We start from the raw sequence: 47938 nt of genomic DNA, 5'->3' as shown, positions 1-47938 counted from the left end.
GGTTGGGGCCCGCCGATGTACGTCTGGACATCACCTGAACATTTGGCTGGCGCGTTAGCGTGCGCGGTGCTGGTGAGTTGGCGGGACGGGCCGCCGATGCCATTCCTGCGCGATGTCCGGGAAGACGTCGCACTCGCCGCGAACGATGTTTTCGATCGTCGCGCAGACGCATTCGGTGCCGCGCGGCCCCACGCATACCAGGCTGTGGGGGTGCTCCGAATGGGGCGGAATGGCGTACACGTGCATGCCCTCGCGATAGAGGGGGTGCTTCGCAAGCCGCTCGTTCAGGATCTCGACGAAGCGGCCGGGGCTGACTGTCGGCTTGTCCATCGTTTGCAGGTCCCTGGATAAATCCCGGGGCCGTGTGGCCCCGGGGTGTGCGTTGGCACGCAGGCGATCAGTGGAGCGACTGCGTGCCGGTGATATCGGATGCTGCGCGCGGGGTGTCCAGCATGCTGTTGCCTGCGGCCCAGCAGGCCGCTTCCGCTTCCGCGTGCGAAGGGTAGTCAGAGGCTGCTTCGATCATGCTGTCGCAGTCGGCGCCGCCGCATTTTTCTTCGACCACGATGCGCCATGTAAAGCGCCCGGGCGGGTCTTCCAGCACATGCATCACGAGTGTGCGGCGGTGGTCGGTCAGGGACATCGGATGGGTGGTGGGCATGGTGGTTCCCCCTTTCAGCCGGGCGATGACAGAAATGGCAACCCGGCGAACTTTCAACATAGTCAGCGCCGCAGGGCATTGCCACCCCGAAATGATGCGGTGCGGCGTCAGCGGCCTTTCCACCTGTCATCGGGCCTGCTATCTTGTCTGGCTTCGGTCTTGCGGGTCGACTTTTCGGCCCTCCCGAACCCAAACCGACATGCCAGTTTCTCCGACTCTTATCGAACGGATTTCCACACTGCTCGCGCATTTCGACGCGACCATCCTGCCCGCCTGGACCGGCGCCGGGTGGAATCCTGCGATGCAACTGGCCCACGAGGCACTGGCCGGCGCCACCGGGCAGCCGCTGCCGGACAAGCGCTACCGGGCCATGGCCTGCGCGCGCCAGCTCTACGTCTTTGCCACCGCTGGCAACCTGGCCCATGCCGATACGCTGTTTGCATCGCTGCAACGCCACTTTGGCGACGGGGCGGGCGGCTGGATCTATAGCATCGACGCCAGCGGCGCGCCGCTTGACCGCACGCGGGATCTATATACCCATGCGTTTGTCGTTTTCGCCTGCGCGCATTACTACCGCGCGGGCGGCAGCGCTGCGGCGCTGGATGCACTGCAGCGGACGGTCAAGGTCATCGAGGAACGCTTTGCCGATGGCAGCGGGCTTTACCATGCCGCGCTGGCCGAGGATTTCGCACCAAATGGCAGCGGGGTGCTGCAGAACCCGGTCATGCATCTGACCGAGGCGTACCTGGCGGCGCTGGATGCCACTGGCGATACCTGGTTTGCAGACCGGCTGCGCGGGCTGGCGGATGCGGTTCACGCACGCTTTGTCGACCCGGCCGACGGTTGCGTGGCGGAACTGCCGCAGGGCACCTCCGGCAACCGGATCGAGCCGGGGCACCAGTTCGAGTGGTACTCGCTGGTGATGACGGCCCCGGCATTGTTCGCCGACACGCCACTGTCCGCCGCGCTGCGCCGCGCGTTTGATTTTGCGTGCCGCCACGGCGTGGCCGATGACACGCTCGGGGTTTGCGCAGCGCTGGACGGGAACGGGACGATGCAGGACGCCACCGAGCGAATCTGGGCGCAGACCGAATTTGCGCGCGCGCTGGTGGTCAAGGCGGCGGTGGACAACGACGCCATCGCGCTGGACCAGCTCGAAACCTGGATCGACCGCTTCAGTGCGCGTTTCCTGCATGCCGGCGGCTGGCATGAGTGCCTGGCTCCGGATGGCGCGGTCGTGCGCGCCGAAATGCCATCGACCACGCCCTATCACTTGCTGACGGCCTACCAGGCGCTGCGGACTCTTTTGCCCTGAGATCGGGAGATCCGGAGATCAATCGACCCGTGCCGCGCGCAGGTCGCTCTTGCGGATTAGTTGCAGGAGGGTTTCGGCAGGTTCGGTCAGCCGGCGCGCTGCCAGCGTGATGAATTCCACATCCGGCAGCGATGGCAGCGCATCGACATTGACGGGCGGCACCAGGCCGCCACCGGCCAGGTTTTGCGCCCGCACCGTGATGCCGAGCCCCCCGCGTGCCGCGGCAATGCATCCGGAATGGCTGCTGCTGGTGCAGACGATGCGCCAGCGCCAACCGGCCTCGGCCAGCGCGTCCAGCACCACCGAGCGCGTCACGCTTGGTTCGTTCACCAGGATCAACGGTAGCGGCTGCCGCACATCGACGACTGTGCCGGGGCGCGCCAGCCATTCAAGCCGCCCCCGGAACAGCGGCACGCCGCGCCGCTCCCCCTCGCGCCGCTTGCCGACGATCAGGTCCAGCGTGCCCGCCTCGAGCCATTCATAGAGCTTGCTCGTCATGCCGATCGTGATTTCGAGTTCCACGTCCGGATGGGTGGCGCGGAAGGCCGCCAGCACGTTTGGCAGCGGTCCCTGCGCAAGATCCTCCGATGTACCGAGCCGCACGCGGCCCTGCAGGCGTGGCCCGCTGAACTGCGATTCGGCACGCGCCAGCGATTCAAGAATCAGCCGCGCGTGAACGAGCAACGCCTCGCCGTCGGGCGTTAGTGAAAGCGAATGGGTGTCTCGTACAAAGAGCCGCCGGTTCACGCTCTTCTCAAGCCGGCGAATGTGGTCGCTGACCGACGACTGCGACAGGCCAAGCTGGCGCCCGGCGTCAGTAAAGCTGTGCGCCGTGGCCACCGTGGCGAAGGTCTGGATCCATACGGGATTTAGCATCGGCACATTGTCATCGGTAAATCCGATGACAGTCAACAAAGCCAGAGGGGTTCCCGATGAGGTGTGCGCTGGTTACCATGCCTCATCATCCCCGGGTTGCCCGGGGTGCATCGCCCCCCAAGAATTCCTTCATGCGTACCGCTTCCGCTCCCGCCTCAGGGCAGGCCTTTTCCGAGAAGGCCATGTTGTGGATTGTCTTCGCCGGCTTCTTCATGCAGACGCTGGACACCACGATCGTCAACACCGCGCTGCCGTCGATGGCACGCAGTCTGGGCGAGAAGCCGCTCGATCTGAAACCGGTGGTGGTGGCCTATACGCTGACGATGGCGATGCTGACGCCGGCTTCGGGATGGCTGGCGGACAAGTTCGGCACGCGGCGCGTGTATTTCAGCGCCATCCTGATTTTCGTGCTTGGCTCGGTATTCTGTGCCACCGCGCACACGCTGACCCAACTGGTGATCGCCCGCGTGCTGCAGGGCATCGGCGGGTCCATGCTGCTGCCAATCGGGCGGCTGGCCGTGCTACGCAATATTCCCGGCGAACAGTACATCGCCGCGCTGGCCTTCGTTTCCGTGGCGGGGCAGGTTGGGCCGATCTTCGGCCCTGTGCTTGGCGGCTGGCTGGTGCAGAGCGCGTCCTGGCACTGGATCTTCCTGATCAATGTACCGGTGGGGCTCGTCGGCCTGTTCGCGGTGCGCCGCTACCTGCCGGCAGGGGAGGCCGGCGTGGCGCCGCCGTTCGACTGGATTGGCTGCGGCCTGCTGTCGCTGTGCATGGTCACGTTCTCGCTGGCGCTGGAGCACGGTGCGGCCAGCGGCCTGAGTGCGGTGCTGGCGGCCGTGAGCGTGGCCAGCGCGCTGTGCTACATCCCGCATGCGCGCCGCCATCGCACGCCGCTGTTTCGCCTGACGCTGTTCCGGGAACCGAATTTCACCATCGGACTGATCGGCAATCTGGTCTGCCGCATCGGCTCGGGGGCCGTGCCGTTCCTGCTGCCGCTGCTGTTCCAGTTGCAACTCGGGTACTCGCCATTTCATTCGGGGCTGATGCTGCTGCCGGTGGCCATCTCGGGCACGATCTCCAAGCGCTGGATCGTGCCGCTGGTGAACCGCTTCGGCTATGACACGTTCCTGCTCGTCAATACGGTGATCGTCGGGGTATCGATTGCATCGTTCTCGGCGATGTCGCCGGGGTGGCCGCTCGGGTTGTCGATGCTGCAACTGGCAATCTTCGGGGCCGCCAATTCGATGCAGTTTGCCGCGATGAACAGCGTCACGCTGAAGGGGCTGTCGCGCGAGGATGCGGGCAGCGGCAACAGCCTGTTCTCGATGGTGCAGATGCTGGCGATTGGCCTGGGTGTGACCATCGGCGGCGGGCTGGTGAGCCTGTTCTCCGCAAAGCTCGGCGTGGCCGCGCCCGCCTATCGGCTGGCATTTTTGAGCGTCGGCGCGATCACGCTGCTTTCGGCGCTGGTGTTTCGGCGGCTGGACGCGGAGATCCTGAATCCGAAGCGGGCGGTGGTGGAGGTGCGGTAGGCGCCGACGGATTTATAAGGATCTGGCGGTCAGGATTTGCAAAGGGGCTGGCCATCTACAGGCGGCCACATGCCTTGCTGTTCAAGCTCCTGGTACCACGCATGCATGGCGCCATCGTGTGCCGAATACTCGCCGCGAGCGGATTTCCATACCAGTGCCGGCGTGCGGTCGCGCAGGTTCTCCAGCGCCGCCTGCACCTTTTGCGCGGATACGGTCAGGCCGGGGATTTGCTCGCGATAGAACGCCAGCGCCTCGGCGTCGTAAGGGCGAAACGCTCGCCCCAGCGCCAGCATGCGCCACAACACCGCACGTTCGAGCGGTTTCAAGCCGAGGAAGTCAGACCGCATCTGCGCGGCATCCTGATCGCGGCGTCGCCTGGCTGCCGCCAGTACCCGCTGTTCGAATCGCTCACCGTTTCCGGCTTCCAGCGGGTTCAGCGCCTCGCCAATCGCTGCATGGAAGAACTGCGGGCGATAGCCGAAGAGCTGAAAGGCTTCAAGCAGCACCAGATGATCGACGGGCCTTTGTTCCGCGCGCTGCTGCTCGATCAGCGCGACGACGTGATCGACATAGCTCTTTCCCAGCGTCGGCATCTGGTGGATGGTCGAGCCGAAGAACGCCGCGCCGTTTGCATTGACCAGCCGGAGCAGCTTGTCGCGATCCGAACCGGACATCACGAGCATGAGTGCCACATCGTCGGGCGTGTTCATCTGGTCACGCGCCGACTTCAGCGCGGCCATGGCCGCCTCGCCGGCCTCGCTGGTCAGTGCGTGCTGGGCTTCGTCGATGATCAGGGCCACCGGTTTGCCGGCGGCTGTGTGCAAGGCTTGCAGCGCTTGCGTCAGCGTGGCGCCGTCCGGCTTGCCAATACGCGAGGTGTCGATCTTTAGCGCCCCCGCGATGGTGATGCTCTGCAGACCTGCCTTGCGGGCCGTCTTCGCCACCACGCCAGCGTGCTCGACCAGCGCCAGGGATATGGCCTCGGCAATGTGATCGCCCGGATCGCGCCGCTGGTCGGACCAGAGGTCCACATAGATGACCAGCACACCGCGCTCCGCAAGAGCGGGACGGAGATCGTGCTGGAGGAACATCGATTTCCCGGTACGCCGCGGCGCCGCAAGGAAAAGCCCGTTGTGGGCGTCGCCGAAGACGGCCTGGCCCCGCAACTGGTCGGCCAGTTCGGTGGCAAGCCCTGGCCGGGCGAAGTAGCTCATCGTTTTATCCGGAATTATGCGAACTCGGATAATTTATGGAATCGAGGATAAAAGTCAATAATTGCCGGCGCACAACGATTAAAAGTGATGTATGCGTCCTATTCTGAGATCCCCGCCTCGCGCAGCAACCGATCGCACTCATCGAGCATGTCATGCGCGAATGCGGACTGATAGTTCGGGTCAAGCGCCTCCATCATTTCGTGGGCGGCATAGAGGCCTGCCTCGCGTGACAGGGTGTCGGCCAGTTGCCGGGCCAGCTGGTCGCTCAGGTCGGACAGCACGCGCCGTTCCGACAGCGCAAGCTGAAGCTTTGAGCGCGACAGCCAGTTGGCGGCCAGCGTGGCACCCTGGCCTTCGGTCATCCACTGTCCATGCTCATAGAACGCTGACAGCCGTTCGGCAGTCAGCGCGAACAGCAATGCCTTGCGGGTGTTGAAGTCGATGCGGGGCGGGGGAGCGGCGGGGATCATGCGCGAAGTACCGGAGGAAAGATGCGGCCGAATGGCAGGGGCGCCATATTAGCGCGAGTGTCGATCCGCGGCACTCAGGCGAAGGCGCGGGCGCTCATGCGAAGCGCTTCTCCAGCCATTGCCCGATATCCACGATTTCCTCGATGCAGACCGAATGCGGCATCCGGTAGGTCTGCCACGTGATGGGGTGGCCGGCGGCCGCAAGCCAGTCGCGGGCGCGCGTGCCGAGCGTCAGCGGCACGATATCGTCGTCCGTGCCGTGCGCCGCAAAGATCGGCGTGCTGGCATTGGCGGGCGCGGCTTCCGATGCGATCAGGTCGGTCGAAGGGATATATGTTGACAGCGCCACCACGCCAGCCAGGGTCTCCGGATGCGTCAGTGCCGTGGTGTACGCAATCGCACCGCCTTGCGAGAAGCCAGCCAGCACGATGCGATCGCACGGTACGCCACGCGCGTTCTCGCGTGCAATCAGTGCGCGGATTGCGTTGCACGATGCGATGATGCCCCGCTCGTCGGCGCGGCGCCCATCCTCGTCGAGCGACTGGATGTCATACCAGGCGGGCATGACGTAGCCCCCGTTGCACGTCACCGGCATTGCCGGGGCATGGGGGAAGATGAAGCGAATGCCCAGCTTGGCTGGCAAGCCCAGTTCAGGAACCACCGGAACGAAATCACTGCCGTCTGCCCCGAGCCCGTGCATCCAGATCACCGAGAACGCGGGATTGGGTGCGGTTTCAATCTCTATCGCAGGCAACAGTTCGCTCATGACCGGACCCGCGTGCAAGCGGGAAAAGCTTGGGAGGGCGGCCAGTATCGCACAGGCTCGATGGAGCCCGTGCGACGCATTGCGGGACTGGGGTCAGGCAGCAGATGGCACGATCGGCACCGTGGTCAGGCCCGGCACGGTGCGTGCAGGCATGAACGGCGCTTCCGTGCCGGTAGCGGTATGGGCGATTGCATGACGCCGGTCGGCCACACCTTCCACGCCGCTCGTTCCCACTTCTTCGAGGAAGGCGATCATGTTGCGGTAGTAGTCGACTTGCATCTGCGCTTCAAGCAGGCGACGTTCTGCCTGGAAAAGCGTCAGCCTCATGTCTTGCAGTTCCTTTTCGGCGATCTTTTCAGGCGTCGGCGGGCTGAACAAGTTTGCAAGCGAACGCATGGCAGTTACCTCCAGGGCTGTCTACGGCAGTTAAATCGGATTCGGATGTGCGCGCCATGCGGTCAAATATAGACGATACGGCGCAAGGTACACGATGGGTCACCATGGATGATGTGGGGTCCCCCACAAGAATGATTGCGGTACGCCGCACGCAGGAGTAGATTGTTCGCCCATTAGCCGGGTCGCAGCACAATGCGCGACCCGGCTTTGTCATTTTCGGCCTGTCAGCTTGCCATCAGCTTGCCCGATGGTGCCATTTGTGGCGGATGCTGCCGCTGCGCGCGCGTGCGGCGCTGGCGGCCGCGCAAACCGGCCGTCGGCAAAAAAACGACATCGCGTCTGCGGCGCGCAACAGTCGGAATTGCCCGCTTTTTGTGGGTGTGAACAGGGCGTGACGCACGCGTGACAGCTCCATGACGGACATGCTGCCGGAGTGCCGCGCACGTACCTTCGCACCCATCCGCACAGGCTTCGCGCATGTCTTCGTTCCGGTCTTTTTTATCCACTCTTTCGAGGGGTAAAGGCTCGCGCCCTGGTTTCCGTTAGTCCACCGATAGCCCCGGGGTCACGCGGAGCGAGAAAAACGAACGGAACGGAGGGAACATGGCTTGGGAAAACTTGAGTATGCGCACCCGGTTGGGCGCGGCGTTTGGCGTGGTTGTGCTGCTTGTGGCGGTCATGATGACGCTGGCGCTGGGCCAGATCGCCGATAGCGGTGTTCGCGGCTGGATCTACGGGCTGGGCGCTGCCGTGCTGGTCTTCAACGTGGTCTGCTGGTTCCGGCTGATTGGCGCGATAGAGGCGCCGCTCAGGGAGGCCGAATTCATCGCCGAGACGGTGGCCGCTGGCGATCTCAGCAAGGATTTTGAAACCGAGCGTGGCGGGGATTTCGGCCGCCTGCTGGGTGGGCTGGGCGAGATGGAAGACATGCTGACGGACCTGGTCACGCGCATCAAGTCCGCCAGCGACTCAATTTCCTCGGCTTCGCAACAGATTGCTGCAGGCAATACGGATCTGTCGCAGCGCACAGAGGAACAGGCGGCCACGCTGCAGGAAACGGCGTCGAGCGTGGGCGAGCTGACCGCGATGGTGAAGCAGAACACGGAACGTGCCCGCACGGCCAACGGGCTGGCTGCATCGGCGTCAGGCATTGCCGAGCGCGGCGGCGCGATTGTCGGCAATGTCGTGGAAACGATGCAGGCCATCAGCGCCAGTTCACGCAAGGTGACCGACATCATCGCCGTGATCGAGGGCATTGCGTTCCAGACCAACATCCTGGCGCTGAACGCCGCCGTGGAAGCTGCACGGGCCGGCGAGCAGGGCCGCGGATTCGCTGTAGTGGCTGGTGAGGTGCGCACGCTGGCGCAGCGCAGCGCGGCGGCCGCCAAGGAGATCAACGTGTTGATCAGCGACTCGGCGCAGCAGGTGGATAGCGGATCGGCGCTGGTTGGCCAGGCCGGCCAGACCATGGAGGAGATCGTCCAGGCGGTACGCCGCGTGACCCAGATCCTCGGCGAGATTGCCGCGGCGTCGGAGCACCAGAGCGACGGTATCGAGCAGGTGAACGTGGCCGTCACGCAGATGGATGATGTGACGCAGCAGAATGCCGCGCTCGTCGAGCAGGCGGCCGCGGCGTCGTCGGCGCTGGCCGATCAGGCGCAGGAACTGCAGAAGGTAGTGGGCGAATTCAAGCTCTGAACACTCAGAGCTTGCCGCTTTTCAAATAGGCGATCACTGGCGTCCAGAAGCGGTTCATATAGGGCGCTTCGATCGCCGCGTTGTGCGGCAGGTCCTCGAATACTTCCAGGCGCCTGGGGCCATGCGCCGCGCGGGCCATGCATTCGGCATCGTGAAACGGGATGGTCTCGTCCTGCCGGCTGTGCAGCAGCAGGATCGGCAGGGTCAGCTTGCGGATGCGCCGGATGTTGTTCCACGGGTCGGGCAGCATCCAGGCCATCCAGCGGGGCACCTTGCCCGTTACTACCGCGGCCGAGCGTGCCGACCGGAACCCCGCGCCGATGACCATGCCATCCGGCACGGGGAGCAGATCGTTCACAACGTCCAGCAACACGCCGCTGCCCAGCGAATAGGCCATGACATAGTGCCGCGCCGCATTCGGCGTTGCAGCCCGAAACTGGTTGTAGGCCGCCAGCGCATCCTGATGCAGGTGACGGACGGTCGGCCGTCCGGTGCTGGCGCCATAGCCGCTGTAGTCGAACACGAAGGAGGAGATGCCTGCGTGGTGCAGCAGCGCCTGCACCGGCGCCCAGTCGGCCAGGCTTTCCTCGTCGCCGTGAAATACGGACAGGGCAGGCGCGGCGGGGTCCTCGGCTGCGACGAATGATCCACGCAGCAAGCGGTCGCCGCTGGCAAACGCAAACTGGCGCGAGGTGACGCCCAGATCGTCCGGCTTCAATGTGCCGGCCGGGCCTGGCACAAAAGCGTCGCGTTCCATCGCGTAGAACAGCATGAGCCGCCCGACCCCGGCCAGCACGGCTACCCCGGCCAGCCCGGCAGCACCGACGAGCCAGCGCCGGGCGGGGTTCTGGGCGGGAGGCGCTAAGGGAGACGGCATCGGTGGAGTACTCGCGGGCTGCGGGGGTGCCACAACCCTAACACCTGCCATGCCTTCCGGAAAAGTGTCTCGCAGCAGCCGGGCGAGCTTCCAGGCTAACTTTCTCCATGGAAATCAATCGTTTATCTACGAAATTGATGATTTCAATCGGGGCGATAGAAAAGTTTTTGCGCTCCACCACAAAATCGTTCTTGCTTATCTATCTATAGGTAGATAGTATTCACGCCATGGACCGACGCACTGCAGCAGCAAACCAGCCAGCACAGTGACCGATCCACGCAATACCCAGAAGTTTTTCAGTACCGGAAGCGGTTCTTTTTTTAGGTCACCAAATCTATCTGGTAGTAGATAGTGACTTGAGCAAGAAAAAGGAAGATCCGCAGTTTCGCAGCACAGAGTTAGGCCCCGCGATTCACCACCTGAACCGAGTTGCCAGGGCCCACGCAAAGGAGAGCATCATGAACGCCAAGACCATCCTGACCGCCGCCGCCCTTGCCGCCGCTTTCGTGACGGGCGCTGCTCAAGCCGCCACTCCTCATGGCGAAATCTACGGTTATTCGTACCGCGTGAACGACCAGCGCAGCGCTTTCGTCGATGGCGCTCGCCAAGGCAAGTTTGACTCGTACAGCGAAGGCGCGCGCATCAGCAACCGCGACGCTTACACGGACGGCGCGCGTATCAGCAACCGTGACGGTCTGACCGCTAGCATCAGCAACCGCGATGGTTATACCGATGGCGCGCGTGTCAGCAACCGTGACGGTCTGACGGCCAGCATCAGCAATCGTGATGGTTACACGGACGGCGCGCATATCAGCAATCGCGACGGCCTGACGGCCAGCATCAGCAACCGCGATGGTCTGGTCGAACGCACTGCCGACCCGTACCTGGACGGTGCCCGCTTCGTGGCGGGACTGGATCGCGCTGGCGTATCCGCCAGCCCGGCTCGCACGGCTGATCCGTACCTGGACGGTGCCCGGACGACCGACGTCTACACCGACGGCGCACTGGCCTGATACAGCACCAATCGCCATAACCAGGCGATTGTTCCCCAACCGGCGCCCCACGAGGGCGCCGGCCTGTTTTCCCGGACGCGCACTAATATGAAGACGACCATGCAAGATGCCCGGATCCTGGGCGGCCGGCTGGCGGTTTGCGTTGCCGGTGGGCCTTCCGTCACCCTCGTGGTGCGGGCGCCAGGCTGATGAGGCTGCTTGTTGACTCCGGGAAAATCCCGGTTGAGTATCTATCTTCGCGTAGATAAACTGCCGACCATGAAAACGCAACCTGTCCGCGAGCAACTGCTCGAACATACGCTGATCCTGATCCGCAAACGCGGGTGCAATGGCTTCAGCTATCGCGACCTGGCCGAGCTGGTGGGGGTCAAGACCTCCAGCATTCACTACTATTTCCCGTCGAAGGACGACCTGATCCTGGAAGCGGTCAAGGAGTACAGCCGGCGGATCACCGAGCGGCTGGGCGGGATCAGTCCCGATCTCCCGGTGCTGGACCAGGCCAGGCAGTACCTGGACCCGCTGCGCCAGACGTGCGGCTCCGACCAGATCTGCTTGGCGGGCATGTTGGCCACGGAGATCCTGAGCCTGCCCGAGTCGGTCCACAAGGCGCTCAAGGACTTCTATCACATCAACGAGGCATGGCTGACCAAGCTGCTCGAACGTGGCCAGAAGGAACGCGACACCCCGTATCCGGTGCCGCCCGCGATGCTCGCGCAAGTCATTTATGGTGCGCTGCAGAACGGCCTGATCGCCGCGCGGCTGTTTGGCACGCAGGAACGCCTGGAATCCGCGGCCGAGACGCTGCTTGGCGCGCTGTGCAACAAGCGCGCGGCGGCATTGCTCGAAGCGCACGCCTGAGCGAAGCGCACAGCTGAGGCAAGCACATCCAGTCACCGCCGGTGGGCATCAGCCACCCGGCGGTTTTTTTTCGCCCTGCGCGAATGCGGCAACCGTGTCGCACAGCCATGGCGCGTCGTCATGCGGCAGGTCATGCCCGGCCCACGGGTGCCGGATATGGCTGACGTTCGGCGCACGCCACGCGGCCGCAAGGTGCAGGGAGCAGGCCGGATTGACGAGCCGATCGGCATCGGACGAAACGATCAGCGTAGGGCACGTCGGGGCGATCGTCCTGGCGCGGAAGCGGGCGGCGGCCAGCAATTGCCGCCATGCCGCCTTGCGCGTGACCGGGGCGCTTTGTGCGATGGCAACCCAGGCGGCCAGATCGGCTTCACGGGTGTCAAGCCGCTCGCAGGTCAGCCGGTGCACGGTCCGTTCGCAGCGCACGCGGTCGTCCCAGTGCTGGGCCATGCCGAGCAGCGCCACCCAGTTCAGCGGCAGAAGGCGTTCGGGAACGGTGCTGAATGGCCGCATGCTCGTATTGATCAGCACCAGTTCCGCCACGTCGGCGGGCCACGCCTGCGCCCAATGCGTGGCCACCATGGCGCCGAGCGACATGGCCAGTACCCGCCAAGGACCGGGTGCCCCGGACGCATGTGCCGTGGCGCGTACGGCTTCCATCATGCCGTGGACCGTGGCAGGCACGGCCACGTGGCGCGCCACGCCGTTGCCGGGCAGGTCGATCAGCAATGGCTGACCGAGCCCGCGTGAAGCCCACAGTTCGGGCAGCGTGCCCCAATGGCGCGATTCGCGCGTCAGGCCGCGCAGGAAGATCCACGTGCTCATGGCCCGGGCTGTCCGTGCTGCCAGTGGGCGCGCGCCTGTGCGAGCAGATGGTCGCGCTGCATGCCGTGCGGCAGCCATCGCTCCGGCGCCACGGCCACCCGGCCGAGAAAGTCGAACAGGCTTACGTGCCTGCGCAGTACGCGCGCGGTGCGGTGCGCCTTGATCGGATTGAAAATGCCCGCGCGCGAGAAGATCTGCCGGGGATTCTTCTTGATCCACAGCCACGACCCAAGCTCGAGCGTCATCGGCAGGAACAGGTTCTGCGGCGGCGTGCGGTCATAGGCGTAATCCCACAGATCGCCATGCAGCAGATACTGGTGGCTCTGCGGCTCGAACGCGTAGCCGTGATGCGGATGGGCCTGCTCGAACATCGTCTTGAGCAGGTACATTTCGGGGAAATGGGCCATCGGCGTGTGCGTGCGCGCGTACGGGAACCAGATGCTGTCGCGCCAGCCGTAGCCCGAGTGACAGTCGACGGCAAAGCTCAACGGGCGTGGCAGCAGCTCCGTTTCCACCACGCGCAGCATCGCACGGCTTTCCACTTCCATCGGCGCACCTGCACGGCCCCGATACCACGGCAGCCAGGCTCCGATGCGCTGGCCGCCGGCCAGGAACGGCACCGCGTCGTCAGCATCCTGCGGCGCGTTGCGCATCAGGTCCACGCCGTTCGGGTTGGCGCGCGTCACCGCATACATCCCCCCCGGATTGACGATGGGCATGAATACCAGCCGCACTGCCTGCAACTGGCGGTGAAGCAGCTCGTCCCAGCTCAGCCGGCACAGCAGCGAGCGCATGTAGTCGAGCACCAGTTGCGTGCCAATGCGTTCCAGGCCGTGAATGCCGCCAAAGATGCCGATGGCCGGTGCGTCGGGCGATTCGGTGCCCAGGCTGGCCACATGCACCGCGAACGAATGACCGTGTACATCCACCTTGCAGGCCACCGTGGGCCGGAACCACGGCTCGCCGATTTCCAGTAGCGCGAGAAGCTGGTCGTACTCGGGAAAGCTGGGGCGGCCCGGATCGGTCATCGGTGGGGGCGTTGGTGGGGGCGTTGGTGGGCGGCGGGCGCTTTGAGAAGAGGGGGCTCAGTTCAATATAGGCGCTGGCGGCGGCATCTCGCAACGGCGCGAGGCCGCTGTGCCCGGTGGCACCAGGCAGTCGAGCAACGCGCCGAGCAGCCGTGTTTTGCGCCGGCTGTTCAGGCAGTACAGGTATTCGTGGATGACCGGCGCCTGGCTTGCGAATCGCACCACGGTGAGTGCCGGATCTCGCGGGACCTCTCCCTCCGGCATGACACTTGCGCCGAGGTTATGACGGATCGCCTCGCAGATGGCCTCGCGGCTGCCGATTACCGTATGCGCCGGCAATTCCACGCCGGCGGCATGCAGCGCGCCTTCGGTGGCCTCCCGGGTCATCGATCCCTGCTCGCGCACTAGCAGGTGGCAGGTTGCCAGCTCGGACACTTCCACGCGCGGCCGGCGCGCTAACGGGTGCGCGGGATGCACCACCAGCACCATTGGATCCGCCGCGAGCATGATGCGGTGCAGGCGGTCATCGTCCACCGCGTGCGATGACACGGCGGCGTCGATGCGGTACTCGAACAGTGCATCGAGCATCTGCCTGGAATTGCCGATCTGGATGCTGACGCCAAGCGCGGGATAGCGCTGCCGGAACGCAGCCACGCTGCGCAGGATGTAATAGGGGCCCGTGGCGCCGATGCGCAGATTGCCAAAGCGGAGATTTCCGGCATTGCGCAGCAGGAAGTCAGCATTGCTCTCCTGTTGCAGGATCTGCTCGGCCACCGGCATCAGCGCAACGCCGGTATCGCTGAGGTCCACACGGCTCGCACGCCGATGAAACAACTCCACGCCATAGAGCTCCTCTAGCTGGCGGATGCGGCCGGTGACCGTGGGCTGGCTGACGCGCAACTGACGCGCCGCAGTGGTGATGCTGCCTTGCCGCGCCACTTCGTAGAAGGTCATCAGCAGTTCGCCAAGCATGAGACTCCGATCGGGACATGAGACAACCGCCGAGATTAAGGCGGAAATGTGACAGCGTGACGAATCCATGCGCGCGGTCAATCCGCTTCAAGGGAGGGCTGGCAATAATGCCGCCTCACGGTGCGAGGGAAGTCCATGACAGTACCGACGCAGAGGGGATTCCTCATTCAGGAGTCAATAAGATGTACAGGAGGCTTTATTGCGCTGCCGCGATCGCTGCCGCGCTGACGGTGTCTTCAGGCTGTTCGGACAGCGTTGCCGTACCGGCTACCTATGACAGCGCGCTGGATGCCGCTTCCAGGGGGCAGCAGACCGCGACGCTTTCCACGCTGGAGGCACTCGTCAATATTGAGTCTGGGTCCGGCGATGCGGTAGGCATGCCGCAGATGAGCGACTACCTCGCGCAGCAACTCGCCAGCCTTGGCGCCACGGTGACGCGCCACAAGCCCGAAGACGGCGGGGCGGGCGACAACATCGTCGGCAGGTTCGAAGGAACGGGCAACCGCAGCATCCTGCTGATGGCGCATATGGATACCGTCTATCCGCGCGGGTTCCTGGCCAGGGCACCGTTCCGTATCGACGGCAACCGCGCCTATGGGCCTGGCATTGCCGACGACAAGGGCGGCATCGCTGTCATTCTCAATGCGTTGTCGATCCTCCGGGCACAAGATTTCAACGGCTACGGCACGCTGACCGTCCTCTTCAATACCGATGAGGAGGTGGGGTCGTTTGGCTCGCGCACGCTGATCCAGTCGCTGGCGGCCCAGCACGACTACGTGTTGTCCCACGAGCCCGCTGCCGATGTGGCGGAAAGCTTCGGCCTGGCGACGTCCGGCATCGCGCACGCAGAGGTTACGGTCACGGGCCGCGCGTCGCACGCCGGGGTGGCGCCCGAACTTGGCGTGAATGCGCTGACCGAAGCCGCCGACCTGATCCTGCGCACGCAGGACATCGACAACAAGGATCGCGAGATCCGCTTCAACTGGACGCTGGCGTCGGCCGGTTCGGCCTCGAACGCCATCCCGGACACGGCCAAGCTGACCGCCGATATGCGATACGGCCGCAACGAGGATCTCGAGGCGATGATTGCGATGCTCACGGAGCGCGCCCAGCAAAAGCGATTGTCCGCAGCAGAGGTCTCGGTGGACGTGCTCCGCGGCCGGCCAGCCTTCAACGCCTCCACGGCGGGCCAGGCGCTGGCGGCTAAGGCGCAGGCGATCTACCGGGAAGTGGGCGGCAGCGCTGCCGTTGTGGCCGAGCGCTCGGGCGGCGGTACCGATGCAGCCTATGCGGCGATGTCGGGCAAGCCCGTCCTTGAAAACATGGGGCTGCCGGGCTTCGGCTATCACACGAATGCCGACGAGTACATCGTGATCGATACCATCCCGCGTCGCCTGTACCTGGCCACGCGCCTGATCATGGACCTGAGCAGGGACCGCTAAGCAGCAGCCTCCCGGACTCAACGTGCCGACCCGGCTGCACCACTGCAGCCGGGTCGGTATTTTGCAGTCTCTCAGGCGCCCATCGCCGGATCGGACGTCGTGTGCGTACCGTTCTCCAGCCGGCCCGCGAACCGGCGCGTGAAGCCGCCCTGCTGGGTGGTGACCGTGAAGTCGTACCAGTTGCCTTGCGAGCCCACGGGCCAGTGCTGGTCAAGTTCCTTGCCGGCTGGTAGCTCGAAGGTCCAGGGGCCATCGTTGCGGTAGGCGTTGGGCTTGACCGTGAACGTGCACGTGGATGTGCCACGGTTGATCAGCGTGAGCCAGACATCGGCGTTGGCTTCGTCATAGCAGACCCGGATTTCCGGCGCCGCGCCGCCGCCAGCCGCCTTCTGCGCGCTGACATCGCCGCCGAACGCGCGATGGTAGCCGTTCGGGCCGAGCACCCAGAGGTCATAGCGGCCATTGTCGCGGCTGACATCGAGCCTGGCGTCATAGGACTTGCCCGCCTCGATCGCAAAGCGGCGCGGCACGTCGCCAAGGTGCAGGCGATCGTAGACGTGGAACACCGCAGCCTGGGCACCGTCATTCTTGAAGCGCAGCCACATCGTGTTCGTGGCCGGGTCCTCCAGCCCGCTGACATGCAGCGTGTACGGCAGTGCGCGCGACGGGCGCGTACCCTTCTGTTGCACCGGCATCGACTGCGCGGCCACGCTCGGCGCGGGAATCTGCGCGCGGGCGTCCTGCGCGGCTCGCAGGCTGTCGGCATCGGTCTTCTGCAGCGGTGAGAACGCCAGCGACGTATTGCCGTTCGGATTGACGAAGTCGAACGCCGATGTCAGGTCGCCCATGATCGCCCGCCGATACGTGCTGATATTGGTCTCCGCCACGCCGAAGCGGGCCTCCAGGAAGCGCAGCACGGAGGTGTGGTCGAATACCTGCGAGTTGACCCAGCCGCCGCGGCTCCACGGGGAGACCACGTACATCGGCACGCGCGGTCCTGGGCCGAACGGGGTCTTGTCGACGCTGTAGTACTCGGCGGAGGCGTCCATCGTCGTGAAGCCAACCGGGTTGCCTCCGGCGTCCAGCGCCGGTGCGCACGGCGGCGGCATGTGGTCGAAGAAACCGTCGTTCTCGTCGAAGTTGATCAGCAGGACCGTGCGGCTCCAGATGGCGGGGTTGGCCGTCAGGACATCCAGAAGCTGCTGCGTGTACCACGCGCCCTGCACGGGGCTGGACGGCCCCGGGTGCTCCGAGTAGGTGGCCGGTGCAACGATCCACGACACCTGCGGCAGCGTTCCCGCCGCGATGTCATCGCGCAGCGCCTGCAGGAAGCCGCCGTCCGGCATCGTGTTGGCGATGCCTTTGAACAGCGGGTTCACCGAGTCATTGGCGGGCGCATACGGCGGATAGGGCGAGCCGTTGGCGGCGTTGCCAAGCGCGGCATTCGCGGCGCGATATTGCTGGAAGCCGGCCAGTGGATTGTCGGTGAAGTTGTCCGGCATGTTCTGGTAGACCTTCCAGGTCACGCCAGCAGCCTGAAGGCGTTCCGGGTAGGTGGTCCACGTGTAGTTGACACCCGTGGCGTCGAGAGAATCGCCACTGTTGTCGATCACCGGGCCGCCGTGCGCGGCCAGCGGGTCGTTGGTGCCGGTCCACTGGAACAGCCGGTTGGTATTGGTGCCGCCGTGGAAACTGCAGTGATAGGCGTCGCACATCGTGAACGCATTGGCCAGCGCGTACTGGAAACCCAGTTCCTGCTGGGTGTAGTAGCCCATCGACTGGGTCTTCTTCGAGGTTGGCCACGCGCTCATGCGGCCGAGATCCCATGCCGCCTGGCCATCGGGCTGGCTGTGGGGCGTGCCGCTCACGCGCTGCGCGTTGCCGGCCGACTGGTCCAGGTGATACGGCAACACGATGCGGTTGGTGTTGCCGTTGGCATAGGTCTGCTGGAAGACATTGCGGCCGCCCGCCAGCGGAATCGGGAAGCGGTCGCTGAAGCCGCGCACACCGTTCATGGTGCCGAAGTAATGGTCGAACGAGCGGTTTTCCTGCGTCAGGATCACCACGTATTCGACGTCGCGGATCGACTTCGTGGCGTTGTTGGCCGGAATTGCCAGTGCGCGGCGGATGGCCGGCGGGAAGGCGGCTAGCGCGGCGGTGGCGGCGGCGCTGCCGCCGGCTACCTTGAGAAAGTTGCGTCGGCTGCTGGAGGTCATGTCTGTTCTGCCCTGGTCAAGCGTGTTGTTGGAGTTGGTGTTGCGCAGGCGCTCAGGGCGCGCATTTCATCAGCGGCTTGGTTGCTTCGGGCGAATTGGTGGCGGGTGGTGGACTGCTGTTGCTGCTGCTGTCATTGCTGTCGCCGCCGCAGGCGGCAAGCGTCGCACATAGCAGCAGGGCTGCCAGAGCGCCAAGCGGGCGGACTCGGGCAACGGTGCGGATTGCGTCGATCATGGTCGATGTCTCGTGCGGGGATGGCCGGCCGCGGCTTCATCGTCGCGGCGCGTCGCGTGACTCGCGATGCGCTTTGCAGCGTAAGCAGACAGGTTGTCTCCGCAGTGACATCGGACCCAAGATTTCCGATGACGGTATCGATCTTTTTCAGGCTCCGGTGACGCATGGTCATCCCGGACGACCGGCTGGTCAGATTCTGGTGCTGCATCGCACCAATTCGTGTGCTAAGGTTTTAGACACTTCCCTCGAATCCGCACGCAGCACTGCCGCAGCCGTGTATCGTGCGCACTCCCGGTAAGTCGCGCCAGTCCTGGCCTGCAGGGTTGTGGCGCAATGCGGGGCGTGTTTGGCGCCATTTTTGTTGCGGACGCAACATGCCGTGACCTTGCTTGTGATCAGGGCTTCCCGCCTCCAGTCTTGAGTGTGAGTACGGCGCTTGCAGGAGCAGCATCATGGACAACCAATCTGACTATGTCTGGCATTACACGGTAGGTACGCCACTGGCCGCCATTGCGCGCTCAGGGCGTCTTGTGCCGGCCGCCGCACTTTTGTCGGAACCGCGCCTGGGCGAGCAGGAGATCCTGTGGTTTTCGCGCAATCAGCAATGGGACCCCTCGGCCAGCAAGGACGAAGGCCTGAGTCAGGCGCGCCACACGTTATCGCGCTCGGCCTTGCATACCCGTTTCGGGCTGTACCGTTTCGGGCTGCCCGTTCACGACGCGCGCCTGCTGGCGTGGCCGACGGTCACGCGGGTGGCCGATATCGATGTGCCCGAGGCCATGACGATGGTGGCCAGCGGCTTGCGTTGCGGGGCCGCGCCAACCGACTGGCTTGGCACGTTGATGCCGATTCCGCTGGCCGATCTGCGCTTCGAAGCATGGAGCGGCGCCAGGTGGGAGTCAGCCGACCTGCATGAACTCGCCGCCCAGCTTGTGTGAGCGGTGGCCCCCTGAGACCTCCAGACCTTTGAAACCTGCGTGCCGGCGGTAAGCGGGGCAACTAATCAGCGGCTCAGCCCGCGTGCGCTGATCGGCCACACGCTTCCCACCACGCCTTTCCGGATGCCGACGATCTCGTCATAGAGATTCAGCGTCGGGTCGCAATGTCCTGGCACCAGCATCATGCGGCTGCCCAGCGGCGGCAATGCCTGACGCGCATCCGCCTGACGCGGCTTGACGATGCCATGCTCGTCGTTGGCCGACACATAGTCGAGCGCGGCTGACGGCGCGCCATCGGCCCAGATCCATGGCAGGCCGGAATCCACGGCCATCGACTTCAACCCGGCATCCACGATCACGCGGTCACCTGCGGCCACGCTCATGACAGCTGTGGCGATAAACAGGCTGTGCTCGAAGCGCAGCGAACCCGTGTAGGCATTGCTTCCGTAATCGGCATCCATGAATACATAGGAGCCCGGCTGGATCTCGGTGTAGACGCCGCTGGTAAGGTCGAACTCGACGCTGCCGCTGCCGCCTCCGGTCACGACATCGCAGCGTACGCCGGCCGCTTCCAGCCGCGCGATGACGTTGCCGGTGCGGTCGGCCGCGCGTGCCGCACCATCGCGCCGCTCTGCCCACCCGCGCAGGTGCTGGATGCTGCCGTGATAGGCCTGCAGGCCGCGCAGTGTCAGCCCCGGATGCTTCGCGATGGCGTCCACCAGTTTCAACGCCGCAGCCGCGTCGGGCACCCCGCAGCGGCCCTGGCCAACGTCGATCTCGACGAACACATCGAGCGTAGTACCGGCGGCCGATAGCGCGGCGGCCAGCGCGTCAATCTGCGCGACATCGTCCACGCACACGCTCATCCGCGCGTGCCTGGCCAGTTCGGCGAGCAGCGCTGCCTTGGCCGGACCTGCGATCTCATTGCTGATATGGATGTCGCGAATGCCCGCGCGCACGAACGGCACGGCCTCGCTGACTTTCTGGCAGCAGATGCCCACGGCGCCGCGTGCGATCTGTGCCAGCGAGACATCGGGGCATTTGTGGGCCTTGGCGTGCGGCCGCAGCTTGACCCCGGCGGCGTCGGCCGCGGCCTGCATGCGGTCCACGTTGCGCGCGAATGCATCGAGATCGACGACGAGAGATGGGGTGTCTATGGCATCCGCGGGCAGGCCTGGGCGCGCGGCAGGGGGCAGATCGAACGTGATGGACATGGCGGAGTGGCGGGTGACTGACCGTCAGGAAATCGATGCGGCCGGTATGGGAGCAGCGGTGCGACAGCGTATCACGGCGAGAGGCATCGCTAGAGGGATGTGGATCTAACGCCTCTTGCAAGGTTCTAATTTGATCTGACGCAAACGTGTGACTCCAAAGATCTCAAGCTTCAAGCTCGGGCGTCGTTAAGGCTGGCTTGCACCCTTGAAACTCAAGCCACATGAACAACCTGAGCATCCGCCACGGCCTGCTGGCCACCCTGGTGATTTTCGGACTGATGATCGTCTTTGGCGCTGGCCTGGGCGTGAGCCAGCTTCATGCCGCCAGCGACTCCGCAGAAAACATCCATCTGGTCTCGGCGCGTGCGCTGCTGCTCAATGACGCCTACAAGGACATGACCCGCGCCCGCTCGGCACTGACGCGCGCGTACAGTTCGGCCAAGGCAGGCGGCGGTGTGAATGCCGATGCGATCAAGAGCGCGGAAGGCTCCATCCGCAAGTCGGTCGATGAACTCGACCGCTTTGCTAACGCAGCAGTGCTGGCCGGGCAGGATGCCTCCACGCGCGAGGACGTTGCAAGCGCGGGCCATGCCCACATCGAGGCGGTGCAGCGTGGGCTTGAAGCCCTGCGCAAGGATGATGCCGACGGCTATGCAGCGATCAACGACAAGGACATCACGTCAACCGGTGCCGCTTACTCGGCTGGCGTCGAGCGCTTCCAGGCGTTTGCCACGCAGCGCAACGAATCGGCGATGGTGGAAAACCGCACCCGCTTCAATCGCGTGCTGATCCTGGTGTGCGTTGGCCTGGCGGCGTCGGTGCTGCTCATTACCGTCGTTCACCTGGCGCTGCGCAAGCTGGTGGTGACGCCGCTGCATCAGGCCTGCGACCTGATCATGCGTGTGGCAGACGGCGACCTGACCATCAAGGTCCCGGAGGCCGGCCGCAATGAAATCGGCCAGTTGCTGCGCGCGCTGTCGCGCATGCAGGCCGGGCTGACGCAGACCGTGGCAAAGGTGCGTGCGGGCTCCGATGCCGTGACGATCGGTGCGCGCGAAATCGCCGCGGGCAACACCGACCTGTCGTCGCGTACGGAAGAACAGTCGTCCGCGCTCGAACAGACCGCGGCCAGCATGGAGCAACTGACCTCGACGGTCGCGAACAACGCGGAAAGCGCCACGCGCGCGAGCGACCTGGCACGCAATGCGGCCGATCTGGCGTCGCGCGGCGGCGAAGTGGTGCGCGGCGTGGTGCAGACGATGAGCGAGATCAATGCGAGTTCGCAGAAGATCGTCGACATCATCGGCGTGATCGACGGCATCGCCTTCCAGACCAATATCCTGGCGCTGAACGCTGCCGTGGAAGCGGCGCGCGCCGGCGAGCAGGGCCGTGGCTTTGCCGTGGTGGCGGGCGAGGTCCGTGCGCTGGCTCAGCGCAGTGCGGGTGCGGCCAAGGAGATCAAGTCGCTGATCGATTCGTCGGTCGACAAGGTGGGCGCCGGCAGCGCCCAGGTGGAGCAGGCGGGCAGCACGATCGAGGATATCGTGGTGGCCGTGCAGCGCCTGGCCGATACGGTCAGCGAAATCTCGGCCGCGTCGATCGAGCAATCCTCGGGCATCACGCAGGTCAGCGAGGCGGTCTCCCAGATGGAGCAGGTGAACCAGCAGAACGCAGCGCTGGTCGAGCAGGCCGCCGCCGCCGCCGATTCGCTTGAATCGCAGGCCGGCCACCTTGCCGCCGCAGTCACGACGTTCAAGCTGGCGGCCTGATCACGCGTTGGGGTGGGGCGCCTCAGGCGACCCGCCTCAGGTGACTAACCTCAGGTGGCGAGCTGTTCCTCGACGAACGTCAGGCGATCGTTGCCCCAGAACAGTTCGCCATCGACGATAAAGCTTGGCGCGCCGAAGATGCCGCGCGCCACGGCTTCTTCGGTCACGCGCTTGAGTTCCGCCTTGACCTCGGGGTCGTCCAGCATCGCCAGCGCCTCGCGCGGGTCGAATCCAGCGGCCACCAGCACCTTGCCGATCTCGTTCGGATCGTTGAGGTCTTTCCCGTTCTCCCACATCGCGCTGAAGATGATGTCGACGTAGCGATGGAACTCGGCTTCGCCCTTGCGCTGGTAGCCGATGGCACCACGCATCAGTGCCAGCGTGTTGACCGGAAAGAACGGGTTATACCGGAATGGGGCGTCATAGCGCCGAGCCCATCGCGCAATATCCCCGTTCGACCATTTGCTCTTGGCGGGAATCTCCGCCGGGCTATGGTTGCCCGTTGCCTTGAACACGCCGCCCAGCAGCATCGGCCGCCAGACGATGGTGGCCCCGGTGCGTGCCGCGATGCGCGGCAGTTCCTTGTACGCGAGGTACGAGTACGGGCTGCCGAAGTCAAAGAAAAACTCCACCTGCTTGCTCATTGCGTGTCTCCTGTTGTTCGGGGTGGGGCCGTTGAGCGTGCATGGCTCAAGTAACTTGCATTGTGACAGCAACATGCGGGTAGCACGCAAGCCCGGATTTCATCTTGACTTTATGTCGTACGATATATATCTTACGATGCATCGTAAGACTTATCGGAGTGCAATCATGAGGGACTGCTTCGGTTATAGGGGCCATTGGGGCCAGATGGGGCAAGGTCATTCGCGCGGTCATCGCCACGAAGGCTTGCGCGTGCTGATCTATTCGATGGGGCGCGGTGGCAGCTTCTGGTCCCGCGGCGGCGGTGGTGACTGGGATGGCTCGGACGGTTTCGATGGCGAAAGCCTGCGCCGCGGCCGCAAGTTCAGCGCCGAAGACCTGCAGCTTCTGCTGCTCTCGCTGCTCGAAGAAAAGCCTTCGCACGGCTACGAGCTGATCAAGGCGCTGGAGGCGCGCACCGGCGGGTTCTACAAGCCGAGCCCCGGCGTGGTTTATCCGGCACTTACTTTTCTGGAAGACCTCGGTTACGCGACGGTCGACACCGAAGGCAACAAGAAGCGCTACCAGCTTGCAGAGCCAGGACGGGCCTACCTCGACGAGAATCGCGAACGGCTTGAACAGATGGTGGCTCGCCTGCAGCACGTGGCCCGCAAGATGGACTGGATGCGCCGCGCCATGCGTGGCGAACCGCAGCGCGAGCCCGAGCAGGGCGGATGGGCGCCCGAGTTCGTGGAGGCGCGCATGCGGCTCAAGCAGGCGCTGGCCCAGCGCAGCGGCGCATCGCCCGACGAGCAGCGCCGGATTGCGGCCATCCTGAACCGCGCCGCGGATGACATCGAGTCGGGAGGCAAGCCTGCATGACTGAAGCCCCAAACCTGACCGTCGAGCGCGTGCGCCATCCGCTCAGGATGCGCCTGCTCCAGGTGCTGCGCACACGCAAGGTATCGCCACAGTTGCTGCGCGTGACGCTGGCCGGTGAAGATCTTGCCGACTTCGTCTCCGCCTCCTTTGACGATCACATCAAGGTGTTCTTCCCGCCTGCCGGCGCCGAGAAACCGGTGCTGCCTCTAGTGGGGGCAGACGGCATCAGCTTTCCCGAGGGCCAGCCGCGTCCGCAGGCGCGCGACTACACGCCGCGCCGCCACGATGCCGTGGCTGGCGAGCTTGATATCGAGTTCGTGCTGCATGGCGACGGTCCCGCTTCCACGTGGGCCGCGCAGGCGCGTCCGGGGCAGTATCTGGGCGTTGGCGGCCCGCGCGGATCGTTCGTGATTCCGCACGGATTCGACTGGCATCTGCTGATTGGCGACGATACTGCACTGCCGGCGATCGCGCGGCGCATCGAGGAACTCGGCCCTGATGCCCGCGTGATCGTGGTGGCGGAAGTGTCCGACGCTTCGGCGCAAATTCCGCTGGCCACCGGCCCGCATGCGGAGGTGCACTGGGTCCATCGCGAAGGCAGGCCCGAGGGCAGCCAGATTGCGCCGACGTTGCGCTGGCTGAGCCTGCCGCAAGGCGAGGGTTATGTCTGGGCTGCCGGCGAGGCCGCGGCCATGCGCGACGTGCGCCAGCACCTGGTGGGCGAGCGCGGCATCGACCGCGCGCGCATTCGTGCATCGGCCTACTGGAAGCGCGGCAACGCGGCGGTGCACGAGACGATCGACGACTAGTCTGAGCGCGGCACCTGAAATTTTTCGGATCGGGCTCCCGGGCGGTGGAGGCAGGGCTACACTAGTTTGCAAACCAACCGACACGGGACCTGCCATGTTGCGCCTTCGCCTGTCGCCGTTGTTTGTCTTTGCCGCGACTACTGCCATTGCCATGACTGCCTGTGCGCCGGACTCCGTGCGCAACTACGAGGCCCATGGCCTCAACAAGTATCTCGACAAGGTCCAGGACGCGTGCGGCGATACGCGGCTTGGCAATCGCAACCTTGGCGAATGGTTGCGTAGCGGCAGCGGGGACAGCGACAGCGATTACGTCTACTGGCTCGACCAGACTTCCAGGCTCTACTACAGCCGTATCACGGTGCCCCAGTATCGCGATGCCATTGCCGGCGCAATGGGCGGCGTCAAGCCTAACGCCGAAGCCCTCGATTGCATCGTGCGCAACCTTCCTCCCGATCGTCCGACAAAGCCGCCCGGCGGCCTGTTCCAGTAGCGCTGTCTGGCGCGCTGCCTTTTGCCTTTTGCCTTTTGCCTGTTGTGCGAATGCGCGCGTCTTGCTACATTCATTCCCCAGTGACCGAGACAGCGGTCACGACGTCGCTCGGACGGTTCCGGGCGCTTACGTAAGGACTCCTGCCATGACTGCCGATTCCGGCAAGCGCCGCTTTGCGCGCATCGATCGTCTCCCCCCGTACGTTTTCAATATCACCGCCGAGCTCAAGATGGCCGCCCGCCGCCGTGGCGAGGACATCATCGACATGAGCATGGGCAACCCCGATGGCGCAACGCCGCCGCATATCGTGGCCAAGCTCGTCGATGCCGCGCAGCGGCCCGATACCCATGGCTATTCGGCGTCGAAGGGGATTCCGCGCCTGCGCCGCGCTATCTCGCACTGGTACCGCGAGCGCTATGACGTGGAGATCGACCCGGACAAGGAAGCCATCGTCACGATTGGCTCGAAGGAAGGCCTTGCGCATCTGATGCTGGCCACGCTGGATCGGGGCGATACGGTGCTGGTGCCCGATCCGAGCTATCCGATCCATATCTATGGCGCGGTGATTGCCGGGGCCGATATCCGATCGGTACCGCTCACGCCGGGTATCGACTTCTTCGCCGAACTCGAGCGCGCGATTCGCGGCAGTTACCCAAAGCCGAAGATGATCGTGCTGGGCTTTCCGTCGAACCCGACGGCGGCCTGCGTGGAACTCGATTTCTTCGAACGCGTCATTGCGCTGGCCCGCAAGCACGACATTTTCGTCGTGCATGACCTGGCCTACGCCGATATCGTTTTCGACGGCTGGAAGGCGCCGTCGATCATGCAGGTGCCGGGCGCGAAGGACATCGCCGTGGAATTCTTCACGCTGTCCAAGAGCTACAACATGGCCGGCTGGCGGATCGGCTTCATGGTCGGCAACCCGGATCTTGTGGCCGCGCTGACGCGGATCAAGAGCTATCACGACTACGGCACGTTCACGCCGTTGCAGGTCGCTGCGATTGCCGCGCTCGAAGGCGATCAGCAGTGCGTGAAGGAAATTGCGGCCCAGTATCAGTCGCGCCGCGACGTGCTGGCGCGCGGCCTGATCGAGTCGGGCTGGCCGGTTGATATTCCGAAGGCATCGATGTACATCTGGGCGCGGATTCCGGAGCCCTATCGCGCGCTCGGGTCTCTGGAGTTTTCCAAGCAGCTTCTGGCCAAGGCGAAGGTTTCGGTGTCGCCAGGCATCGGGTTTGGCGACTACGGCGACGAGTATGTGCGCTTCGCCCTGATCGAGAATGAATCGCGCATCCGTCAGGCGGTACGCGGGATCAAGGCGATGTTCCGTGCCGATGGACTGGTGAAGGTGGCGGGCGGTTGATGGGTTTTGGTTTTCTCCCCTCGGCCGCACGCGGAAGAGGGGAGCCGACAATCCGCGCATTCAGGCCTTAGAAATACCCCACGAACCGTTTCATGATCGGCGATAGCGCCTCTGCCCGATGCGCCATCAGGATACGGCTGCCCGCATCCGGCCCGGCGATGGGGCGATATGCCACGCCGGGTATGCCGGTGCGCGCGTAGATCTCCGGCAGTACCGACACCCCTGCGCCGCTGGCCACCAGCCCGATAATGGTGGTGGCCTCGCGCGCTTCCTGTGCAACGTTCGGCGCAAAGCCGGAGCGGTTGCACAGTGTGGTCACATGATCGAACAGGCCGCAGCCGAGCCCACGCGGGAACAGCAGGAACCGCTCCGCAGATAGCTCGCTGATATCGATCTGCTCCTGCGTCTTCGATTTCACCAGTGGGTGGCCGAGCGGCAGCACCGCCACCAGCCGGTCCGCCAGAACCTCGCGGACTTCAATGCGCGCAGGCGGCCGGAACTGCGGCGATGGCCGCAGGAATCCGATATCGATCTCGCCATTTTCAAGCTGCTGGAGCTGCTGGCCCGTCGACATGTGGACGAGTTCGAGCTTCGCATGGCGATGTGCTTCGCGGAACGCATGCACCGCACGTGGAAACACATCCTGCATCGGCACGGACGCGGTAAATCCCACCCGGATCTCGCCCGCCTCGCCAGAGGCAACCTGCCTGACCACGTCGCGCGCCTCGTCGAGGTTGGCCAATGCCGCGCGCGCCTTGTCCAGGAATAGCTCCCCGGCGGGCGTCAGCGCCACGTGATGACGCGAGCGCTCCAGCAGCGGACTGCCCAGTTCATCCTCCAGTGCCTTGATCTGGACGCTGAGCGGCGGCTGGCTGACATGCAGCCGGCGGGCGGCCTCGCTGAAGCTCAACGCCTCGGCCACGGCCACGAAATAGCGAAGTTGACGGAAGTCCATTGATACTGATTCCAAATAACGAGACATCTGAAAACATATTGGACAGTATCACGAGCCGCACCGAGAATGTTTTGAGAAATCGATAACTCCTTGGAGACAACATGCTGCGTGGGCTTGCTCGAATTTGTGCTTCACAGGGCGGCAGGCGCCCGTTCCTGGTCTCGCTGCTGGCCGCCGGGCTGGCACTTGGTGCGCAGGCGGTCCGCGCCGAGGGGTATCCCGACCATCCGATCCGGCTGGTGGTGCCTTACGCGGCGGGCGGCGCCGTGGATATCGTGGCGCGCGCTGTGGGCCAGAGGATGAGCGTGCTACTCAAGCAGCCGATCGTGGTGGACAACCGTCCCGGTGCCAGCACCAACATCGGCATGGACCTGGTGGCCAGGGCGCCGGCCGATGGCTACACGATCATGATGGCTTCGAACAGCCTGGCGACGAACGCCGCGCTGTTCAACAAGCTCAGCTTCAACCCGGCCACCGATTTTGCGCCGGTGGCCCGCATCGGCGAGGCGTCGCTGGTAGTGGTGGTGCCGGCCAAGTCGAATATCACGTCAATGAAGGGGCTGATCGCCCAGGCAAAGGCGCAACCGGGCAAGCTTAGCTATGGCTCGGCAGGCAACGGCAGCTCGGGTCATCTGGCTGGTGAAATGCTCAAGGAATCGGCCGGGATCGACGTATTGCACGTCCCGTACAAGGGCGGTGCGCCGGCGATTACCGACCTGCTGGGCGAGCGCATCACGTTCATGCCCATCAACCCGCTCGAGGTGATCGCACATATCAAGTCCGGCACGCTGCGGCCGCTGGCGGTGGCCAGCGCCAACCGTTCTGCGCTGCTGCCCGACGTGCCGACATCGAAGGAAGAGGGCTTGCCCGGCTTCACGGCGTCCGTCTGGTGGGGTCTGGTTGCACCGGCCAAGACGCCCGCGCCGGTCGTCCGGCAATTGAACGCCGCGGCGAATGCCGCGCTGAACGATGCTGACGTACGCAAGCAACTTGGTCAGCTTGGCGTGACGATCGTATCGGGCACGCCGGAGCAGTTTGGCCAGTTCATTCGTTCGGAAACCACAACCTGGGGCGGTGTGATCCGCAAGGCCGGGATCACGGCCGACTGAGTCCTACATTTCGAAGCTTATGTCTGAACATCAAACTCCGGCTGCGAAGCCTTCCATCCTGGTGGTCAGTGCCCACGCGGCCGACTTTGTCTGGCGTGCAGGCGGCGCGATTGCCCTCTACGCCGAGCGCGGCTACCACGTGCGCATTGTCTGCCTGTCTTTTGGCGAACGCGGAGAGTCCGCAAAGATGTGGCGGCAGCCGGGTATGACGATGGACCGCGTCAAGGCGGCCCGCCGGGACGAGGCCGAGCAGGCCGCCGAGATCCTGGGCGGTACGCTCGAGTGCTTCGACCTGGGCGACTACCCGCTGCGCGTGCCCGACGAGGCGCTGTTGCGGCTGGCCGATATCTATCGCGAGATTCGTCCGGAACTGGTGTTGAGCCACTCCCGTGAGGACATCTACAACTTCGATCACCCACTGGCCACGCATGTTGCGCAGGAAGCGCGCGTCATTGCCCAGGCGCACGGCTACAAGCCGGAAGTGCCGGTGATCGGCGCCCCGCCGGTATTCCTGTTCGAGCCGCATCAGCCGGAGCAATGCAACTGGAAGCCGGACGTGCTGCTCGATATCTCGGCAGTCTGGGAGAAGAAGCAGCGTGCGTTCGCGACCATGGCGGCGCAGGAGCACCTGTGGGAGTACTACACGCGCGTCGCGCTGCAACGCGGCGCACAGGCAACGAGAAATTCCGATCGCAAGATCACCTATGGCGAGGGCTATGCCCGAGTCTTCCCGCAAGTCTCGGAGGTACTGGCATGAGAACCGTCGCTTATCGCAATATCCTGCGCGCTGACAAGGGCGACGTGGAAGCGCTTGGCACATTCGGCGTGGCCACGGTGCATGAGGCGCAGCGCCGGACGGGCCTGATGAAACCGTACCTTCGCCCAATCCAGTCGGGCTCCGCAATTTCGGGCAGCGCGGTTACGGTACTGATGCATCCCGGCGACAACTGGATGATTCATGTGGCAGTCGAGATGATTCAGCCGGGCGATATCCTCGTCGTGGGTCTGGTCAGCGACTGCACTGACGGCGTATTCGGCGATCTGCTGGCGACTTCGCTGAAGGCACGTGGCGCGCGCGGGCTGATCATCGATTGCGGCGTGCGCGACGTGGCGACGCTCAACGCTATGGGCTTCCCGGTTTGGTCCCGTGCGATCTCGGCCCAGGGGGCGGTCAAGGAGACTGTTGGCGCGGTCAACGTGCCCGTGGTCTGCGCTGGTGCGCTGGTCCGTCCGGGGGATGTAATCGTGGCCGACGATGATGGCGTGGTTGTCGTAGCGCGGCCTCAAGCTGCGGAGATTGCCCGCAAGGCCGCCGAGCGTGAGGCGCTGGAGGCCGGCAAGCGCGAGACGCTCGCCTCGGGTGTCCTGGGCCTCGATATGTACAACATGCGTCCTGGTCTGACCGAGAAGGGGCTTGTGTACCTCGACACAACCGTCGACTGGTACAGCGGCGCCAATGAGGCGTGAGGCGAGCGGCCCTCGCCCACGAATCGGCGCACGGCTGGTAGAGACGCTATCAAAATGATTCTGGCGTCGTTGCGCGGCCTTGTCGTACCAGTCGTACTGTCTGCGGCCGCGCGCCTAGCCAGAACCGCTTCGCTTCATTTTGATAGCGTCTCTTAATGAAGTGACACCGGATGGCCGCGACGGCCGATATCCAGGAACCCGGGCGTGCGCGCGGCCGCGCGGTCGAATGTCACGGTGTATTCGCAGCCCTGCGCATGGGCGGACCGATCGATCAGGCAGTCGGCGAAGCCGATGTTTCCCGAGGCGAACATCAGCAGCGCGCGATAGACGACCGGCGCGGACTCTACCACCAGTGCCCGGCTCCTGAGCAGGCGGTACATGGTCCGGATGATCTCCGGCCGTGAACGCCGGCGCTGCAGTACCCAGGCCAGTTCGAGGACGGCCGCTATCGAGACGTAGCCGCGCTTTTTGGGCGTCAGCGTTTCGACGAACTCGCTGGCGATGTGTGACTGCATGGGGTCGTCGTTAAGGATCAGCCGCGCCAGTACGCAGGTATCAAGCCCGATCATTCGCGTCCCCCTTTTCGATTGCCGGCGGCCGGGAGGCCGAAGAAGTCTGTGTTTGGCACATAAAACTCCACCTGCTGGTCACGGAAGGTCTGGGCGAGGCACCCGATCAATGGGTTGCCGGATGCACTACCAGATGGGTTGCCTTGCCCGCTGTGATCGGACATGGCTTCGGGCGCGGGCCAGTCCCCGGCGTTGACGGCGGTGGCTGGGTCCCATCCCATGCTGGTCATGAATTCTTCCATGACAGTGGCCTCGATCAACAGGTCGATCTGTCCCGGCGTCAGTGCGGGCCCGTCATGATGTATGGAGCCTTTCAAGGCGCGCAGGTGCGGGCAGGGTGCATCTGCTTTGGCATGCCCGGGGAGCCGGGTTGCGGGGTGCTCGGTGAAGTTGTTCATCGTCGGATCTCGTGTTGGAAGGTTTCAGGTTTCAGGTTTCAGGTCTCAGGTTTCGGCATCGTGATTGCCTTGATCGATACTCTGGGCCCGCAGCCTCCAACTGGAAATGAGACACGTCTGAAAATACTCGCCTCCGCTTGCAAACCGCGCCCGGGCTGGCTGTCGGAACGCTGCAATTTCCGAAACGGCTGCAGGCCACTGCGGAAATTTCCGCAGCCTGGCCGCGCGATCGACGCGCACAATGTCGACCGTCGATTTCCATCCGTCGCTTGCCATGCCAGAACCCGCCACCGACTCGTCCCTGCCGCGCGTTGTCGTCGTGGAAGACCACCCTGTTTGCCTGCTGCTGCTGGAAGACCAGCTCAAGGGCATTGGCGGATGCGAGGTGACGGCCTGTGCAAATGCCGCGGAGGCACTGGGCGCGCTGGCGCGGGCTCCTGCGGCGCTGCTGCTGACAGACATCAATCTGCCCGGCATCGACGGGCTGGCGCTGGCCCGCATGGTCCGGGCCGGCAAGGCTGGGCAGGCCAATCCGCGACTGGCCATTGTCGTGATTACAGCAACCGCCGGCCCCGAAGAGCGGCTGGCATGCGACGCCGCCGGCGTCGACATGGTGCTGGTCAAGCCCGTCAGCTTCGAGGCGCTCGGGGCGGTGGTGAGCCGCTATCTCGGCACCACGCCCCGGGGCGCAAGCTGACGCAACTACATGTTCAGGGCCCGCTTCTGCACCGCGAGAGCGGCCTCGCGCATGACCTCCGACAGCGAAGGGTGCGGGTGGCAGATCATGCCGATGTCTTCCGATGCGGCCTTGAACTCCAGCGCCGCCACGGCTTCAGAGATCAGGTCCGATGCATTGGCGGCGATGATATGCACCCCCAGCAGTTCATCGGTCTTCGCGTCGGCAATCATCTTGATGAAGCCGTCCGGGCGGCCAATGCCGAGCGCCCGTCCATTGGCCATCATCGGGAACTGCCCCGAGCGCACCTCACGCCCTTCGGCCTTCAACTGCGCCTCTGACTTGCCGACCCAGGCGATCTCCGGCTCGGTGTAGATCACCCAAGGGATGCAGTTGTAGTCGATATGCGGTTTCTGTCCGTCGATCATCTCGGCCGCCATGACGCCCTCGTCCTCGGCCTTGTGAGCGAGCATCGGGCCACGCACGACGTCGCCGATCGCGTAGATGCCTGGCGTGGATGTGCGGCACTGGTCGTCCACGGGGATGAACCCGCGCGCATCCGCTGCCAGGCCCACGGCATCGAGGCCGAGATTGTCCGTATTGGGCACCCGGCCAATCGACACGATCAGTCGATCGGCGGCCAGCTTCTGGTCCGCACCGTCCTTGTCCTTGTACGCAATGCTGACGCCCTTGGCGGTTGTTTCGATCTTGCCGATATCGACACCAAGATGGATCGTCAGCCCTTGCTTCTTGAAAAGCTTGGCGGCTTCCCTGGCCACGGCTTCGTCAAGCGCGCCCAGGAACGTCGGCAGGGCTTCCAGCAGCGTGACTTCGGAGCCCAACCGGCGCCACACCGAACCGAGTTCCAGGCCGATCACGCCGGCACCGACCACGGCGAGTTTCTTTGGGACCGAGTCGAAGGACAGCGCGCCTTCGTTATCGGACACGATCCTGTTGTCGACGGGAACGCCGGGCAGGTGACGGGCCTTGGAGCCGGTTGCGATGATGACGTTGCGCGCGGTATGCGTAGAGGGCTCGCCGCCATCGCTGGTTTCCACGGTGATCACGCCATCTGCGGCCCGGCCCTTGAACCTGCCGTGCCCCTTGATCCAGGTGACCTTGTTCTTGCGGAACAGGAACTCCACGCCGCCCGTGAACTTGTCGACGATGGCCGCCTTGCGCCCGATCATCTGCGGCAGGTCCAGCGTTACGCCCTTGACCTTCACGCCGTGATCGGCCAGTCCGTGCTTTGCCTGTTCGAAGTATTCGGACGAAGCCAGCAGTGCCTTGCTCGGGATGCAGCCGACATTCAGGCAGGTGCCACCTAGCCGCGGCTTGCCCGCTTCGTCTTTCCATTCCTCGATACAGGCCACGGTCTTGCCAAGCTGGGCCGCGCGGATGGCGGCGATATAGCCGCCCGGGCCGGAACCGATCACGATTACGTCGAAGTCGGCCTTGGCCGAGGCCGGTGCACCACCGCCGGCGGGTGAGGCTGCCGGAGCCGGGGCAGGTGCGGGTGCTGGGGTGGGAACTGGTGCCGGCGCCGGCGCTGCAGCGGAAGCCGCGGGTGCTGACGCGGCCTTGCCTTCGGTATCGACCAGCGCGATCACGTCATCGGTATGGACGGTCGCGCCGTCCGGCTGCACGATGCTGGCCAGCACGCCGTCAGCCGGACTCGGCACCTCCAGCGTGACCTTGTCCGTTTCCAGTTCGACCAGGATTTCGTCGCGTGCAACGGTCTCGCCGGCTTTCTTCTTCCACTGCATCAGGGTGGCCTCCGAGACGGACTCGGAGAGCTGGGGCACTTTCACTTCGATCGTGGCCATGACGTTTCCTTCCCGGGAGATTTCCTGTGACGAAAACTCCCAGTCTAGGAGAGCATGCGCACGATGCCAGTCGTGCATTGCACAACGTTGCGGCCCACTCATCGACCGTCATCGGCCCATCACCGGCCCGTCTGCACCGTGCGGCCATTCAGCGCCTGCGTCGGCCGTGCATTCATCGGGTACAGCTTCTTGAACGCATCGAGCTGGCGGCTGGAGATCGTCATTGGCGTTTTCATCACTATCCAGTGCACCTCCTCGCTGCATGGCGGCGTAGTCAGCGAACCCTCGAACATGTAGCTGGCGTGATTCTCCGGGATGATCTCGCCCGCGTTGATCTTCCCGTCCAGCGGACGCTTGTCTCCGGCCTTGGCCGGCAGGTTGGCGAAGACGGGCTGCAATGTGCGGTTTTCCTTGCCAAGATCGAATAGCACCGCGATCACCGCGAGCTTGCCGTCTGCACTTCGGTGTACGAGGTGCGCAACCATCGCGTGAGGCTTGCCGTTGATTTTCTCCTCGCTCGGCGTGTGGAAGTGGAACTGCACGAGCTTGTATTCCACGCCATCGACGGTGATCGAGCCGCCGTCTTCGGGGTCCACCTGGATGGAATGGCCCGTGTTGCTGACCTGCGCACTCGCCCCGTTGTAGGCGAGCTTGATGGGTTCGGAATCCGCCGCCTTTATCTTGCTGGTTTCGATATCGATCGGCGACTGGAGCCTGCCCAGTTTGCACGTGGCGTATTCCTTTTCCAGGTCGCCCCAGTGCTTCGCACCGGCGTGGCCTTCATAGGTCCAGTGGGCGCCTTCGTCTGCGTATGAAACGCATGGCAGGGCGATAAGCAACGACACGCCGAATGCTGCAACAACAGGGATCTTTTTCATCACATTCTCGCAGGTGAAATTCGATCGGGAATGAGCGCCAATGGGCACCGGCCTTGAACGTCACTGGATGGCCGGGACGAAACCTACATTAGACGATAGATGCCCACGCAGGGTAGCGTCCGGCTGCCTAAGCTATAGAAACAGCAACAAGAAGAACTGGGAGGCCGCCATGGCACCAGATTCGAACGCGCTAGTCCGCCGCGTGGCGTCGGCCATTCTCCTTCCGTGGTGCGCTGCCTGCGCATATCCGGAACTCCACTCCCAAACCTGTCTTTCCGGCATCGACGTGTACGAGGACATCGCGGATGGCGGCAGCGCCAGCCGGGTCACGTTCTCGGGTTCGGACAGCGGGCACGCCGGGCCGTGCAATGGGGGTGATACCGGCCGGGGTGGCTTCTGGATTGCAAGCTTCGACCGCGCCGCGCCCCCTGTTTCCCCTGCCGGACCGGAATCCGAAGCCACTTCCGGCGCCGTGGTGGAAGCCGCTGTGGTGGGTGGCGAATGGCACTGGTGGCAGGCCGATGGCACCCTGCAGAGTGGCGATGTGACCGGCGGTCAGGTGATTCGCCCGATCGACCAGGCCCATAGCATCGGTAGCTGCGGCAACGGCGTTGCGCTGATCAGCGTCACGCTCTCGGTGCATCAACAGTACCGCGGCAGCGGTACCTTCGAAGGGTGCCTGGACGACTCGCATGTGGACCCGACGATGCCGTGGATTGTCCATCCGCCATCGATCCGGGGCAGCCTGATCATGAACTCGCCATAGCTTCCAGTCGCACTCGGTAGTGACGATTACTGATTGCGAAGCGAAGATCAACTAACATTGAGAACGTGGCATCACCGTCCAGGCGGCGGACACTACGCGCGAGTCGGGACGATGTGGCCTCATCGGTACTTTTCCTCTTATTCCGCTCCAGGAGGTTGCTTATGAATCGACGCCACTTTGTTTCCCGGATTGCCGGGTCAGGACTGCTCGTGGCAACGGCATTTGCTGCGGGCTGCACGACTACGGGCACGGGCGCCAAATCCGATACGGCAGCAAAGAAGCAGGAGATCGATGCGGGTGTCGATGGCGCACTCAACCGGTTGTATTCGTCGGTCAACGGATCGCGTGAGCTGGGACAGAAGGCGCAGGGCATTCTGGTGTTTCCGCGCGTGATTGCGGCCGGCTTCATTGTTGGCGGCGAGTACGGCGAGGGGTCGTTACGGTCACATGGAGCCACCGTCGGCTACTACAGCACGGCGCATGGTTCTTTCGGCCTGACTGCCGGCGGGCAGTCGAAGTCCGAGATCATCATGTTCATGACACCGGAGGCCTATCAGAAATTCCTATCGAGCGCCGGATGGACGGCGGGTGCCGATGCGAACGTGGCGGTTGCCAAGGTTGGCGCCAATGGTCAGTTGGACACGCTTACCAGCCAGCAACCGGTGATCGCCTTTGTTCAGGCCAACGCGGGCCTGATGGTTGATGTCTCGCTGAACGGCGCGAAGATCACCAAGCTCAATCTCTGAGGCGGGTCTGGCTGATGCAAAGCAGGTACGGGAACGGGCCATTGGCCCGTTCCGCGTTATCTGTGCAGCTTTATGAGAATCAGGCGAGCGTCCCCCGATGGTTCCACCGCTCAATCAATGGAATGCTCGCGCCATGCCACGGCGGCGCACACGAGCTGAACCAGGCCGCCGCACAGCATCGCCATCCTCAGGCCCGGCGCTCCGCCGCCGCGCGCCGCGTATGTCGCACCGAGGATGGCCACGCCGAGAGTCGCCCCGCTCATGCGGGCCACATTGACGAGCGCGGACGCGGTGCCCGAGCGTTCCGGCCCAACCGCGCCCACGGCTGTATTCATCAGCGGCCCGGTGGCAAGGCCCATGCCGAGCCCGGTGAGTGCCAATCCGATGGCGGTCGGCACGATGGACGCATCGCCAGAAAATCCACTCAGCGTCAGCAGACCCAGCGCAATGATGGCCACGCCGCCGGCCGTCGCCAGCCGCGTGCCAAAGCGGCGTGTCACGGCACCCGAGGTGGGCGACACCGCCATGAAGACCACCGCCATCGGCATCAGCGCGATGCCCGCACCTGTCAGGCTGAAGCGACCAGTGCTCTGCCACATCAACGGCAACAGGAAGAGCGCGCCGTACATGCCGAACGTCATGCCCGTCGTGGCGACGATGGCGCCACGGAAATCACGGATGCGGAACAGATCCAGCGGCACCAGCGCCGCGCTGCCGTGACGCGCTTCAACACCGATAAACCACGCAAGCGCAACCAGCGCCACGGCCAGCATGCCCACTGCCACGCCCGGTGCGTGCTGCGCTTCAATGGCGGCAAACGCCAGCCCGCCCAGCGAGATGGCACCGAGCACCTGCGCCAATGCATCGAAACGGCGATGCGTGGCATCCGATGACTCCGGCACCACGCGCATCGCCAGCACCACGATGGCCACGCTGATCGGTACCACCACCCAGAACACGGCACGCCAGCCGAAATGCGTGACGAGCAAGCCGCCAACGGTTGGGCCGATCGCCATGGCCAGACCGTTGCACGCGGCCCAGACGCCCAGTGCGTGTCCGCGTTCGACCGGGTCACGCCACACCACCCGCAAGATCGCCAACGAAGCCGGCAGCAGCAACGACGCACCCAGGCCAGCCAGTGCCCGCGCGCCGATCAGCCAGCCGATCGACGGCGCCATCGCGCACAGTACCGATGCCAGCGAGAACACCACGGCGCCAGACTTGAATGCGCGCCGCCGACCATAGAGATCGGCCAGCAAACCGCCCGTGAGCAGCAGCGTGGCGTAGGCGAGGTTGTACGCGTCGATCACCCACTGCAGCGGCCCCACGCCCGCATGAAAGAACAGGCCGATCTGGCGCACGGCCAGATTGACCACGGCGGTATCGATCTGCGCAACCAGCACGGCCATCGACAATACGCACAGCACCAGCCGTTTGCGTGGCACCGTGCCGGCGTGCGCGTGTTGCAGTATCAATCCATCCATCTTCGGACTCCCTGGAAGCGATGAACCGAGCGTAGTGCTGGCACTGCATTCGACGTTTCGATGCGTGTCGAAACATCGCGGCACGTGTGTCCCTAGAATGGGATCAACTCGAGGAGTCCGATATGTCGTATCTGACTAACTTTTCCGGCACGGCCTTCCTGATTGCCGACCCGGCGCGTGCGGCCATGCTCACTACGCTTCTTGACGGGCGCGCGCTACCGGCAGGTGAACTTGCGCATGCCGCCGGCGTCACTGCGCAGACAGCCAGCACGCATCTGGCCAAGCTGCTGGATGGAGGGTTGCTGGCGGTGGAAACGGAGGGGCGGCACCGGTACTTCCGGCTGGCGGGCGCGCATGTCGCGCAGGCGCTGGAGCATCTGGCCGCAATCTCGCCGGCAGCGGCCGTACGCCGGACGACTCCCAGCCCCAAGGCGCGCGAGCTGGGCTTCTGCCGCTGCTGCTATGACCACCTTGCCGGGCAGGTTGGCGTGGCTGTCACGCAGGCGCTGCAAGCGCACGGCTATTTGCTGCCGCTGCCAGACAGGCAATACGAAGTCACAGCGGCAGGCGTGCTCTGGTTTGGCGACATGGGGCTCGACATCCGCGGTATTCGCCCAACGCGGCGCGGGCTGGCCCGGCAATGCCTGGACTGGACCGAACGCACGCATCATCTGGCAGGGCCGCTGGGTGTGCAGTTCCTGCGGCGCCTGTGCGATGCGGGTTGGATGCTGCGCTCGCGCAATTCACGCGCGGTGCTGGTCACGCCCAACGGCTGGCGGGAGTTGAACCAGCGCCTGGGCGTGAATGAAGCAGGCGTGCGCAGCGAGGCCGAACACCGGTCGGGGTGATCCGCGCGCGAAGCGGTGCCGTATGTGCGTCGTCAGGGTTTGGCCGGCGGCGAATCGGCGGCGCCGCGCGCGGTGGCGGGGCCGGGCGCTACATCGTCGCCTGCGACGATCGGCATACGCGGTGGTGGTGGCGTGGCAGAAGTATCACGGGGCGGGTCCGCACAGCCAGCCAGCGTTGCAGAGAGCACGATTGCAAGGGCACCTGATGTGAGGAGGCCGGTCAGTACTGCACCGGATCTACGGCGCGGAGCATGATGCATGGACGCCTCCAGTGGGATGGAAATCGCTCATTCAGCTTAGGCGCTGGCCATTGCGCTGACGAGGAAAACGTACGCCATTCGGATGCAGGCAACAAGTCATCCAAATAGCCGACCCTTTGCGGCAACCACTTGACGGCAATGCCATGGCGGTTACCGGGATTGCAAATACGCTGCAACCGCTTGAGCCTGTTCGGCGTTGAGTTGATGTGCCACCGCGCTCATCACCGGGGCATTGCCTCTGGCGCCGCTCCTGAACAGTTCGATCTGACGCAACAGGTACGGTTCGTGCTGCCCGGCCAGCCGCGGAAACGCGCCATTACCCTGGGCCTGTGCCCCATGGCAAGTGGCGCAGGCAGGTACGCCATTGTCGGGAACGCCTTGTTCGAAGACGACCCGACCTCTGGCCACGAGACCCGCATCGCCTGTCCGGCCAGGTGCGGCGGTCTGGCTCGCGTAATAGTCTCCGAGGGCGCGAACGGTATCGTCATCAAGCTGCGAAGCAATTCCCCACATGTAGGCGCGTGCATCAGTTTCGCCGCGTGCATGTTCGCGGAAACCCTTGAGCTGCGCCTGGATGTACTCGGAAGTTTGCCCGTCAAGACGCGGGAACATCGGCGATTCGCTGTGACCATGTACGCCATGGCAGGCGACGCATAGCTGGGCAGCAAGCTTTGCTCCGTCTGCGGCAGTCGCAGACAGAATCGTCAGCGCCGCAGCCGACAGGGCAAGCAAGATATTTCTGAGCACGCGGGCGACGAAGAACTTGGTCATGGCTGCCTCAGGGTAATCAGCAAGCGGCGGATGGCACGCACTGGCTCGGTCGATCAGAACGCGAACCAGGCCAGCAGATACACGGTGTTATTGTCCATGGCGTTTCTGCCATTGCCATCGTAATTGGTATGCGCGCCATTGAATTTCATGAACCATGTGTACTGCAGCGCGAGTTTGACCTGAGGGTGCGGCAGGTAATCCAGCTCGAAGATCATTCCACGAGAGTCGGGGTATCCATTGGCGCTACCGGTGACGGGTACTGGTGCGTATAGCCCCGCGTCGGCATTCCCGGTTGTAGAGAAATAGCCCACCGTCGCACCATACTTGCGCTCGTACATGTAGGACGCCTTGGCTTTGAACGTGGTGAGATGGTCGGTGGGATTGGCCGGCGTCGGGCCCGCGCCAATGCCGCCGCTGGGAAAGCTGGCGCGCCAGTTCTGTTTCTCGTAGATCCACGCAGCTTGAGCAGTAAAGGCGTGCGGCAAGGTGAGGTACTGATACTGGGCATCAAGCGCATAGTCGCTGAAGCGATCGGTCGGTGTGCCGGGTATGGTGTTATCCGGAAGCCGATCGGCGATCAGCCCAAAAGTCCCCAGCATGAGGGAATGTGCTCCCCATTCCTGGTTGTACGCGATCCGCCAGTACGGATTCGCGCCACTCAGTCGTGCTACGCCACCGGGCGTATTGATGTCCTGGCCCGTGCGGAATACGGAGAATGCTCCATCTGCGGTACGGTAGAGACCGAATTCCGCATAGATCTTGCGCTGCCAGAAGACATATGCCCCTAAGCCAGCAACCTGCTGCGCAAGGCCGCCATCAATGAGCGTACTCGCGGCGGGCGTCACGGAAACGCTGCTCGACGCAAAAGGAAAACCAAAGGCTGGAGTGGTGTTCCATACATCCGATACGGTGGGGTTGTTGTTGACGGTTACCCCGTAGATAAAGTCGACATCGTTTTCCGTCATGTGCCACGCGGCGCGGATGTCGGTATTGTCGAGCGCGGCATGGTGGGCAATGCCGTCGTAAGTCCATTGGGCAAACACGCCTACGTGATCGACGATTTTGCCGGCCAGGAATACGCTGGCCTGCTGCAATGCAACATCGTCATTGCGAACAAAGTCAAAATTGGCCTGGTCGACCGTTCTGGACGATGTTCTGGATACCTGCACCATTGCGGACAAGGGGATGGTGCGGTTGTTCGACAAGGTGTACCCGGTCAGCTTGAAGAAGCGACCGAACGGGGTCAATTCGGGGAAATTCACGTGACAGGCCACGCAGGCCATGCCTGTCTGCCGGGCGAAGGCGGGAACGGCGATGCTTGTCGGCGCGAACGTCGCAGCCAGAAGGGCAATAGCTAAACGAAAAGCGACCGAACACCTCGCGCTAGCGTTCATCTTGCACCTCGCCGTATTGTTGTCAGGCTCGCTTCGAGCATCGAGTATAGAAAGCGGCAAGTCGATGAAAAGGTAGCTTGTTGATTTCAGCTTGCGTTAAATCAAAGCATGTGTTCTGTGTCCTTGTTTTGTTTTTCCAGGATTCGCGGATGCGGCTGCGTGTGCATACGCTGCGAAACGCGAGCACGCTGCCGTGACATGGATCAAACTCTCGTCAGGCTAGACAACTACCTTGACTGATGAGGGCCACGTGGGCGAAGGCCCGTCCCGGGCTCTGAACCGCCACTCGATTCCGCCACTCGATTGCTGATTGCCGGGAGGACGCCATGTCCGAAGCTCCTGCCTTGTCTGACGCGCGGTCCGGCCGCGCCGCCCCGACCGGCTGGCGCGCGTTGTTCCCGCCGGCCCAATGGTTGCCGGCCTATCAGCGTGGCTGGTTGCGGCGCGACATCGTAGCCGGCGTCACGCTTGCCGCATACGGCATTCCGGTATCGCTGGCGTACGCATCGCTTGCCGGGCTGCCTGCCCAGTACGGCGTTTATTGCTACCTGGTTGGCGGGTTCTTCTACGCGCTGTTCGGTTCGTCGCGCCAGCTTGCCATCGGGCCGACGTCTGCCATCTCGATGCTGGTTGGTGTCACGGTGGCGGACATGGCCGCCGGAGACCCCGGCCGCTGGGCGTCGATCGCCGCCTTGACGGCGCTGCTGGTGGCGGTCATGTGCATCGGCGCGTGGCTGCTGCGGCTCAGTTCGCTGGTCAATTTCATCAGTGAGACCATCCTGCTAGGGTTCAAGGCAGGCGCAGCCCTGACGATCGCGCTGACCCAGTTGCCGAAGCTGTTCGGCGTCAAAGGCGGGGGCGAGTTCTTTTTCGAGCGTATTTCCATACTCGCGGGGCAGATACCGCAGACCAACCTCGCCGTGCTGGCGTTCGGACTCGTCGCGATCGGCATGCTGCTGCTTGGGGAGAAATTCCTTCCCGGCCGTCCGGTGGCATTGGCTGTTGTCGTGATTTCGACTGTCCTGCTGTCGGTCACGTCATTGCCGGAGCTTGGCTTCAAGGTGGTTGGTGCATTGCCGCAAGGGCTGCCCGCTTTCCGCCTGCCAGCCCTGCGTCCGCGCGACGTGGACGGGGTGGTTCCGCTGGCGTTCGCCTGCATGCTGCTGTCGTATGTGGAGAGTGTCTCGGCAGCGCGCGCGTTAGCCCAGTCACATGGATACGAGATCGATGCGCGTCAGGAACTGCTCGGCCTGGGCGTTGCCAACCTCTCGGCCGGCCTGTTCCAGGCCTACCCGGTTGCCGGGGGATTGTCGCAGTCGTCGGTCAATGACAAGGCCGGTGCGCGCACCCCGCTTGCGCTGGTCTTCGCTTCCATCACCATCGGGCTGTGCCTGATGTTCCTGACCGGCTTGCTGACCAACCTGCCCAATGTGGTGCTGGCCGCCATCGTCCTGGTGGCGGTAAAGGGCCTGATCGATATCGGCGAGCTACGTCATGTCTGGCGCGTCAGCCGTTTCGAGTTCGCAATCACGATGGCGGCATTCGCGGCCGTCCTGCTGCTCGGCATCCTGAAGGGCGTGATCGTGGCGGTGCTGGTTTCGATGCTGCTGCTGATTCGCCGGGCAGCCCGGCCGCACCTTGCATTTCTCGGCCGCATTCCCGGCACGCGGCTGTTCTCCGATATCGAACGCAACCCCGATAACGAGCCGACGCCAGGTGTGCTGATCTTCCGCCCGGAAGCCGCGCTGCTTTACTTCAATGTCGAACACGTCAAAAGCGGCTTCTGGGAAAGGCTTCGCGCATGCCAGGAGCCCATCCGGCTGGTTATCTGCGACTTGTCAAACTCTCCGGCGATGGATCTTGCGGGCGTGCGCATGCTGGCAACGATGCATGATGCACTGCGAGCGTCCGGCACCGCGCTGCAGGTGGTTGGCGCGCACGCGGAAGTCCGGGACGTCTTGCGGGCAGAGGGCCTGGACAAGCTCGTTGGCCATCTTGACCGTCGCACGACGATTGCCGATGCGGTTGACGACTTTCACGCCGCTGCGCCTGCTGATCCTCCGTTGGAGCCGTTGCACGCGGGCGATGTTTGAATCGAGGACGCTGAAATGAACAAGCCTGAAAAATTGAAGATGGCCGCCGGTAGCGCGCAGGAGGCCACCGGCTTCATGAGCGCCGACGAGCGCGCGGCAGCGGGGCGTGCGCTGCGCGATAACACGCCGCGCACGGCGCAGGCCGGATGGAAGCCGCCGGCAGACCGCAGGGACCCTCTCGACATCCTGATTGAGTCGAACGAGGGCCGGATCGAGCAACTGGTTCCGATCCGCTTCGGGCGGATGTCCGCTTCGCCGTTTGCGTTCTATCGCGGGGCCGCAGCGATCATGGCAGCGGATCTTGGCGATACACCCACATCCGGCATCAGGGTGCAGGCATGCGGTGACGCACATCTGATGAACTTCGGCGGGTTCGCAACGCCGGAGCGCAATGTGATCTTCGACATCAACGACCTTGACGAAACGTTGCCGGCTCCCTTCGAGTGGGACGTCAAGCGATTGGCGGCAAGCGTGGCGATTGCGGCGGAGCATCTTGCGCTGCCGAAGAGCGACGCGGCGCGCGCCGTTACCGACCTGGTTCGCCACTACCGCGAACGGATGTTCGACTATGGCTGGATGCGCGCACTGGATGTCTGGTACGACCGGATCGACCTGCAGAAGTATGAGGATCGAAGCGGTGACCCGGACACTGTGGCGCTGGCCCGCAAGCGGCTGGCGGAACGGATCGAGGCCGAGCGGCGCAAATCGGTGCCTGATCACATGTATCCGAAGCTCGTGTCGGAGGAGGGGGCGAAACCACGAATCAAGGACGAACCGCCGTTGATCTTTCATCCGGACGAAGACATGGCACCGGGGATTTCCTCGGGCTTCTCCGAAGCCATCGACGGCTATCGGGAAAGCTTGCCCGATCACATATGGATGCTGTTCAATCGCTTCCGCTACTTTGACATGGCCTTCAAGGTCGTGGGGGTAGGAAGCGTGGGGACCAGGTGTGGTGTCGCCCTGTTCATGGCCGCCGACAACGATCCGCTATTCCTGCAGATCAAGGAGGCACGGGCCTCCGTGCTGGAACCGTACGCTGGCAGAAGCGAGTATCCAAATCACGGCCAGCGGGTGATAGCAGGGCAGCGGCTGATGCAGGCCGCCAGCGACCTGTTCCTGGGATGGACTCGCGGCGAGAACGGCCGGGACTTCTATATCCGCCAGCTACGCGACATGAAGCTGTCGGCCATTATCGAGGACTGGGATGCCAACATGCTCAGGCATTACGGCCGAATGTGCGCGCAAGCGCTGGCTCGTGCCCACGCACGCTCTGGCGACGCGGCCATGATTGCCGGCTACATGGGCTCCGGCCAGACGTTCGAAGACGCCATCTGCGAGTTCGCGACCGAGTATTGCTCGCAGAACCGCAGCGACTATCGGGCTTTCATCGCGGCGATCCGCGAGGGCCGCATCCAGGCGCAGGTGGAAGTGCCGTAAGTACGATGACCGCGGTCTGAGGTTTCACGGCCGGCTGACTCATGCCAGTACGGGTCCTGGCCGCTGAGCATCAGTCGGCCTGCTCAGCAAGCTGCGGCCAGACCAGGCGTTCGAATTCGCCGGGTGGAACTGGCATCGAATAGAGAAAGCCCTGAGCAAAATCGCAACCGACAGCCTTGAGAAAATCGCGTTGCTCGGTGGTCTCAACCCCCTCTGCAATGACCTGGATGCCGAGCTTGTGCGCAAGGACGACCATTGCCTCGCACAGCGCCTGGTTGTCTTCGTCGAAGCTGAGGTTGTGGACGAAGGATCGATCGATCTTCAGGTAGTCGATGTCGAATCGCTTGAGATAGGCGAGCGACGAGTAACCTGTTCCGAAGTCATCTATCGAAATCCCCATGCCGCTGCGGCGGAAGGTCAGCAGTTTCTCGTCAATCTTCGATTCCGCCTGCAATAGCAGCCCTTCGGTGATTTCCACCACGACGCTTTGCCCCGGCATGCCTTCGTGTGCGAGGAAGTCGGACCAGCGCGCGCACAGCAGGCTGTCTTGACGAATCTGCACTGGAGACATGTTGACACTGATCTGGAAAGACGGATGGAACTGGTCTCGCCATTGCCGGGCCTGTTGCACGGCTTGCCTGAACACCCAGTCGCCGATTGGAACGATGAGGCCCGTGTCCTCGGCAAGAGAAATGAATTCGAGCGGGCTGATGGTGCCGCGCTCAGGGTGCAGCCAGCGGATCAGCGCCTCGGCCTTGCAGATCTCGCCGGTCGCCAGGTCGACGATGGGCTGGTAGCAGAGCTGAAACTGCTTGCCGGGCAGGGCGACGCGCAGGTCGTTGGTGAGCCGCAGGCGCCTTTCGGTTTCCACCTGCATATCGGGCGTGAAGTAGCTGAAGCGATTGCGCCCGGCGTTCTTGGCCGCATACATCGCCTGATCGACGTTCTTGAACAGCACGTCGAGATCGCTGGCGTCGTCCGGGTAAAAGGTGACGCCAACGCTGGCGGAAACGAAGGCTTCGTCCGCGCCGAGCCTGAAAGGCTCGGCCAGTTTGCCGATGATGGTCTTCGCGATCCGCTCGACGCTTTCCGTGTCGCCCAGGCCCGGCAAGATGACGGTGAACTCGTCGCCGCCAAGACGGGCAACCGTATCGGATTGGCGCACGCACGAAACGATGCGCTTGCCGGCTTCGATCAGGAGGATATCCCCCATGTCGTGCCCCAGCGAATCGTTGACTTCCTTGAAGCGGTCCAGGTCGATCAGCATCAACGCAATGCGCTGCCCGAACAGGTCCGGTTGCCCGGCTTCCTGCGCCAGGCGTTGATGGAACATCTGGCGATTCGGCAAGCCGGTCAGCGCGTCGAAGTTGGCCTGTTTCCAGATGGTTGCCTCGAACGCCATCCGGTCGGAGAGATCGCGGCCAACGGCCAGCACGGAGTTCACGTTGCCGGATCGGTCGATCTCCGGTGTGATGCGGATGTGCGAGCATTGGTCCTGCCCGTCCTTCCCGGCCCATCTCAACTCGAATTGCGCGCTTTTCCCGCTGGCAATGACTTCGCTGATGATCTTTTCGTAGATCAGTGCGTTGGGACCGCCGGGGAGTTCCGAGGGCCGCTTGCCGAGCACTTCGGCGAGACCGCACCCCGCCAGCGCACAGAACGCGGGATTGGCGTATATGCGGCGATACGAGCGGTCGTAGCGGGCAATGGTATCGGGAGAGTTCTCGATCAACGTGCGGGACTCCCGCTCCCGCTCGATGAGTTCGGCCGTTCGGTCGACGACGGTTTGTTCGAGCGAGGCGTTGATCTCGTTGATCTTCAGGATCTTCTGCGTGATCGCTTCGCGCATTCTTTCGAAGCGTTGCGAGAGCCTGCCCAGTTCGTCCTGCGCGCTGGCCGTGGCTGTCGCATGGACCGTTTCGTCAACCTGGGCGCCGGCATCGTCGCCGGTATCGTGCACCTTGCGTACCAGTTCCCTTAACGGCGCGGAAATACTGTGGGATATGAAGTACGCAAGGAAGATCGACAGCAGGAAACCCGAAATGCCGACCAGCACGATCTGGTTTCGCACCGCCTGCGCCTCTACCGTCAGCTTCTTTTCCGCAATCGTGCTGACCACGAACCAGCTCGTTCCGGGGACTCTCACGTACGCGGCCAGGTAGCGTCCACCACGTTTCCCGGCGAACGCCACGAAGCTTCGCGCCTCGCCTGGCGCCGCGTTGTGCGAGATGTTCTCGATGAGGTCGGATTCGGGGATCGCGTCGGTGCTGGCGGCGTCGGCACGGATGATCACCTTGCCGCCGCTTGCATCGAGAATGTAGATCTGCGTGCCGCTGCCCGTGGCGACGTCGTTGAATATCGTCGAGAAGAATGCGGGACGAACGATCAGAACCAGATTGCCGAGATGATCGTTGTTGCTTTTGTCGACAATGGTGCGCACCATCCCGAGGTTCTGTTGTCCGACGCCGTTGTCGTAACTGCCCCAGTAAGTGCGTTCGTGCGTGTCCTGGGCCCGCCTGACCAGACTCGTCACGCCCTGGGTCAATTGCGTAAACGCCTGCGTGTCCAGAATCCGGTTGTTCTTGTCGAGCAGGTATTTCTGGTTGATGAAATCAACCGCGCCGTAATGATCAAGCAGTAGCCGCGCCATGTCCTGACGCGCTTCACTTTGCACCTTGGCGCTACCGCCCGCGGCCCTCGCAAGCGCCCCTTGAACCCGATCGGAGAGCACCAGCAGGTTGCTTTCCGTCTCGATCTGCTGCATGCGCAACCCGATGTTTCTGGAGACCTGCTTGACCACCTCCTTCGAGAATATCTCGGCGTTCTCCCTGATCGCCTCGACCGACTTCACATAGGAGATGCAACCCGAGATGAACGTCGGCAGCAAAGCCAGCAGAATGGAGGCGGCAATCAGCCGGTAGCGAATCTCGACACGGCGAAGCAGGTCCTGCGAGAGGTAGTCGAACGCGCGGCGCAGCAATCCTGGAGTCGGGTTCATTTGTAGTGCATCTTCGCGTCGTTCTTGACCGATTCGTCGAGGCGCTTCGCTGCCTCCCGGGGCGTGAGCTTCTTGAGAAGTACGTCCTGCATCAACCCATGCAGCGACTCGAGCGTGTTCGAAGGCAGCGTTGAATAGTACGGGCTGGCGGTTACCGAATAGCGACTGACCGCTTTCGCGTAGTCGACAATTTCCGGGTTGACGACCGCTCCGCCGTCCGGCTGGAACGGGGAGATGTTGTGGCGCTTGCGCTGCAGAATCGGGAAGCCCTTGCCGGCGATGAATTCCAGGAAGCGCAGTGCAGCCGCCTTGTTGGGCGTCTCGCAGACGGCAAAGCCCGTTTCGCTGCCCAGTACGGGCACCACCGTCTCGCCTCGCGCATTCCATGGCGGGATGAATACGCCGACCGGAAAGCGATTGCCGTGCAGCAGAAGGCCGGCCGCCCAGCTACCCTGGAACGCCATCGCCACCTTGCCTTCCTTGAAAAGGCGCATGCCATCGTCGTAGCCGGTTGACATGAACGACGGCTGGACGTAGCCGCGGTCGGGCAGCAGCGCCATCTTGGCGAAGATATCGGCCACCTCGGGCGTATCGAGATCCAGCGTGCCCTCGGCCATCTTTCTTTTCCAGTCCGGCTCATGCGCCACCACGTTGTTGGCGAACCCCGAGATGAACGGGCCGTTTCCAAGCATGTTCGGGAAACCGCCGTTCAACATGATGGGCGTGAATCCCGCACGTTTCAGCTGGGCGCAAACGTGCAGGAACTCGTCGAAATTG

At 63.9% G+C, this 47938-nt stretch carries 46 protein-coding genes and 1 pseudogene (1 of these 47 running past the window's edge); 21 read left to right on the top strand and 26 right to left on the bottom strand.

What is annotated here, in order from left to right:
• Positions 1 to 54 precede the first annotated feature (54 nt).
• Together B552_RS0120750 and B552_RS0120745 are read right to left on the bottom strand one after the other, a co-directional pair.
• Positions 55 to 330: a hypothetical protein gene (locus tag B552_RS0120750; protein WP_019450982.1), complete on the bottom strand. Its 276-nt coding sequence runs from the start codon at positions 328 to 330 to the stop codon at positions 55 to 57.
• 67 nt (positions 331 to 397) lie between these two features.
• The gene (locus tag B552_RS0120745; protein WP_019450981.1) at positions 398 to 661 is read right to left on the bottom strand and encodes a hypothetical protein; all 264 of its coding nucleotides are present in this window, start codon (positions 659 to 661) and stop codon (positions 398 to 400) included.
• A gap of 199 nt (positions 662 to 860) precedes the next feature.
• On the opposite strand from B552_RS0120745, the gene B552_RS0120740 reads away from it, so the two are divergent.
• On the top strand, positions 861 to 1976 hold the full coding sequence (locus tag B552_RS0120740; protein WP_051003598.1) for an AGE family epimerase/isomerase: 1116 nt from the start codon (positions 861 to 863) through the stop codon (positions 1974 to 1976).
• Positions 1977 to 1994: 18 nt separating this feature from the next.
• On the opposite strand, the gene B552_RS0120735 is transcribed toward B552_RS0120740, so the two are convergent.
• Positions 1995 to 2852 (bottom strand): LysR family transcriptional regulator, encoded by an 858-nt coding sequence (locus tag B552_RS0120735; RefSeq protein WP_026035881.1) that lies wholly within the window; start codon positions 2850 to 2852, stop codon positions 1995 to 1997.
• Positions 2853 to 2983: 131 nt separating this feature from the next.
• On the opposite strand from B552_RS0120735, the gene mdtD reads away from it, so the two are divergent.
• Positions 2984 to 4387: a multidrug transporter subunit MdtD gene (mdtD, locus tag B552_RS0120730; protein ID WP_026035880.1), complete on the top strand. Its 1404-nt coding sequence runs from the start codon at positions 2984 to 2986 to the stop codon at positions 4385 to 4387.
• A gap of 29 nt (positions 4388 to 4416) precedes the next feature.
• Here the strand turns inward: mdtD and B552_RS0120725 are convergent, their stop codons facing one another.
• From B552_RS0120725 to B552_RS0120710, 4 genes are all read right to left on the bottom strand, one after another.
• Positions 4417 to 5601 carry an AAA family ATPase gene (locus B552_RS0120725; protein ID WP_019450977.1) on the bottom strand — a complete coding sequence of 395 codons (1185 nt, stop codon included), beginning with the start codon at positions 5599 to 5601 and terminating at the stop codon, positions 4417 to 4419.
• A gap of 98 nt (positions 5602 to 5699) precedes the next feature.
• Positions 5700 to 6071, bottom strand: coding sequence for a hypothetical protein (locus B552_RS0120720; RefSeq protein ID WP_019450976.1), 372 nt, complete (start codon positions 6069 to 6071; stop codon positions 5700 to 5702).
• A 94-nt stretch (positions 6072 to 6165) separates the two neighbouring features.
• Positions 6166 to 6837: an alpha/beta hydrolase gene (locus B552_RS0120715; protein ID WP_019450975.1), complete on the bottom strand. Its 672-nt coding sequence runs from the start codon at positions 6835 to 6837 to the stop codon at positions 6166 to 6168.
• Positions 6838 to 6930: 93 nt separating this feature from the next.
• Complete coding sequence (locus tag B552_RS0120710; protein ID WP_019450974.1) at positions 6931 to 7233, bottom strand: hypothetical protein; 303 nt, start codon at positions 7231 to 7233, stop codon at positions 6931 to 6933.
• Between the two features lie 624 nt (positions 7234 to 7857).
• Here B552_RS0120710 and B552_RS0120705 point away from each other — a divergent pair.
• On the top strand, positions 7858 to 8931 hold the full coding sequence (locus B552_RS0120705) for a methyl-accepting chemotaxis protein (RefSeq protein ID WP_019450973.1): 1074 nt from the start codon (positions 7858 to 7860) through the stop codon (positions 8929 to 8931).
• 4 nt (positions 8932 to 8935) lie between these two features.
• Here the strand turns inward: B552_RS0120705 and B552_RS0120700 are convergent, their stop codons facing one another.
• Positions 8936 to 9808, bottom strand: coding sequence for an alpha/beta hydrolase (locus B552_RS0120700; RefSeq protein ID WP_026035879.1), 873 nt, complete (start codon positions 9806 to 9808; stop codon positions 8936 to 8938).
• Between the two features lie 458 nt (positions 9809 to 10266).
• On the opposite strand from B552_RS0120700, the gene B552_RS0120695 reads away from it, so the two are divergent.
• A complete protein-coding gene (locus B552_RS0120695; protein ID WP_019450971.1) occupies positions 10267 to 10821 on the top strand; it encodes a hypothetical protein in 555 nt (184 codons plus the stop codon).
• A gap of 258 nt (positions 10822 to 11079) precedes the next feature.
• Positions 11080 to 11679: a TetR/AcrR family transcriptional regulator gene (locus B552_RS0120690; protein WP_019450970.1), complete on the top strand. Its 600-nt coding sequence runs from the start codon at positions 11080 to 11082 to the stop codon at positions 11677 to 11679.
• Positions 11680 to 11727: 48 nt separating this feature from the next.
• Here B552_RS0120690 and B552_RS0120685 read toward each other — a convergent pair whose 3' ends face one another.
• Genes B552_RS0120685 through B552_RS0120675 form a run of 3 tightly spaced genes read right to left on the bottom strand, consistent with a single transcriptional unit; the run spans position 11728 to position 14504 of the window.
• Positions 11728 to 12504 (bottom strand): alpha/beta hydrolase, encoded by a 777-nt coding sequence (locus B552_RS0120685; protein WP_019450969.1) that lies wholly within the window; start codon positions 12502 to 12504, stop codon positions 11728 to 11730.
• Positions 12501 to 13532 carry a M14 family zinc carboxypeptidase gene (locus B552_RS0120680; RefSeq protein ID WP_019450968.1) on the bottom strand — a complete coding sequence of 344 codons (1032 nt, stop codon included), beginning with the start codon at positions 13530 to 13532 and terminating at the stop codon, positions 12501 to 12503. The genes B552_RS0120685 and B552_RS0120680 overlap by 4 nt, the downstream gene beginning before the upstream one ends.
• Positions 13533 to 13589: 57 nt before the next feature.
• Complete coding sequence (locus tag B552_RS0120675) at positions 13590 to 14504, bottom strand: LysR substrate-binding domain-containing protein (protein ID WP_019450967.1); 915 nt, start codon at positions 14502 to 14504, stop codon at positions 13590 to 13592.
• 182 nt (positions 14505 to 14686) lie between these two features.
• Here B552_RS0120675 and B552_RS0120670 point away from each other — a divergent pair, with 182 nt between their 5' ends.
• Entirely contained in the window at positions 14687 to 15946 is a 1260-nt protein-coding gene (locus B552_RS0120670) for a glutamate carboxypeptidase (protein WP_019450966.1), read from the top strand.
• Positions 15947 to 16017: 71 nt separating this feature from the next.
• Here the strand turns inward: B552_RS0120670 and B552_RS0120665 are convergent, their stop codons facing one another.
• Together B552_RS0120665 and B552_RS0120660 are read right to left on the bottom strand one after the other, a co-directional pair.
• Positions 16018 to 18162: a phospholipase C, phosphocholine-specific gene (locus B552_RS0120665; protein ID WP_019450965.1), complete on the bottom strand. Its 2145-nt coding sequence runs from the start codon at positions 18160 to 18162 to the stop codon at positions 16018 to 16020.
• 52 nt (positions 18163 to 18214) lie between these two features.
• On the bottom strand, positions 18215 to 18397 hold the full coding sequence (locus tag B552_RS0120660; RefSeq protein WP_019450964.1) for a hypothetical protein: 183 nt from the start codon (positions 18395 to 18397) through the stop codon (positions 18215 to 18217).
• A 452-nt stretch (positions 18398 to 18849) separates the two neighbouring features.
• Here B552_RS0120660 and B552_RS0120655 point away from each other — a divergent pair, with 452 nt between their 5' ends.
• Positions 18850 to 19335 carry a hypothetical protein gene (locus tag B552_RS0120655; RefSeq protein ID WP_019450963.1) on the top strand — a complete coding sequence of 162 codons (486 nt, stop codon included), beginning with the start codon at positions 18850 to 18852 and terminating at the stop codon, positions 19333 to 19335.
• Positions 19336 to 19400: 65 nt separating this feature from the next.
• On the opposite strand, the gene B552_RS0120650 is transcribed toward B552_RS0120655, so the two are convergent.
• Positions 19401 to 20549 carry a DSD1 family PLP-dependent enzyme gene (locus tag B552_RS0120650; protein WP_019450962.1) on the bottom strand — a complete coding sequence of 383 codons (1149 nt, stop codon included), beginning with the start codon at positions 20547 to 20549 and terminating at the stop codon, positions 19401 to 19403.
• Positions 20550 to 20770: 221 nt separating this feature from the next.
• Between B552_RS0120650 and B552_RS0120645 the strand changes: the two genes are divergently transcribed.
• Positions 20771 to 22318, top strand: coding sequence for a methyl-accepting chemotaxis protein (locus tag B552_RS0120645; RefSeq protein WP_019450960.1), 1548 nt, complete (start codon positions 20771 to 20773; stop codon positions 22316 to 22318).
• Between the two features lie 50 nt (positions 22319 to 22368).
• Here B552_RS0120645 and B552_RS0120640 read toward each other — a convergent pair whose 3' ends face one another.
• Positions 22369 to 22962, bottom strand: a complete 594-nt coding sequence (locus B552_RS0120640; protein ID WP_019450959.1) for a 2-hydroxychromene-2-carboxylate isomerase — start codon at positions 22960 to 22962, stop codon at positions 22369 to 22371.
• Positions 22963 to 23128: 166 nt separating this feature from the next.
• Here B552_RS0120640 and B552_RS0120635 point away from each other — a divergent pair, with 166 nt between their 5' ends.
• The 4 genes from B552_RS0120635 to alaC all read left to right on the top strand — a co-directional run bounded on the left by B552_RS0120635 (position 23129) and on the right by alaC (position 26483).
• A complete protein-coding gene (locus tag B552_RS0120635; RefSeq protein WP_026035878.1) occupies positions 23129 to 23821 on the top strand; it encodes a helix-turn-helix transcriptional regulator in 693 nt (230 codons plus the stop codon).
• Positions 23818 to 24630: a siderophore-interacting protein gene (locus B552_RS0120630; protein WP_019450957.1), complete on the top strand. Its 813-nt coding sequence runs from the start codon at positions 23818 to 23820 to the stop codon at positions 24628 to 24630. The genes B552_RS0120635 and B552_RS0120630 overlap by 4 nt, the downstream gene beginning before the upstream one ends.
• A gap of 94 nt (positions 24631 to 24724) precedes the next feature.
• The gene (locus B552_RS0120625) at positions 24725 to 25120 is read left to right on the top strand and encodes a hypothetical protein (RefSeq protein ID WP_019450956.1); all 396 of its coding nucleotides are present in this window, start codon (positions 24725 to 24727) and stop codon (positions 25118 to 25120) included.
• A 145-nt stretch (positions 25121 to 25265) separates the two neighbouring features.
• On the top strand, positions 25266 to 26483 hold the full coding sequence (gene alaC, locus B552_RS0120620; protein ID WP_019450955.1) for an alanine transaminase: 1218 nt from the start codon (positions 25266 to 25268) through the stop codon (positions 26481 to 26483).
• A 67-nt stretch (positions 26484 to 26550) separates the two neighbouring features.
• Here alaC and B552_RS0120615 read toward each other — a convergent pair whose 3' ends face one another.
• Entirely contained in the window at positions 26551 to 27438 is an 888-nt protein-coding gene (locus tag B552_RS0120615; RefSeq protein WP_019450954.1) for a LysR substrate-binding domain-containing protein, read from the bottom strand.
• Between the two features lie 101 nt (positions 27439 to 27539).
• Here B552_RS0120615 and B552_RS0120610 point away from each other — a divergent pair, with 101 nt between their 5' ends.
• From B552_RS0120610 to B552_RS0120600, 3 genes are read left to right on the top strand one after another with little or no spacing between them, the layout of a single operon-like run.
• Positions 27540 to 28547, top strand: a complete 1008-nt coding sequence (locus tag B552_RS0120610) for a tripartite tricarboxylate transporter substrate binding protein (RefSeq protein WP_019450953.1) — start codon at positions 27540 to 27542, stop codon at positions 28545 to 28547.
• Positions 28548 to 28566: 19 nt separating this feature from the next.
• Positions 28567 to 29304 carry a PIG-L deacetylase family protein gene (locus tag B552_RS0120605; RefSeq protein WP_019450952.1) on the top strand — a complete coding sequence of 246 codons (738 nt, stop codon included), beginning with the start codon at positions 28567 to 28569 and terminating at the stop codon, positions 29302 to 29304.
• The gene (locus B552_RS0120600; RefSeq protein ID WP_019450951.1) at positions 29301 to 30014 is read left to right on the top strand and encodes a 4-carboxy-4-hydroxy-2-oxoadipate aldolase/oxaloacetate decarboxylase; all 714 of its coding nucleotides are present in this window, start codon (positions 29301 to 29303) and stop codon (positions 30012 to 30014) included. The genes B552_RS0120605 and B552_RS0120600 overlap by 4 nt, the downstream gene beginning before the upstream one ends.
• 152 nt (positions 30015 to 30166) lie before the next feature.
• Here the strand turns inward: B552_RS0120600 and B552_RS0120595 are convergent, their stop codons facing one another.
• Both B552_RS0120595 and B552_RS0120590 read right to left on the bottom strand, forming a co-directional pair.
• Positions 30167 to 30583, bottom strand: coding sequence for a type II toxin-antitoxin system VapC family toxin (locus tag B552_RS0120595; protein ID WP_019450950.1), 417 nt, complete (start codon positions 30581 to 30583; stop codon positions 30167 to 30169).
• Positions 30580 to 30981 carry a hypothetical protein gene (locus B552_RS0120590; RefSeq protein ID WP_019450949.1) on the bottom strand — a complete coding sequence of 134 codons (402 nt, stop codon included), beginning with the start codon at positions 30979 to 30981 and terminating at the stop codon, positions 30580 to 30582. The genes B552_RS0120595 and B552_RS0120590 overlap by 4 nt, the downstream gene beginning before the upstream one ends.
• Before the next feature lie 241 nt (positions 30982 to 31222).
• Here B552_RS0120590 and B552_RS0120585 point away from each other — a divergent pair, with 241 nt between their 5' ends.
• Positions 31223 to 31678 carry a response regulator gene (locus tag B552_RS0120585; protein WP_019450948.1) on the top strand — a complete coding sequence of 152 codons (456 nt, stop codon included), beginning with the start codon at positions 31223 to 31225 and terminating at the stop codon, positions 31676 to 31678.
• Positions 31679 to 31683: 5 nt separating this feature from the next.
• On the opposite strand, the gene lpdA is transcribed toward B552_RS0120585, so the two are convergent.
• The 3 genes and pseudogenes from lpdA to B552_RS0120575 all read right to left on the bottom strand — a co-directional run bounded on the left by lpdA (position 31684) and on the right by B552_RS0120575 (position 34361).
• A complete protein-coding gene (gene lpdA / locus B552_RS0120580) occupies positions 31684 to 33096 on the bottom strand; it encodes a dihydrolipoyl dehydrogenase (protein ID WP_026035877.1) in 1413 nt (470 codons plus the stop codon).
• A gap of 174 nt (positions 33097 to 33270) precedes the next feature.
• Positions 33271 to 33483, bottom strand: a pseudogene (locus B552_RS29400) (biotin/lipoyl-containing protein); the annotation flags it as partial.
• A gap of 119 nt (positions 33484 to 33602) precedes the next feature.
• On the bottom strand, positions 33603 to 34361 hold the full coding sequence (locus B552_RS0120575; protein ID WP_019450946.1) for a carbonic anhydrase family protein: 759 nt from the start codon (positions 34359 to 34361) through the stop codon (positions 33603 to 33605).
• A gap of 169 nt (positions 34362 to 34530) precedes the next feature.
• Here B552_RS0120575 and B552_RS0120570 point away from each other — a divergent pair, with 169 nt between their 5' ends.
• Both B552_RS0120570 and B552_RS0120565 read left to right on the top strand, forming a co-directional pair.
• Positions 34531 to 35127, top strand: coding sequence for a hypothetical protein (locus B552_RS0120570; RefSeq protein ID WP_019450945.1), 597 nt, complete (start codon positions 34531 to 34533; stop codon positions 35125 to 35127).
• A 161-nt stretch (positions 35128 to 35288) separates the two neighbouring features.
• Complete coding sequence (locus tag B552_RS0120565) at positions 35289 to 35873, top strand: YSC84-related protein (RefSeq protein ID WP_019450944.1); 585 nt, start codon at positions 35289 to 35291, stop codon at positions 35871 to 35873.
• 110 nt (positions 35874 to 35983) lie between these two features.
• Here the strand turns inward: B552_RS0120565 and B552_RS0120560 are convergent, their stop codons facing one another.
• A complete protein-coding gene (locus B552_RS0120560; protein ID WP_019450943.1) occupies positions 35984 to 37357 on the bottom strand; it encodes an MFS transporter in 1374 nt (457 codons plus the stop codon).
• Positions 37358 to 37479: 122 nt separating this feature from the next.
• Here B552_RS0120560 and B552_RS0120555 point away from each other — a divergent pair, with 122 nt between their 5' ends.
• Positions 37480 to 38205 (top strand): winged helix-turn-helix domain-containing protein, encoded by a 726-nt coding sequence (locus B552_RS0120555; RefSeq protein ID WP_019450942.1) that lies wholly within the window; start codon positions 37480 to 37482, stop codon positions 38203 to 38205.
• Between the two features lie 410 nt (positions 38206 to 38615).
• Here the strand turns inward: B552_RS0120555 and B552_RS0120550 are convergent, their stop codons facing one another.
• Both B552_RS0120550 and B552_RS0120545 read right to left on the bottom strand, forming a co-directional pair.
• Positions 38616 to 39236, bottom strand: coding sequence for a c-type cytochrome (locus tag B552_RS0120550; RefSeq protein WP_019450941.1), 621 nt, complete (start codon positions 39234 to 39236; stop codon positions 38616 to 38618).
• Between the two features lie 53 nt (positions 39237 to 39289).
• Positions 39290 to 40519 carry a hypothetical protein gene (locus B552_RS0120545; RefSeq protein WP_019450940.1) on the bottom strand — a complete coding sequence of 410 codons (1230 nt, stop codon included), beginning with the start codon at positions 40517 to 40519 and terminating at the stop codon, positions 39290 to 39292.
• Positions 40520 to 40956: 437 nt separating this feature from the next.
• Here B552_RS0120545 and B552_RS0120540 point away from each other — a divergent pair, with 437 nt between their 5' ends.
• Together B552_RS0120540 and B552_RS0120535 are read left to right on the top strand one after the other, a co-directional pair.
• The gene (locus B552_RS0120540) at positions 40957 to 42723 is read left to right on the top strand and encodes a SulP family inorganic anion transporter (protein WP_019450939.1); all 1767 of its coding nucleotides are present in this window, start codon (positions 40957 to 40959) and stop codon (positions 42721 to 42723) included.
• Between the two features lie 15 nt (positions 42724 to 42738).
• Positions 42739 to 44163, top strand: a complete 1425-nt coding sequence (locus B552_RS0120535) for a DUF2252 domain-containing protein (protein ID WP_019450938.1) — start codon at positions 42739 to 42741, stop codon at positions 44161 to 44163.
• A gap of 70 nt (positions 44164 to 44233) precedes the next feature.
• On the opposite strand, the gene B552_RS0120530 is transcribed toward B552_RS0120535, so the two are convergent.
• Both B552_RS0120530 and B552_RS0120525 read right to left on the bottom strand, forming a co-directional pair.
• Positions 44234 to 47161, bottom strand: a complete 2928-nt coding sequence (locus B552_RS0120530) for an EAL domain-containing protein (RefSeq protein WP_026035875.1) — start codon at positions 47159 to 47161, stop codon at positions 44234 to 44236.
• Positions 47158 to 47938, bottom strand: partial view of an extracellular solute-binding protein gene (locus tag B552_RS0120525; protein WP_019450936.1) — the 3' portion only. The gene runs 506 nt beyond the window's last position; 781 of the gene's 1287 nt are visible here — the last part of the coding sequence; its start codon lies off the right edge, out of view — the gene reads right to left on this strand; it ends in the stop codon at positions 47158 to 47160. The genes B552_RS0120530 and B552_RS0120525 overlap by 4 nt, the downstream gene beginning before the upstream one ends.

The sequence above is a fragment of the Cupriavidus sp. BIS7 genome (genome assembly GCF_000292345.1).
Taxonomy (GTDB): Bacteria; Pseudomonadota; Gammaproteobacteria; order Burkholderiales; family Burkholderiaceae; genus Cupriavidus.
This window is presented reverse-complemented; position numbering and strand designations above follow the sequence as displayed.

Coding starts and splice junctions, on each gene's coding strand:
- B552_RS0120720 (WP_019450976.1), bottom strand. CDS start 6,071: ATGATCCCCGCCGCTCCCCCGCCCCGCATCGACTTCAACACCCGCAAG.
- B552_RS0120700 (WP_026035879.1), bottom strand. CDS start 9,808: ATGCCGTCTCCCTTAGCGCCTCCCGCCCAGAACCCCGCCCGGCGCTGG.
- B552_RS0120655 (WP_019450963.1), top strand. CDS start 18,850: ATGGACAACCAATCTGACTATGTCTGGCATTACACGGTAGGTACGCCA.
- B552_RS0120595 (WP_019450950.1), bottom strand. CDS start 30,583: ATGATCGGGCTTGATACCTGCGTACTGGCGCGGCTGATCCTTAACGAC.
- B552_RS0120550 (WP_019450941.1), bottom strand. CDS start 39,236: ATGACCAAGTTCTTCGTCGCCCGCGTGCTCAGAAATATCTTGCTTGCC.
- B552_RS0120645 (WP_019450960.1), top strand. CDS start 20,771: ATGAACAACCTGAGCATCCGCCACGGCCTGCTGGCCACCCTGGTGATT.
- B552_RS0120705 (WP_019450973.1), top strand. CDS start 7,858: ATGCGCACCCGGTTGGGCGCGGCGTTTGGCGTGGTTGTGCTGCTTGTG.
- B552_RS0120735 (WP_026035881.1), bottom strand. CDS start 2,852: ATGCTAAATCCCGTATGGATCCAGACCTTCGCCACGGTGGCCACGGCG.
- B552_RS0120670 (WP_019450966.1), top strand. CDS start 14,687: ATGTACAGGAGGCTTTATTGCGCTGCCGCGATCGCTGCCGCGCTGACG.
- B552_RS0120635 (WP_026035878.1), top strand. CDS start 23,129: ATGAGGGACTGCTTCGGTTATAGGGGCCATTGGGGCCAGATGGGGCAA.
- B552_RS0120570 (WP_019450945.1), top strand. CDS start 34,531: ATGGCACCAGATTCGAACGCGCTAGTCCGCCGCGTGGCGTCGGCCATT.
- B552_RS0120575 (WP_019450946.1), bottom strand. CDS start 34,361: ATGAAAAAGATCCCTGTTGTTGCAGCATTCGGCGTGTCGTTGCTTATC.
- B552_RS0120610 (WP_019450953.1), top strand. CDS start 27,540: ATGCTGCGTGGGCTTGCTCGAATTTGTGCTTCACAGGGCGGCAGGCGC.
- B552_RS0120650 (WP_019450962.1), bottom strand. CDS start 20,549: ATGTCCATCACGTTCGATCTGCCCCCTGCCGCGCGCCCAGGCCTGCCC.
- B552_RS0120535 (WP_019450938.1), top strand. CDS start 42,739: ATGAACAAGCCTGAAAAATTGAAGATGGCCGCCGGTAGCGCGCAGGAG.
- B552_RS0120695 (WP_019450971.1), top strand. CDS start 10,267: ATGAACGCCAAGACCATCCTGACCGCCGCCGCCCTTGCCGCCGCTTTC.
- B552_RS0120530 (WP_026035875.1), bottom strand. CDS start 47,161: ATGAACCCGACTCCAGGATTGCTGCGCCGCGCGTTCGACTACCTCTCG.
- B552_RS0120680 (WP_019450968.1), bottom strand. CDS start 13,532: ATGACCGATCCGGGCCGCCCCAGCTTTCCCGAGTACGACCAGCTTCTC.
- B552_RS0120750 (WP_019450982.1), bottom strand. CDS start 330: ATGGACAAGCCGACAGTCAGCCCCGGCCGCTTCGTCGAGATCCTGAAC.
- B552_RS0120715 (WP_019450975.1), bottom strand. CDS start 6,837: ATGAGCGAACTGTTGCCTGCGATAGAGATTGAAACCGCACCCAATCCC.
- B552_RS0120660 (WP_019450964.1), bottom strand. CDS start 18,397: ATGATCGACGCAATCCGCACCGTTGCCCGAGTCCGCCCGCTTGGCGCT.
- B552_RS0120685 (WP_019450969.1), bottom strand. CDS start 12,504: ATGAGCACGTGGATCTTCCTGCGCGGCCTGACGCGCGAATCGCGCCAT.
- B552_RS0120640 (WP_019450959.1), bottom strand. CDS start 22,962: ATGAGCAAGCAGGTGGAGTTTTTCTTTGACTTCGGCAGCCCGTACTCG.
- B552_RS0120560 (WP_019450943.1), bottom strand. CDS start 37,357: ATGGATGGATTGATACTGCAACACGCGCACGCCGGCACGGTGCCACGC.
- B552_RS0120565 (WP_019450944.1), top strand. CDS start 35,289: ATGAATCGACGCCACTTTGTTTCCCGGATTGCCGGGTCAGGACTGCTC.
- B552_RS0120540 (WP_019450939.1), top strand. CDS start 40,957: ATGTCCGAAGCTCCTGCCTTGTCTGACGCGCGGTCCGGCCGCGCCGCC.
- B552_RS0120545 (WP_019450940.1), bottom strand. CDS start 40,519: ATGGCCTGCGTGGCCTGTCACGTGAATTTCCCCGAATTGACCCCGTTC.
- B552_RS0120725 (WP_019450977.1), bottom strand. CDS start 5,601: ATGAGCTACTTCGCCCGGCCAGGGCTTGCCACCGAACTGGCCGACCAG.
- B552_RS0120690 (WP_019450970.1), top strand. CDS start 11,080: ATGAAAACGCAACCTGTCCGCGAGCAACTGCTCGAACATACGCTGATC.
- B552_RS0120665 (WP_019450965.1), bottom strand. CDS start 18,162: ATGACCTCCAGCAGCCGACGCAACTTTCTCAAGGTAGCCGGCGGCAGC.
- B552_RS0120675 (WP_019450967.1), bottom strand. CDS start 14,504: ATGCTTGGCGAACTGCTGATGACCTTCTACGAAGTGGCGCGGCAAGGC.
- B552_RS0120555 (WP_019450942.1), top strand. CDS start 37,480: ATGTCGTATCTGACTAACTTTTCCGGCACGGCCTTCCTGATTGCCGAC.
- B552_RS0120710 (WP_019450974.1), bottom strand. CDS start 7,233: ATGCGTTCGCTTGCAAACTTGTTCAGCCCGCCGACGCCTGAAAAGATC.
- B552_RS0120740 (WP_051003598.1), top strand. CDS start 861: ATGCCAGTTTCTCCGACTCTTATCGAACGGATTTCCACACTGCTCGCG.
- B552_RS0120590 (WP_019450949.1), bottom strand. CDS start 30,981: ATGAACAACTTCACCGAGCACCCCGCAACCCGGCTCCCCGGGCATGCC.
- alaC (WP_019450955.1), top strand. CDS start 25,266: ATGACTGCCGATTCCGGCAAGCGCCGCTTTGCGCGCATCGATCGTCTC.
- B552_RS0120585 (WP_019450948.1), top strand. CDS start 31,223: ATGTCGACCGTCGATTTCCATCCGTCGCTTGCCATGCCAGAACCCGCC.
- B552_RS0120630 (WP_019450957.1), top strand. CDS start 23,818: ATGACTGAAGCCCCAAACCTGACCGTCGAGCGCGTGCGCCATCCGCTC.
- B552_RS0120625 (WP_019450956.1), top strand. CDS start 24,725: ATGTTGCGCCTTCGCCTGTCGCCGTTGTTTGTCTTTGCCGCGACTACT.
- B552_RS0120745 (WP_019450981.1), bottom strand. CDS start 661: ATGCCCACCACCCATCCGATGTCCCTGACCGACCACCGCCGCACACTC.
- B552_RS0120605 (WP_019450952.1), top strand. CDS start 28,567: ATGTCTGAACATCAAACTCCGGCTGCGAAGCCTTCCATCCTGGTGGTC.
- B552_RS0120600 (WP_019450951.1), top strand. CDS start 29,301: ATGAGAACCGTCGCTTATCGCAATATCCTGCGCGCTGACAAGGGCGAC.
- mdtD (WP_026035880.1), top strand. CDS start 2,984: ATGCGTACCGCTTCCGCTCCCGCCTCAGGGCAGGCCTTTTCCGAGAAG.
- B552_RS0120615 (WP_019450954.1), bottom strand. CDS start 27,438: ATGGACTTCCGTCAACTTCGCTATTTCGTGGCCGTGGCCGAGGCGTTG.